Origin of the sequence: Bradyrhizobium barranii subsp. apii (assembly GCF_011516635.5) — a bacterium.
Taxonomy (GTDB): Bacteria; Pseudomonadota; Alphaproteobacteria; order Rhizobiales; family Xanthobacteraceae; genus Bradyrhizobium; species Bradyrhizobium barranii.
The window spans coordinates 4013441-4069908 of sequence record NZ_CP096255.1; the positions used below are offsets into that span (position 1 = coordinate 4013441).

53 protein-coding genes and 3 pseudogenes (2 of these 56 running past the window's edge) are annotated in these 56468 nt (G+C 64.9%); 42 read left to right on the forward strand and 14 right to left on the reverse strand.

The annotated features are described in order from the left end of the window. The 4 genes and pseudogenes from HAP41_RS18985 to HAP41_RS19000 form a co-directional block, all read right to left on the reverse strand. A pseudogene (locus tag HAP41_RS18985) lies at nt 1–1842 on the reverse strand (xanthine dehydrogenase family protein molybdopterin-binding subunit); it reaches 364 nt to the left of the window's first position. Nucleotides 1843–1849: 7 nt separating this feature from the next. Further along, the gene (locus HAP41_RS18990; protein WP_166098233.1) at nt 1850–2866 is read right to left on the reverse strand and encodes an FAD binding domain-containing protein; all 1017 of its coding nucleotides are present in this window, start codon (nt 2864–2866) and stop codon (nt 1850–1852) included. Then, nucleotides 2863–3354 (reverse strand): (2Fe-2S)-binding protein, encoded by a 492-nt coding sequence (locus HAP41_RS18995; protein WP_166098228.1) that lies wholly within the window; start codon nt 3352–3354, stop codon nt 2863–2865. The genes HAP41_RS18990 and HAP41_RS18995 overlap by 4 nt, the downstream gene beginning before the upstream one ends. Nucleotides 3355–3497: 143 nt before the next feature. Further along, entirely contained in the window at nt 3498–3977 is a 480-nt protein-coding gene (locus HAP41_RS19000) for an Lrp/AsnC family transcriptional regulator (protein ID WP_014496633.1), read from the reverse strand. A 141-nt stretch (nt 3978–4118) separates the two neighbouring features. Here HAP41_RS19000 and ald point away from each other — a divergent pair, with 141 nt between their 5' ends. Next, on the forward strand, nt 4119–5234 hold the full coding sequence (ald, locus tag HAP41_RS19005; RefSeq protein ID WP_166098221.1) for an alanine dehydrogenase: 1116 nt from the start codon (nt 4119–4121) through the stop codon (nt 5232–5234). A gap of 3 nt (nt 5235–5237) precedes the next feature. On the opposite strand, the gene HAP41_RS19010 is transcribed toward ald, so the two are convergent. From HAP41_RS19010 to HAP41_RS19020, 3 genes are all read right to left on the reverse strand, one after another. Beyond that, nucleotides 5238–5873 (reverse strand): 2-hydroxychromene-2-carboxylate isomerase, encoded by a 636-nt coding sequence (locus HAP41_RS19010; RefSeq protein WP_166098218.1) that lies wholly within the window; start codon nt 5871–5873, stop codon nt 5238–5240. 151 nt (nt 5874–6024) lie between these two features. After that, nucleotides 6025–7935, reverse strand: coding sequence for a flavin-containing monooxygenase (locus tag HAP41_RS19015; protein WP_166098215.1), 1911 nt, complete (start codon nt 7933–7935; stop codon nt 6025–6027). Then, nucleotides 7932–8150: a hypothetical protein gene (locus HAP41_RS19020; RefSeq protein WP_166098212.1), complete on the reverse strand. Its 219-nt coding sequence runs from the start codon at nt 8148–8150 to the stop codon at nt 7932–7934. The genes HAP41_RS19015 and HAP41_RS19020 overlap by 4 nt, the downstream gene beginning before the upstream one ends. A 305-nt stretch (nt 8151–8455) precedes the next feature. On the opposite strand from HAP41_RS19020, the gene HAP41_RS19025 reads away from it, so the two are divergent. The 5 genes and pseudogenes from HAP41_RS19025 (at nt 8456) to HAP41_RS19045 (ending at nt 12443) form a co-directional block, all read left to right on the forward strand. Next, a complete protein-coding gene (locus HAP41_RS19025; protein WP_166098208.1) occupies nt 8456–9424 on the forward strand; it encodes a branched-chain amino acid ABC transporter permease in 969 nt (322 codons plus the stop codon). Between the two features lie 2 nt (nt 9425–9426). Next, nucleotides 9427–10182: an ABC transporter ATP-binding protein gene (locus tag HAP41_RS19030; protein WP_166098203.1), complete on the forward strand. Its 756-nt coding sequence runs from the start codon at nt 9427–9429 to the stop codon at nt 10180–10182. Continuing rightward, nucleotides 10179–10892 (forward strand): annotated as a pseudogene (locus HAP41_RS19035) (ABC transporter ATP-binding protein). Before HAP41_RS19030 ends, HAP41_RS19035 begins: the two are co-directional and overlap by 4 nt. Before the next feature lie 163 nt (nt 10893–11055). Continuing rightward, nucleotides 11056–11274 (forward strand): hypothetical protein, encoded by a 219-nt coding sequence (locus tag HAP41_RS19040; protein ID WP_063984492.1) that lies wholly within the window; start codon nt 11056–11058, stop codon nt 11272–11274. A gap of 110 nt (nt 11275–11384) precedes the next feature. Continuing rightward, nucleotides 11385–12443: a YeiH family protein gene (locus tag HAP41_RS19045; protein WP_038941923.1), complete on the forward strand. Its 1059-nt coding sequence runs from the start codon at nt 11385–11387 to the stop codon at nt 12441–12443. Nucleotides 12444–12648: 205 nt separating this feature from the next. Here the strand turns inward: HAP41_RS19045 and HAP41_RS19050 are convergent, their stop codons facing one another. From HAP41_RS19050 to HAP41_RS19070, 5 genes are all read right to left on the reverse strand, one after another. After that, the gene (locus HAP41_RS19050) at nt 12649–13521 is read right to left on the reverse strand and encodes an ABC transporter ATP-binding protein (RefSeq protein ID WP_085400672.1); all 873 of its coding nucleotides are present in this window, start codon (nt 13519–13521) and stop codon (nt 12649–12651) included. Then, nucleotides 13518–14429, reverse strand: coding sequence for an ABC transporter permease (locus HAP41_RS19055; RefSeq protein WP_176400458.1), 912 nt, complete (start codon nt 14427–14429; stop codon nt 13518–13520). Before HAP41_RS19055 ends, HAP41_RS19050 begins: the two co-directional genes overlap by 4 nt. Then, nucleotides 14426–15847: an ABC transporter substrate-binding protein gene (locus tag HAP41_RS19060; RefSeq protein ID WP_166098198.1), complete on the reverse strand. Its 1422-nt coding sequence runs from the start codon at nt 15845–15847 to the stop codon at nt 14426–14428. The genes HAP41_RS19055 and HAP41_RS19060 overlap by 4 nt, the downstream gene beginning before the upstream one ends. 165 nt (nt 15848–16012) lie before the next feature. Further along, entirely contained in the window at nt 16013–16786 is a 774-nt protein-coding gene (locus tag HAP41_RS19065; protein WP_166098193.1) for a Crp/Fnr family transcriptional regulator, read from the reverse strand. A 194-nt stretch (nt 16787–16980) separates the two neighbouring features. Then, a complete protein-coding gene (locus HAP41_RS19070; protein WP_166105916.1) occupies nt 16981–17277 on the reverse strand; it encodes a gamma-butyrobetaine hydroxylase-like domain-containing protein in 297 nt (98 codons plus the stop codon). A 207-nt stretch (nt 17278–17484) separates the two neighbouring features. Here HAP41_RS19070 and HAP41_RS19075 point away from each other — a divergent pair, with 207 nt between their 5' ends. From HAP41_RS19075 to HAP41_RS19160, 18 genes are all read left to right on the forward strand, one after another. Further along, nucleotides 17485–18258 carry a ferredoxin--NADP reductase gene (locus HAP41_RS19075; RefSeq protein ID WP_166098188.1) on the forward strand — a complete coding sequence of 258 codons (774 nt, stop codon included), beginning with the start codon at nt 17485–17487 and terminating at the stop codon, nt 18256–18258. 100 nt (nt 18259–18358) lie between these two features. Then, nucleotides 18359–20101, forward strand: coding sequence for a fumarate reductase/succinate dehydrogenase flavoprotein subunit (locus tag HAP41_RS19080; RefSeq protein WP_014496614.1), 1743 nt, complete (start codon nt 18359–18361; stop codon nt 20099–20101). 31 nt (nt 20102–20132) lie between these two features. Beyond that, nucleotides 20133–20366, forward strand: a complete 234-nt coding sequence (locus HAP41_RS19085; protein ID WP_008141081.1) for a 4Fe-4S dicluster domain-containing protein — start codon at nt 20133–20135, stop codon at nt 20364–20366. A 2-nt stretch (nt 20367–20368) separates the two neighbouring features. Beyond that, complete coding sequence (locus HAP41_RS19090; RefSeq protein ID WP_166098182.1) at nt 20369–21346, forward strand: HEAT repeat domain-containing protein; 978 nt, start codon at nt 20369–20371, stop codon at nt 21344–21346. Nucleotides 21347–21478: 132 nt separating this feature from the next. Continuing rightward, nucleotides 21479–22651 carry a fumarylacetoacetate hydrolase family protein gene (locus HAP41_RS19095; RefSeq protein ID WP_166098177.1) on the forward strand — a complete coding sequence of 391 codons (1173 nt, stop codon included), beginning with the start codon at nt 21479–21481 and terminating at the stop codon, nt 22649–22651. Nucleotides 22652–23109: 458 nt separating this feature from the next. Continuing rightward, on the forward strand, nt 23110–24075 hold the full coding sequence (gene ytfQ, locus HAP41_RS19100) for a galactofuranose ABC transporter, galactofuranose-binding protein YtfQ (RefSeq protein WP_166098173.1): 966 nt from the start codon (nt 23110–23112) through the stop codon (nt 24073–24075). A gap of 118 nt (nt 24076–24193) precedes the next feature. Further along, entirely contained in the window at nt 24194–25738 is a 1545-nt protein-coding gene (locus tag HAP41_RS19105; RefSeq protein WP_166098166.1) for a sugar ABC transporter ATP-binding protein, read from the forward strand. Beyond that, nucleotides 25735–26727, forward strand: coding sequence for an ABC transporter permease (locus HAP41_RS19110; protein ID WP_166098161.1), 993 nt, complete (start codon nt 25735–25737; stop codon nt 26725–26727). Before HAP41_RS19105 ends, HAP41_RS19110 begins: the two co-directional genes overlap by 4 nt. Then, the gene (gene yjfF, locus HAP41_RS19115) at nt 26724–27704 is read left to right on the forward strand and encodes a galactofuranose ABC transporter, permease protein YjfF (RefSeq protein WP_166098150.1); all 981 of its coding nucleotides are present in this window, start codon (nt 26724–26726) and stop codon (nt 27702–27704) included. Before HAP41_RS19110 ends, yjfF begins: the two co-directional genes overlap by 4 nt. Beyond that, on the forward strand, nt 27701–28453 hold the full coding sequence (locus HAP41_RS19120) for a FadR/GntR family transcriptional regulator (RefSeq protein WP_166098145.1): 753 nt from the start codon (nt 27701–27703) through the stop codon (nt 28451–28453). The genes yjfF and HAP41_RS19120 overlap by 4 nt, the downstream gene beginning before the upstream one ends. Beyond that, nucleotides 28450–29376: a Gfo/Idh/MocA family protein gene (locus tag HAP41_RS19125; protein WP_166098142.1), complete on the forward strand. Its 927-nt coding sequence runs from the start codon at nt 28450–28452 to the stop codon at nt 29374–29376. Before HAP41_RS19120 ends, HAP41_RS19125 begins: the two co-directional genes overlap by 4 nt. A gap of 2 nt (nt 29377–29378) precedes the next feature. Continuing rightward, nucleotides 29379–30455, forward strand: a complete 1077-nt coding sequence (locus HAP41_RS19130; RefSeq protein ID WP_166098139.1) for an aldose epimerase family protein — start codon at nt 29379–29381, stop codon at nt 30453–30455. Further along, entirely contained in the window at nt 30455–31333 is an 879-nt protein-coding gene (locus HAP41_RS19135; protein ID WP_166105914.1) for an SMP-30/gluconolactonase/LRE family protein, read from the forward strand. The genes HAP41_RS19130 and HAP41_RS19135 overlap by 1 nt, the downstream gene beginning before the upstream one ends. 73 nt (nt 31334–31406) lie before the next feature. Then, on the forward strand, nt 31407–32480 hold the full coding sequence (chvE, locus tag HAP41_RS19140; RefSeq protein WP_166098133.1) for a multiple monosaccharide ABC transporter substrate-binding protein: 1074 nt from the start codon (nt 31407–31409) through the stop codon (nt 32478–32480). Nucleotides 32481–32581: 101 nt separating this feature from the next. Continuing rightward, complete coding sequence (mmsA, locus tag HAP41_RS19145) at nt 32582–34159, forward strand: multiple monosaccharide ABC transporter ATP-binding protein (protein WP_166098130.1); 1578 nt, start codon at nt 32582–32584, stop codon at nt 34157–34159. Next, on the forward strand, nt 34156–35346 hold the full coding sequence (gene mmsB / locus HAP41_RS19150) for a multiple monosaccharide ABC transporter permease (protein ID WP_166098127.1): 1191 nt from the start codon (nt 34156–34158) through the stop codon (nt 35344–35346). The genes mmsA and mmsB overlap by 4 nt, the downstream gene beginning before the upstream one ends. A gap of 166 nt (nt 35347–35512) precedes the next feature. Continuing rightward, nucleotides 35513–35653, forward strand: a complete 141-nt coding sequence (locus HAP41_RS19155) for a hypothetical protein (RefSeq protein WP_166098120.1) — start codon at nt 35513–35515, stop codon at nt 35651–35653. Nucleotides 35654–35817: 164 nt separating this feature from the next. After that, nucleotides 35818–37023, forward strand: coding sequence for a sensor histidine kinase (locus tag HAP41_RS19160; protein WP_166098101.1), 1206 nt, complete (start codon nt 35818–35820; stop codon nt 37021–37023). A 29-nt stretch (nt 37024–37052) separates the two neighbouring features. Here HAP41_RS19160 and HAP41_RS19165 read toward each other — a convergent pair whose 3' ends face one another. Continuing rightward, nucleotides 37053–37208 (reverse strand): hypothetical protein, encoded by a 156-nt coding sequence (locus tag HAP41_RS19165; RefSeq protein ID WP_085965373.1) that lies wholly within the window; start codon nt 37206–37208, stop codon nt 37053–37055. 172 nt (nt 37209–37380) lie between these two features. Here HAP41_RS19165 and HAP41_RS19170 point away from each other — a divergent pair, with 172 nt between their 5' ends. The 15 genes and pseudogenes from HAP41_RS19170 (at nt 37381) to HAP41_RS19240 (ending at nt 52586) form a co-directional block, all read left to right on the forward strand. Then, the gene (locus HAP41_RS19170) at nt 37381–37956 is read left to right on the forward strand and encodes a cytochrome c oxidase subunit 3 family protein (RefSeq protein ID WP_166098088.1); all 576 of its coding nucleotides are present in this window, start codon (nt 37381–37383) and stop codon (nt 37954–37956) included. A gap of 2 nt (nt 37957–37958) precedes the next feature. Next, nucleotides 37959–38219 carry a cytochrome C oxidase subunit IV family protein gene (locus HAP41_RS19175; RefSeq protein WP_166098085.1) on the forward strand — a complete coding sequence of 87 codons (261 nt, stop codon included), beginning with the start codon at nt 37959–37961 and terminating at the stop codon, nt 38217–38219. Nucleotides 38220–38329: 110 nt separating this feature from the next. After that, entirely contained in the window at nt 38330–38782 is a 453-nt protein-coding gene (locus HAP41_RS19180) for a c-type cytochrome (protein WP_085399418.1), read from the forward strand. Nucleotides 38783–38849: 67 nt separating this feature from the next. After that, complete coding sequence (locus HAP41_RS19185; RefSeq protein ID WP_166098081.1) at nt 38850–40196, forward strand: cbb3-type cytochrome c oxidase subunit I; 1347 nt, start codon at nt 38850–38852, stop codon at nt 40194–40196. 59 nt (nt 40197–40255) lie between these two features. Further along, entirely contained in the window at nt 40256–41068 is an 813-nt protein-coding gene (locus HAP41_RS19190) for a CbbQ/NirQ/NorQ/GpvN family protein (RefSeq protein ID WP_166098076.1), read from the forward strand. A gap of 10 nt (nt 41069–41078) precedes the next feature. After that, entirely contained in the window at nt 41079–42998 is a 1920-nt protein-coding gene (locus HAP41_RS19195) for a nitric oxide reductase activation protein NorD (protein ID WP_166098069.1), read from the forward strand. Nucleotides 42999–43072: 74 nt separating this feature from the next. Next, on the forward strand, nt 43073–43735 hold the full coding sequence (locus HAP41_RS19200) for an HAD family hydrolase (RefSeq protein WP_166098063.1): 663 nt from the start codon (nt 43073–43075) through the stop codon (nt 43733–43735). Nucleotides 43736–43741: 6 nt separating this feature from the next. Next, the gene (locus HAP41_RS19205; RefSeq protein ID WP_166098060.1) at nt 43742–44692 is read left to right on the forward strand and encodes a sugar-binding transcriptional regulator; all 951 of its coding nucleotides are present in this window, start codon (nt 43742–43744) and stop codon (nt 44690–44692) included. 370 nt (nt 44693–45062) lie between these two features. Continuing rightward, entirely contained in the window at nt 45063–46316 is a 1254-nt protein-coding gene (locus tag HAP41_RS19210; protein WP_175618458.1) for an ABC transporter substrate-binding protein, read from the forward strand. Nucleotides 46317–46411: 95 nt separating this feature from the next. Beyond that, nucleotides 46412–47284, forward strand: a complete 873-nt coding sequence (locus tag HAP41_RS19215; protein WP_166098051.1) for a carbohydrate ABC transporter permease — start codon at nt 46412–46414, stop codon at nt 47282–47284. Between the two features lie 4 nt (nt 47285–47288). Continuing rightward, nucleotides 47289–48119 (forward strand): carbohydrate ABC transporter permease, encoded by an 831-nt coding sequence (locus tag HAP41_RS19220; RefSeq protein ID WP_063984465.1) that lies wholly within the window; start codon nt 47289–47291, stop codon nt 48117–48119. A 15-nt stretch (nt 48120–48134) separates the two neighbouring features. Continuing rightward, the gene (locus HAP41_RS19225) at nt 48135–49142 is read left to right on the forward strand and encodes an ABC transporter ATP-binding protein (RefSeq protein ID WP_071915494.1); all 1008 of its coding nucleotides are present in this window, start codon (nt 48135–48137) and stop codon (nt 49140–49142) included. A 40-nt stretch (nt 49143–49182) separates the two neighbouring features. After that, nucleotides 49183–49956, forward strand: a complete 774-nt coding sequence (locus HAP41_RS19230; RefSeq protein WP_166098042.1) for an SDR family NAD(P)-dependent oxidoreductase — start codon at nt 49183–49185, stop codon at nt 49954–49956. Nucleotides 49957–49994: 38 nt separating this feature from the next. Continuing rightward, a pseudogene (locus HAP41_RS19235) lies at nt 49995–51645 on the forward strand (FGGY-family carbohydrate kinase). Between the two features lie 5 nt (nt 51646–51650). After that, complete coding sequence (locus tag HAP41_RS19240) at nt 51651–52586, forward strand: carbohydrate kinase family protein (RefSeq protein WP_166098035.1); 936 nt, start codon at nt 51651–51653, stop codon at nt 52584–52586. Nucleotides 52587–52596: 10 nt separating this feature from the next. On the opposite strand, the gene HAP41_RS19245 is transcribed toward HAP41_RS19240, so the two are convergent. Beyond that, on the reverse strand, nt 52597–53484 hold the full coding sequence (locus tag HAP41_RS19245) for a LysR family transcriptional regulator (RefSeq protein WP_166098030.1): 888 nt from the start codon (nt 53482–53484) through the stop codon (nt 52597–52599). 134 nt (nt 53485–53618) lie between these two features. Here HAP41_RS19245 and HAP41_RS19250 point away from each other — a divergent pair, with 134 nt between their 5' ends. The 3 genes from HAP41_RS19250 to HAP41_RS19260 form a co-directional block, all read left to right on the forward strand. Continuing rightward, entirely contained in the window at nt 53619–55040 is a 1422-nt protein-coding gene (locus HAP41_RS19250; protein WP_166098025.1) for an amidase, read from the forward strand. Between the two features lie 84 nt (nt 55041–55124). After that, nucleotides 55125–56075, forward strand: a complete 951-nt coding sequence (locus tag HAP41_RS19255) for an ABC transporter permease (RefSeq protein WP_166098022.1) — start codon at nt 55125–55127, stop codon at nt 56073–56075. Further along, on the forward strand, nt 56072–56468 hold the 5' end (the start) of the coding sequence (locus tag HAP41_RS19260; RefSeq protein WP_166098018.1) for an ABC transporter permease. It continues 497 nt past the right edge of the window; the window shows 397 of its 894 coding nt (coding positions 1–397); the start codon lies at nt 56072–56074; its stop codon lies beyond the right edge, outside the window. Before HAP41_RS19255 ends, HAP41_RS19260 begins: the two co-directional genes overlap by 4 nt.

Sequence of the window (56468 nt, forward strand, 5' to 3'; positions counted from 1 at the left end):
GCGCGTGACGCGGATGACGCCCAGGTCTTCGTCGACCTTGACCTCGGCGAAGACCGCCGAATGGGTGTTGCGCGCGTGCGACTTGTCCTGCGCGAAATGATTGAGCTTCTGCTTCTCGATCCGCTCGAGCTTGCCGTGGCGCATCGCATCGGCGATCGAGACGGCACGAGCCTTGTCGCCGGCCTTGGCGATCGTGCCGTCGACAAGGATCACGTCGGGCGCATCGACGCCGCCGAGGGGCGAGGCGGGCATCGCCTTGGCGAGCCGTGCGAGCTCCTGGCGAATGTCTTCGGCCGCGCCCAGCACGGCGTGCGCGGCCGACGCCGCCATCCAGGAACCGCCTTCGACGGGGGCCTGCGGCAAGGTCGAATCGGCAAGCCTCACGTCGATATTCTCGATCGGCAGCCCGAGGGCGTCGGCGGCCACCTGGGCCACGATGGTGTAGGTGCCGGTGCCGATATCGGACGCGGCGCAGGATACCTCGGCATGGCCGTTCGACGTCAACACGATGCGGACGGCGGCCGGCATCTGAAGCGCCTCCCACACCCCCGTCGCCATGCCCCAGCCGACCAGGTCCTTGCCGTCGCGCGTGGAGCGCGGCGCAGGATTGCGCCGGCCCCAGCCGAACGCTTCCGCGCCGCGGGCGTAGCATTCGCGCAGCTGCTTGCTGGTGTAGGGCAGGTCTTCACTCTGGTCGCGGTCCGAATAGCACCTCAATCGCAGCTCGATCGGGTCGAGCTTGAGCGCGACGGCCAATTCGTCCATGGCGCATTCGAGCGCGCAGACGCCGGAGGCGGCGCCAGGCGCGCGCATGTCGCAGGGTGTGGAGACGTCGAGATCGACGAGCGTATGGGAGAAGAGGCTGTTCGGGCTCTTGTACAGCTGTTCCGCCCAGCCGCTGTCATTGCGCGAAAAATCCTCGTAGCGCGAAGTCACGGCGGTGGCCTCGTGCGTGACGGCATCGAGCGTGCCGTCGGGCCTTGCGCCGAGCGCGACGCGCTCGATGGTCATCGGCCGGTAGCCGAGCCCGTACATCTGCTGCCGTGTCAGGACGACACGAACGGATCGCTTGAGTTCGAGCGCGGCAAGCGTCGCCAGCACCACCTGGTATTGCGGCCGCAATCCGGAGCCGAAGGCACCGCCGACATAGGGCGAGATCACGCGGAGGTCATCGGGCTTCTTGTTGAACACACTGCATAGATATTTGTGGACGTTCTGGACGCCTTGCGTCTTGTCATAGACGGTAAGCCTGCCGCTGCCGTCTCGGACCACCGTGGTCGCATAGAGCTCCATCGGGTTGTGGTGCTCGGTCGGGAGGACGTAATCCGCCTGGTGCCGCACAGCGGCCCCAGCCAGCGCCGCGGCGGCGTCGCCGCGCGGCTTGTGCGGCCGATCCACTTTGCCGGCTTTGCCATGTTCGGATTCGAGATCGGTTGCAAATGCCTCCCGGTCGTATTCAACGCGCACGCGGGTCGCAGCGAATTTAGCGGTTTCCCAGTCATCCGCCACGACGAGCGCGATGGGCTGGCCGTTGAACCAGATCCTGTCGTCATAGAGCGGGCGGAAGGGCGAGCCCTTCTCCGGCGCCACCTCGTCCTTCCAGGCATCGTCATTGTCGGCGAGGGGCGGACGATGCGCATGCGTAAGCACGTCGACCACGCCCTTCACTTGCAGCGCGTCGCTGGCGTCGAGGCGAGCGATACGTCCGCGCGGAATCGTGGCCTCGACGACGAAGCCATGGAGGAGGCCGTCTGCCGGGAATTCGCCTGCATATTTGGCGGCTCCGGTGACCTTGGCGCGGCCATCGACGCGGGACGTTGGCGTTCCGACATAGGCGTTCATCGGTCCCTCACGCGATTTTCTTGTGAGCCTGTGATTGTGGCGTGGCGCTCGCGGCCTGTATCAGCGTACGCACGATGGCGCGGCGTGCGAGCTCGATCTTGAAGCGGTTATGTGCGCGGGCCGTTGCCCCGTGCAGCAGCAGATCGGCCGCGCGCGAGAAGTGGTCCGGCGTCGCCGCCCGGCCGCGCAAGGCCGCTTCGGCCTCAAGGCTGCGCCAGGGCTTGTGAGCCACGCCGCCGAGCGCCAGTCGGGCTTCGCTGATCGCGTTGCCATCCAGTTCGAGCGCGGCCGCGACCGAGACCAAAGCAAAAGCATAGGACAGCCGGTCGCGGATTTTCAGATAGCTGTAGTTGCGGGCAAAGCCGTGCTTGGGAAGTTCGACGGCCACGATGATCTCGCCGGTGCCGAGATTTGTATCGACATGAGGTTTGTCCTCCGGGAGTCGATGGAAATCGGTCAATGCGACAGTGCGCTGGCCGGAGGGACCTGCGATGTGCACGAGCGCACCGAGCGCAGCAAGTGCGACGCTCATGTCGGACGGGTTGGTCGCGATGCAGGACGCGCTCGTACCGAGGATTGCGTGGTTGCGGTTGAGGCCGTCGATTGCCGAGCAGCCGCTGCCGGGATCTCGCTTGTTGCAGGGCGTCGCCGTGTCATAAAAGTAGGCGCAGCGCGTGCGCTGCATCAGGTTGCCGCCAACGGAGGCCATATTGCGCAATTGCGCGGAAGCGCCGGCGAGGATGGCGCCGGCGAGCAGGGGGTAGCGCTGCTCGACAAGCGGATGGTAAGCGAGGTCTGAATTCGGTACCAAGGCGCCGATGCGCAGGCCTCCGTCGGCCGTCTCCTCGATGTCGCGGAGCGGCAGGCGGGAGATGTCGATCAGCCGGGAGGGCCGCTCGACATTTTCTTTCATCAGGTCGATCAGATTGGTGCCGCCGGCAATCAGCTTGGCGCCGGGATCGGCGGCCAGCAAGTGGATCGCATCGGCGATGTCGGTGGCGCGGGAATATTGGAAGTTGTTCATGGCTGGCCCATTGCCTGCTGGATCGCAGCGACGATGTTCGGATAGGCGCCGCAACGGCAGAGATTTCCGCTCATCAGCTCTCTGATCTCGTCGGCATCCCGGGCGCGGCCTTCGGCCAGAAGGCCCGCGGCCGAGCAAATCTGTCCCGGCGTGCAATAGCCGCACTGAAAGGCGTCGTGGTCGATGAACGCCTGCTGCACAGGATGAAGCGTTCCGTCCTTGGCAAGGCCTTCGATCGTCGTGATCTCGGCGCCGTCCTTCATGACGGCGAGCGTCAGGCAGGAATTGACGCGCCGACCGTCGATCAGCACGGTGCAGGCGCCGCATTGGCCGTGATCGCAGCCTTTCTTGGTGCCGGTCAGCGCAAGATGGTCACGCAGGGCATCCAGAAGCGTGGTCCAGGGCACGAGATCGAGCGTGTGGCCGACGCCATTGACGACGATATGAACTGGAATGCGTTCGGGAATCTCGTGCGTGACATCGCTCATGTCCTGCTCCCTGCGACGGCGACTGAGCCGAGACGTCAGCCGAGCTGACGCGGAGGCACCGTTGCCTCCGCTTGCCAATGGCCTCCAACTTACAACCGGCCGCTTGGTTCCCTGCCGGGAATTATGGCGCCCGCGACACAGTGTCAGCGCTTGGCTTCGCCGAAGACCACCGTCGGCACCGCGCGGTTGACGATCTCGCGCAGCGCGAAGCTCGATTGGACCCGCGCCACGCGCGGCAGGCGCGACAACTCGGTACGGTGGATGCGCTCGAAATCCTGGATGTCGCGGGCGAGCACGATCAGGATGTAGTCGTCGGTGCCGGACATCAGAAAGCAGCGCACGACGGACGGGCATTTCACCACCTCGGCCTCGAACGCCTTCAGTGCCTCGTCGCTCTGGCTCTCCAGCGCAATGCGGACCAGCACCGTCGTGGTGAGGCCGAATTGCGCGAGATCGAGCGCAGCCTGGTAGGCCTGGATGTAGCCGTCGTCCTCCAGCGCCTTCTGCCGCCGCGCCAGCGCCGTGCTTGATAGCCCGACCTTCGCGGCGAGCTCGGTGTGGCTGGCCCGCGCATTGGTGGTGAGTTCCGCGAGGATGGCGAGATCTTTCCGGTCGAGGGCCAAGGTTTCGTTTCCAGCGTGAAAGGGCGTTTGCACGCCGGAAACCGGCGCGGGGAGGTCGAAGCTAGCGGATATTTGCACGAAACCAAACTGGCCCGATCGCTACGATGACGGGGTGAATCAGGACGTTGGAAGGAGCCCAAAATGCGCGTCGGTGTGCCCAAGGAGATCAAGGTGCAGGAATATCGCGTCGGGCTCACCCCGGGCGCGGTCCGCGAATATGTCGCGGCCGGGCACCAGGTGACGGTCGAGACCGGTGCCGGCAGCGGCATCGGCGCTTCCGACGAGGTGTACCAGCGGGCAGGGGCCGCGATCGCGGAGAACGCCCGTGACATCTTCGCCAGCTCCGACATGATCGTGAAGGTAAAGGAGCCGCAGAGAAGCGAATGGGCCCAGCTCCGCGAAGGCCAGATCCTGTTTACTTATCTCCATCTTGCGCCGGATCCCGAACAGGCCAAGGGGCTGCTCGCTTCCGGTTGCACTGCGGTCGCTTATGAGACCGTCACCGACGCGGCCGGTCACCTCCCCCTGCTTGCGCCGATGAGCGAAGTCGCCGGCCGTCTCGCCGTCGAAGCCGCCGGCGCCGCGCTCAAGCGATCGGCCGGCGGCCGCGGGGTGCTGCTCGGCGGTGTGCCCGGCGTGCAGCCGGCGCGCGTCGTCGTGCTCGGCGGCGGCGTGGTGGGAACGCAGGCCGCGCGCATGGCGGCGGGCCTCGGTGCGGAAGTCACTGTGATCGACCGCTCGATTCCCCGTCTACGCGAGCTGGACGATGTCTTTCTCGGGCGGGTGCGCACCCGCTTCTCGACCATCGAAGCGGTCGAGGACGAGGTGTTCGCCGCCGACGTCGTGATCGGAGCGGTGCTGGTGCCGGGCGCCAGCGCTCCAAAGCTCGTCACGCGCGCGATGCTCAAGTCGATGCGGCCGGGCGCCGTGCTGGTCGACGTCGCGATCGACCAGGGCGGCTGCTTCGAGACCTCGCATCCGACAACGCACGCCGATCCGACCTATCAGGTCGACGGCGTCGTGCATTATTGCGTCGCCAACATGCCGGGCGCGGTGCCGGTGACGTCGAGCCAGGCGCTGAACAACGCAACGCTGCCGTTCGGCCTGATGCTCGCGAACAAGGGCTTTGCCGCGGTTCTGGAAAATCCGCATTTGCGCAACGGACTGAACGTGCATCGTGGCCGCATAACCAACAAGGCGGTTGCCGAGAGCCTCGGGCTGGAATTTGCCCCGGTCGAGAGCGGCCTCGCCGCGTAACGGCTACACTGATTTGCGGTGGCGGCTGCCGAGCGCGGCCTCGATCGTTTCCGGACGCTCGATCCGTTCGATCAGCATGTCGATGCGATCACCGCCCCAGAACAGTTCGCCGTTGAAGACCATGGTCGGTACACCGAACACGCCGAGTGCTTCGGCCTCGTCGATGATGCGGTCGTGCTCGGCGCGGGCAGGGCCGTTGACGTAGGCTTCGAACTCGCTCGCCGAGCCGCCGCACGCGGTGATGACGTCCGTGATTGCGGCGAGATCGTCGATCTCGAGCTCATGGCTCCAGAATTCGCGGAACACCGTGTCGTGATAAGGGCGGAAGAAGCCGTGCCGCTGTGCGAACAGCATGCCGACGCTGGAATAGAAGGCGTCGTAGATCCGACGCGGCCCCTTCATAACGAGCCCTTGCGCATTGGCATAGCGCCGCGCGTCCATATAAGCGTAACGCACCTTGCGCCAGAAATGCGGCGTGCGCTCCTCGACCGTCCCCATGAATTCGGCGACGCGCAGCGTATAGGGCAGCCATTCGAGCTCGACGCCGTGCGTCTCCTCGAGCGAGAACAGCCGCTTGTTGGCGACGAACGCGTAGGGGCTCTTGTAGTCGGTGAAGACGCGGACAAGCGGCTTGGGCATTGGCGGCTTCCCTCGGCGTACGGCGCTCCTGGTTGTGCGGGAGATTAACCCGCGAATTCCGTCATTGCGAGCGCAGCGAAGCAATCCAGAGTATCTCCGCGGAAGGATTCTGGATTGCTTCGCTGCGCTCGCAATGACGACGAGGTGAGGTTTACGCCTTCGTCAACCTGTACTGCCCCAGATCCGGATCATGCGTCATGCGCCAGTAGTCCACGAACCGCCAGGGCATCGCGGAAAACACGCGGCCGCTCGAATTGCGATAATAGGTGCTCATGCCGGGATGGGTCCAGATCATCGTCTCGTGCTCGGCATCGACCTTCTGGACGTAGTCGTCCAGCACCTCCTTGCGGACGTCGATGGCGGCGACGTCTTGCTCGATCATGTCGGCGAGGCAGGCGGAAATATAGCGGCTCTGGCATTCCGACTGGAAGATGACGCTGCCGCCATGGGCGGGGCCGGAGTTGGGGCCGAGCATGCAGAAGAAGTTCGGAAAGTCCGGCACGGTGAGGCCGAGGAACGCCGTCGGATTGTCGTTCGCCCAGGCCTCGCGCAGATCCTTGCCGCCGCGGCCGCTGATGTTGAGGCGTGCCGCCATCTCCGTCACCTTGAAACCGGTGGCGACGACGATGATGTCCGCGGGGCGGTGCTCGCCGTCAGCGGTGACGATGCCGTCGCGATCGAAATGATCGATCGTGTCGGTGACGAGCTCGACATTGTCCCGCGTCAGCGTCCTGAACCAGTTGTTGTCAAGCAGGATGCGCTTGCCATAGGGCGGATAGGTCGGCACGCATTTGGCGATCAGGTCGGGGCGGTCCTTCAGCTCGGTGAGGATGAAATCGGTCAGCTCCTGGCGATGCCGGTCATTGCCCTTGTTGACGGCGCGCTCGGGATGCGGCCAGGCCGGGTCCTTGCGCAGGAACGGCAGCAGACCGTCGCCATAGCGCCAGAACATGTTGAAACGATACCACTGCACATAGAACGGCAGATGCGCGAGCAGCCAGCGCGCGCCCTCGCTGATCGGATCGGAATAGCCCTTAACGGGCCGCGCCCATTGCGCGCTGCGTTGATAGACCGTGACGGAGGCGACGCGGCCGGCGATTGACGGCACCAGCTGCATCGATGTCGCGCCGGTGCCGATCACGGCAACATGCTTGCCGTCGAGATTGATGTCGTCCGACCATAGAGCCGAATGCAGGATCGTGCCCTTGAAGTCTCCCTCGCCCTTGAAGCGGGCGCGAGAGGGATCGTTGAGCTGGCCGATGGCGGAGACTAGTGCGGTGGATTCAAAGGTCTCTTCGCCGTTCTGGGTCTTCAACGTCGAGATCCAGCGCCGCTTGCCCTCGTCCCAGCGCGACGCTGTCAGCTCGGTATTGACGCGCAGATGCTTGCGGATTCCGTATTCCTCGGCGACCTTCAGCAGATATCCGAGCAGCTCCTCGCGCTGGCAGAAATAGCGCGTCCATGCATTGCCCGAGCCGAACGAGTAGGAATAGGAATGGTTCGGCGTATCGACGCCGCAGCCGGGATAGCGGTTGATCCACCAGGTGCCGCCGAGCTCGGCGTTCTTCTCGACGATGGTGTAGGGGATGCCGAGATGGCCGAGTGCGACGCCGAGCGCGATGGCGCAGACGCCGGCGCCGACGATCAGGACGTGCTGGCCGGCAAGCTTCTCGGCGGAGGGGCGCTTCGTCCATTGCGGCTCGCGCGCTACAAATCCCATCTCCTCGCGCATCAGCGGTGCATATTCCGGCGCGACGTTCTCGCCGAGGCAGGCGCGCATCATCTTGAGCAGCAGCGCTTCGCCGGGATCAGTGATGACGGGTTTTGGCGCGCCGTCGGCAAACAGCTTGACCACTGCGGCACGAATTTCGTCCTGGACCTCCCGGGGCACGCCGGCCTCCGGATCGGGAATGAGACGGATGTCGCGCTTGGGCAAGTACGGCGGCTCGAGCCAGCGCTCATCGCCGGTCATGTGCACCAGCACCATCAGCAGGCAGCGGATATCGCCTTCGGCGATCGCGGAGACGAGATCGAGCGGCTTTTGTGGAGATGCGATGTTCATGGCGTGTCCTGATCTCCGGATGCATTGAAGAGGCCGCGCGTCATCAGCTTGCGATAGGCGGAGATGACGTGGTCGGGCACGGCGGTGACGCCGTCAGCCGAATAGGAGTAGCGGCGGCTGAGATAGCCGCGCGCGCCCATGAGCATGTGGACGATGGCCTCGAATTCCTCGTCGCTGTAATCCTCGATCGCGCCTGCCGCTCGCGCGCGGCGCAAAATGCGGACATAGGCAACCGAGATGTTGTCGAGATGTTTCTGGTAGCCGCTTCTCCGCCTTCTTCGACTTTATCCGTGAGGTGCCGGAGTTCCTGCGCATCCTCAATGAGGCCGAATTCTTCGCGCCCATCGGGCGATCTCCTGCCGCGCGGCATCGGCGGTGCCGGTGCGCGCGCGGATGAACTCGACCATGTCGAGGCCGATCTTCGGCAGGAGCTGGTCGAGCAGCTCCTGGCGGTTCTCGAAATGATTGTAATCATCTTCGACGATGTCGTGCGCATCATCTGGGGCCGGAATTCAAGTCGATGGGCATGCCCGCGGCGTTCCAGGACGTCCTGATTGCCGTGATCGCGTTCGCCGTGCTGGCGAGCCTGCCGCTGTTCACCGGCAGCAAGGCGCTGCTCGATTTCGTCATCCGCTGCTCGGCTTACGGCCTGTTCGCGACCTCGCTGAACCTGCTGGTCGGCTACACCGGCCTGACTTCGTTCGGCCACGGCATGTTCTTCGGCCTCGGCGCCTACAGTTTTGGCCTGATCATGCAGAAGTTGGGCGTGCCGATTCCCGTGGCCTTCGTCGCGACGCTGGCGATCACGGCGGTAATTGCCGCAATCATCGGCGCGATCTGCGTGCGGCTGAAGGATATCTATTTCTCCTTCGTCACGCTCGCGTTTCAGATGCTGATCCACTCGACCATCCTGTCCTGGGCCTCCTTCACCGGCGGCGACCAGGGCCTGCGTGGCGGCATTCCGCGCCCCACATTCCTCGGCATCAATCTTGCGAACCACATCCATCTCTATGTCGCGAGCTGCGCGCTTCTCATCCTCGGCCTGCTCGCGATGCGCCAGATCGCGCAATCGCCGTTCGGTTACACGTTGCGCATGATCCGCGACAATGCCGCGCGCGCAAGCTTCCTCGGCATCGACGTCTGGCGGGCCAAGCTGACTGTCTTCGTGCTGGCGGCGCTGTTTGCCGCGATGGGCGGCATGGTGATGGCGCTGTTCGTCTCTGGCGCCTATCCGGAGTTCGCCTATTGGACGATCTCGGGCGAGGGCATCTTCATCAACATGCTCGGCGGCGTCTCGACCTTCCTGGGGCCGATGGTCGGGACCGTGCTGCTGCTTCTGCTCAATGACACCGTCACGCGCTTCACCGAGTACCACGGCATCGTGCTCGGCGTGGTCATCCTGTTCTTCGCACTGGGCCTGCGCAAAGGCCTGCTGGATTTCGTTGCCGACTGGTTCGCGCACCGGCGTGACGCAGGCGAGGGGCGCTAGCGATGCTCGAGATCCGCAACCTCGCAAAATCCTTCGGCGGCGTGAAGGCGACCAACGACGTCACGCTCGATTTCCCCGACGGTTCGCTCACGGCGGTGATCGGACCGAACGGCGCGGGCAAGAGCACGTTCTTCAACCTGATTACGGGCGCCTTGAGGCCGGATTCCGGCCAGGTGCTGCTCGATGGCGTCGATCTCGCCGGCCGTTCGCCGCCGGAGATCGTGCGCCACGGCATCGGCCGCGCCTTCCAGGTGGCCAGTATCTTCAAATCGTTGACGGTGCGCGAGACCATGCATGCCGCCGTCAGCGCCGACCAGCGCTCCTCCGCGGTGCTGCACAAGCGCTTTCCCTTGCCCGAGACGCGCGACCGCGCCGAGCACGTGATGGAGCTGCTGGGCTTGGCGAGCAAGCGCAACCGCACCGCCGCGACGCTGTCGCATGGCGACCAGAAGCTGCTCGACATTGCGCTCGCTCTGGTGCTCGAGCCAAAGGTGCTGCTGCTGGACGAGCCGACTGCCGGCATGGGCCCGGAGGAGCGCTGGCGCATGATCGACAAGGTGCGCGAGCTCTGGGAGACGCAGAAAATCACCGTCGTCTTCATCGAGCACGACATGGACATCGTGTTCAAGATCGCCCCAAAGATCGTCGTGCTCTGCTACGGCCGCATCCTCGCGACCGGCACGCCCGACGAAATCCGAAGCAACAGCGCCGTGATCGAGGCCTATCTCGGCACTGAACATGCGGGGGCCGCCGCATGAGCGCGACCATTATCGAAGTCGCCGATCTCGACGTCTACTACGGCACCAGCCAGATCCTGTTCGGCGTCGGCCTCTCGGTGCGGCAGGGCGAGACCATGGCGCTTTTGGGCCGCAATGGCGCGGGCAAATCGACGACCATGAAGGCGATCATGGGGCTGGCGCCGCCGCGGCGGGGCAGGATCAGCCTGCGCGGCGCGGTGATCTCGGGCCAGAAGCCGCACCATATCGCGCGCGCCGGTCTCGGCTTCGTGCCGGAGGATCGCCAGATCTTTCCGGAGCACACGGTCGAGGACAATCTCGTCATCGGTCGCAAGAAGGGGCCGGAAGGCTAGGACGAGTGGCCGATCAAGCGCATCTACGACGTCTTCCCGCTGCTGGAGCCGCTGCGCCATCGCATCGCCGGACGTCTCTCGGGCGGGGAGCAACAGATGCTCGCCATCGCGCGCACGCTGATGGGCAACCCGGCGCTGTTGCTGCTCGATGAGCCGAGCGAGGGCCTCGCGCCGATCATCGTGCAGCGGATCGGCGAGCTGTTGCGGCAGCTCCGACAGCTCGGATCGACCGTGCTGATCGCCGAGCAGAACATGCATTTCTGCCTGGGGCTTGCGAGCCACGCCACGGTCATCGACAAGGGCCAGATCGTCTATGCCGCCGGGATCGACGAGCTGAAGGCCAACGACGCGATCCGTCGCCGCTATCTGGCGCTTTAACCGGGTTCCGGACCGCCAAACCGGCCCAAAGAAGAAAACTGTTGTCTCGGGTTCGTCAGACGGAAGGAGTTTCCCCGTCGAGGGCCAAAAACGCCAATCGCTTCCATTGCCGTTTGGGGCCGAAACGACGACATTCCATTCAGAGTTTGATGGATTGACGGTCATGGAACGCACTGGATTTGAGCCCTTCGGCGAGCAGCTGGTGTCCGCAACGGACACCCAGCCGCGATCGCGCGCCTCAAAGCTCCTGCTGCGGGCCGGCACCACGGTGTTCTGGTCGCTGGTCGCGGGCATCGTGCTCGCGCGTGCGGCCTTCTTCGAGCCGGGCGTCTATGACAGCTTCAGCCGCGTCGCCTCGCTCGCCAAAAGCCTGATCTTCTGAGCCGATTATTCCGGGCTGAGGATAGAACTTCCCTCGGCCCTGATATGCTGAAAACTTATTCCCCAATCGGCCAGCACTGCGTATAAATATTTCTCCTCTGGGAGAGATTTGTGTCGCAGAATCAAGCATCCAACCCGGCCGACGCCAAGCCAACCACTGTCGTGAGCCGTATCGCGGCGCTGATTCCGGGAATCCTCCTGTGCATCGCCGTGGCCGGTATCTCGGCCTTGCTCGAACGGGCCGAGCTGGGTGTCTTCGAGCACCCCTATGTCGAAGCGCTGGTGATGGCGATCCTGCTCGGGATGGCGCTGCGCAGCTTCTGGAAGCCGGCGCCGCGCTGGCAGGCCGGCATCGCCTTCAGCGCCAAACAGCTGCTCGAAGTCGCGGTCATGCTGCTGGGTGCCTCGATCAGCTTCGCCGCCATCGCGGCTTCCGGCGTGGCGCTGCTGGCATCGATCGCCGCGGTCGTCGTGATCGCGCTCTGCGTCTCCTTCGGCCTCAGTCGCATGCTGGGCCTGTCGACGCGGCTCTCGATCCTGATCGCGTGCGGCAATTCCATCTGCGGCAATTCCGCGATCGCCGCCGTGGCGCCGATCATCGGCGCTAACAACGACGAGATCGCGTCCTCGATTTCCTTTACGGCGATCCTCGGCGTGATGATGGTGCTGGGCCTGCCGCTGCTGATTCCGCTGCTGCAATTGTCGGCCACGCAATATGGCATCCTCGCAGGCCTCACCGTCTACGCGGTGCCGCAGGTGCTTGCGGCAACGGTGCCGGCCGGGCTCGTTTCGACGCAGATCGGCACGCTGGTGAAGCTGATGCGCGTGCTGATGCTCGGGCCCGTCGTCGTCGGTCTCTCCCTGGTCGCCTCGCGCTGGCAGACCGGCGCCAAGAAATCCAATGTCGGCTTCTTCCGCCTGGTCCCCTGGTTCATCCTCGGCTTCCTTGCGCTGGCGACCCTGCGCTCCCTGGAGATCGTGCCGGGCACGGTGGTCGGGCCGGTGACGAAGATCACGAGCTTCCTGACCGTGGTCTCGATGGCGGCGCTCGGCCTCGGCGTCGACGTGAAGGTGCTGGCGAATGTCGGGGGCCGGGTGACGGCCGCCGTGACACTGTCGCTGATGCTGCTGCTCGGCATCAGCATCGCGCTGGTGCACTGGTTCAAGTAAGGGGCGCACAGCGGCTGCGAACTCCTCTTCCTTCTCCCCTTGTGGGAGAAGGTGGCGCGAAGCGCCGGATGAGGGGTTCTATCCGCGAGTCCGAACTGAGAGGGGAGTTTGCCGAAGCAGACCCCTCATCCGCCTTGCCTTCGGCAAGGCACCTTCTCCCACAGGGGGAGAAGGGAAGTAAGAGCGCAATCGTCGAGATGGGGCGCTAGATCACATCCGCCAGCGAATGCCCATGCAGCTCGATGTTGAGCCCTTGCATGCCCATGTCGCTGATCTCGCCGCCCATCGCCTTCAGGCTCTCCTCGCGGATCAGTGACATCAATCCGCGACGCAGCGCCAGGAATTCCGAGGACATCATCATCGATTGCTGCCGCGGCCGTTCCAGCGGGATCGGGATTTCCGCCTTGATCGAGCCGGGGCGGGCGGTCATGCAATAGACGCGGTCGGAGAGGAAGATGGCCTCGTCGATGTCGTGGGTGACGAACAGCACCGAGATCTTCAGCCGTTGCCACATGTTGGTGAGGATCTGCTGCATGATGACGCGCGTCTGCGCGTCGAGCGCGCCAAACGGCTCGTCGAGCAGCAGCACCTTCGGTCCCGTCGCGAGCGCGCGGACGATGCCGACGCGCTGCTTCATGCCGCCGGACAGCTTCTCCGGATAGTGCTTCTCGAAGGCCTCGAGCCCCGCGAGCCCGAGCAGCGTGCGCGCCGCGCGCTCGCGCTGGGAGCGCGCCATGCCGCGCATCTTCAGGCCGAACTCGACGTTCTCCCGCACCGTCTTCCACGGAAACAGCGAATATTGCTGAAACACCATGCCGCGCTCGGCGCTGGGGCCATTCACACGCTCGCCGTCGACCGTGACTACACCGGTGGTCGGCTTGAGGAAGCCGGCGACCGCATTGAGCAGCGTCGACTTTCCACAGCCGGAGGGCCCGACGATCGAGACGAACTCGCCGGGTTTCACATGAATTTGCGTGTCGGTGACGGCCTGAACCGGCCCCTCGATGCTTTCATAGCTGAGGGAGAAATTCCTGACCTCGATATGGCCCTGCGGTGCTTTGGTCAGAATTTCGTTCATTTCAGCCTCCACGGCATCACCAACTGCCCGGCGCCCCTGATAAGCAGGCTCGATCCAAGGCCAAGCACGCCGATCGCAATCATGCCGAGCGCGATGTCGGCATACTGGACAAGGGAATAGGCCTCCCAGGTGAAGTAGCCGATGCCGTATTGACCCGAGATCATCTCGGCGGCGATCAGCGATACCCAGGCCACGCCCATGCCGACGGTGAGGCCGGTGAAGATGTGCGGCATCGAAGCCGGAAAATAAACCTCGCGGAAGATCGACCGTTCTCGCGCGCCGAGACATTGCGCGGCGCGCACCAGCACGGGATCGACGAGCGACATGCCATGCAGCGTGTTGACCAGGATCGGGAAGAACGCCCCGAGGAAGGTGATGAAGACGATGCTCTGCTCGTTGGTCGGCCAAAGCATGATCGCCATCGGCACCCAGGCGATTGCCGGGATCGGCCGCAGCACCTCGGCGACCGGGAAGATGATCTCGTGCACCAGCTTGAAGCGGCCCATGATCAGGCCGAGCGGCACGCCGACCACCGCTGCGAGCGAGAAGCCGAACAAGATGCGCCGGCAGCTCAAGAGGATGTGCAGCAGGAATTTGGGATCGTGGATCGCCTTGGTGAAGCTCGCATAGACCGCCAACGGCGAGGGCACGTTGGTGAAGCGCACGAAGAATACCACGCGATAGGTCGTGAGCAGGTGCCAGACCAGCAGGAAGGCGAGCAGCGATATGATGCCGATCGCCGTCGCGCGTAGCCCCGCCCGATTGAGCCGGTACCAGCGCAGCGCGAGCGTGCCGAAGGAAGGCGGTGTCGCGGGCGGGGAAGGGGCCGGCACGGGGCCCGCCTCGGCGATTGCGGTTGCTGCCGGCATGCTGTCCTCGGGATGTCTGGCGAGGGCTGGACTGCTCACGTCTTGCCTCCGCCGACCGCCGCCTTCACCGCGTCGTCGAAGCCGAGCACCTTGCCATTGATCTTGGCGGCATAGCCTTCCGCGTCCTTCTTCAGCAGGAACGGCGCGACCTCGCCGTTGCCGACCGCGAAGAAGGCCTGGTCGGCGAACAGCTTGATGCCGCGCGTGGTGTCGAAGACGTAGGCGACGTTGATCTTCTTGCCCTTGGCCTTGTAGTCGGCATAGGCCCCTAACGTGCACGCTGCGGACGCAAACGGCAGGATGCCGGCTTCGTCGACCCAGACCTCGCCGGCCTTGCGCGGGTCGGTGATCGGCTTCTTGCAGAACGAGTCTTCGCCCGTGATCTCGTAATTCCTGGTGCTCGCAAGCTGGGCGTCATAGTCGAGCTTCATCTCGGCATAGGCCTTGCGGATGTAGGAATCATCGACCCACTTCTTCGGATCGAACTCCTTCATGCGGCCGAGATTCTGCAGCACCTTGACGTCGGTCGCGGCTGCATCGATCAGCGCCGGCTTCACCGTGGGATCGGTGGTCATGTTACCGCTGGGACCGAGGAAGATGTAGACGACTTCCTTGTTGATGCCGGTCCACTCCTGGATCTTTTCGGCCGCGAGCTTCGGATCGTCGCGCAGCCACTGGTTGGCGGCGATCAGCGCCTTGAAGTAGGCAACGACGACCTCAGGGTATTTCTCGGCGAAATCGGTGCGGACCACGATGCCGTGGAAGGTCGGCAGGTTGGTCTCAACGCCGTCAAAGATTTTTCGCGCGAAGCCGCGGAACGGCAGCAGCTCGGCGAAGGGGACGAAGTCGGCGTGCGCGTCGATCTTCTTCTCCTGCAGATTGGTCGAGCCGACCTCCGGGCTCTGGCTGACGAGCTGGAAGAAGTCGGAGGCGTAACCGCGGTCCTGCATCGCCTTCAGCACCATGCCGTGCGCGGCCGAGCCGAACGGCACGCTGACGAGCTTGCCCTTGAGATCGGCGAGATCGTAGTAGGGCGAGTCCTTGTGGACGACGAGCCCGTTGCCGGAGCCGGACAGGCTGTAAGCGGCCACGCCGATGAGGCGGCTCTTGCTCTCCGGATTGCTCTCGAAGGTGAAGCCGTTCACGATCAGCGGATAGTCGCCCATCATGCCGATCTGGAGCTTGTTCGCCATCATCGCGTTGGTGACGGGCGGGCCGGAGGTGAAATTCTGCCACTCCAGCTCGAACTTGATATTGGCGTATTTGCCGTCCTTCGGCAGATATTTCTCGAGGAGATGCAGCTGCCGGATGACGACGCCGGCGGTCACCGTGTTGGTCGTGGTGTCCTGCGTTCCAATGCCAAGGGTGACGGTTTCCGCCAAGGCCGGCTGCGCAAGGAGTAGCGCCAGCGAGGTGACCGACATCGCGATCGAGAGCGTGGGAAGATGGCGGACCATTCTCATCCTCATTCGGTTGGATGTGCTGTGGTTGCCATGATTGGGTGAGGCCGCGGGCAGGGCAAATCCGGAGTGACCGTCGCAGTCGATTAGTTGCCGGGAAAAGCTGATTGCATACTCCTTGAGCAGTCCTGCACTATAAAGCCGCTTGCCTGTGCATCGACCCTAGTCGCCGTTCTGGCCGCGCATCTCCTCGAGAGCGTCGGCCCGGCACACCACGATCTGCGAGCGCTTGGTGACGATGATTCCCTTCTCCTGCATCCGTTTCAGGCTGATCGTGACCCATTGCCTGGTCGCGCCGACCATGTGGGCGATGTCGGCATGGGTGAAGGCCGCCGCGATCACCCGGCCGTCGGCATCCTCGACACCGTAGAGCTCGACGAGGTGCAGCAGCAGGTGCGCGAGGCGCTGGGTGATCGAGCGTGTTCCCAGCATCTGCGCCAGCGCCGAATAGCATTTGCCCTTGAAGGTGAGGCCTTCAATGAGGCCGATGGCGAGGTTCGGGATCTCCACGGCAAGGGACCGCAGCTCCTTTCCGGGCAGGTGCACGACGCTGCAATTGCTGGATGCGACGCCGGACCATTGATGCACGGTGCCCTCGAACACTTCGGGTCCGCCGACGAAATTGCCGACATGCCAATAGGCCAGCGTGATCTCGCGTCCGAGCGGCGAAGTGTAGAACACGCGGATGCGGCCGCTCTCGATCAGCCAGATGCCGTCATGCTTGCCGCCCTGGCTGAACAGCGTCTGGCCGCGGTTGAGCACCTTTCGCCGGCCCTGCTTCAGCACCAGCTCCCGCTCGCGCGGCGACAGCTTGTCCATCAGCGGCGGCGGTCCGCCGATCCATTGCTGGTTCTCGGTCAGCAGCAGCGAGGAGCCTCCGGCAGGCCGGACCGTTGCGGGAACCGTCCCGCGAACCACATTGGCCGCCTGCAACATCGTCTGCCTCCGGAACGTTCAAATCGTTCTAAAGAGGAGCAATGTCCGTGCCAGCTTTACTCCGCTGTCGTCGCCCGGCCTGACCGGGCGACCCAGTATTCCAGAGGCAGCAATGGGTTATGGAGAGGCCGCGGCGTACTGGATTCCCCGCTTTCGCGGGGAATGACAGCGGAGCAAGGGGAACGGTCGAGGCCCTACCGCCCCGCCAAGCTCAGCAGATACGGCTTCGGATAAATCCCCCTGTTATGCCCATCCGAAAACGAGATGTTCAGCCCGTAGCCGAGATCGCCGATCTCGGTGATGGCGATGCCGGGAAAGCGTTCAGGGAAACGATCGTCGAAGCGGGCGCGGGTGCAGTGAGCGCATTTACAGGAGAGACGGAGCTGCTCGGCAGTGATCCCGACCACGTCGTCCTGCGTGGTGCGGACGACGAGCGTCGCGAGATCGGCGCTGGCTTCGTAGTCGGCCACCGTCGGTGCCACCAAGGTCATGGTCATGACGAACCTCCAGCTTCCTTCTATGTCGGCGCGGGCGCGCACGAATAGCAACTAATTGCCAGCGCGGACGCGTGGCCGTCTGCCTCCTCTTCAGTCACCGCCCACCAAATGTGAAACTAATCGACCGGGAATTTCACTTCCGAATTGCCGGACTCTGCTCTCTCCGAAACCTTGTGCGCCAACGATGGCTGAGGAGAGACCATGAGCGCATTTCAGAAGGAAACGGTTTTGTCGGTCCGGCACTGGACCGATAGCCTGTTCAGCTTCACGGCGACGCGCGATCCGGGCTTCCGTTTCCAGAACGGCCAGTTCGCCATGATCGGGCTGGAAGTCGAGGGCAAGGCGTTGATGCGGGCCTACAGCATGGCGAGCGCCAATCACGAGGAGGCGCTCGAGTTCTTCTCGATCAAGGTGCAGGACGGCCCGCTGACCTCGCGCCTCCAGAAGATCAGGGAAGGCGACATCATCCTGGTCGGCCGCAAGGCGACGGGCACGCTGATCACCGGCAACCTCATCCCGGGAAAGCGCCTGCTGCTGCTCTCGACCGGCACGGGCCTCGCGCCCTTCGCCAGCCTGATCAAGGACCCCGACGTCTACGAAAATTACGAGACCATCGTGCTCGCCCATGGCTGCCGCCAGGTTTCGGAACTCGCCTATGGCGAGCACCTCGTCGACGGCCTGCGCAATCACGAGTTCTTCGGCCCCCTGATCCGCGACAAGCTCGTCTACTACCCGACCGTCACCCGCGAGCCGTTCAAAAACCGCGGCCGCATCACCGATCTGATCGCCTCCAATCAGCTGTTCGACGACATCGGCCAATCCGGTCTCGATATCGAGACCGACCGCATCATGCTGTGCGGCAGCCCGGCGATGCTCGAGGAACTCCCCGCGATGTTTGCCGTGCGCGGCTTTGTCGAGGGCAACCACAGCCAGCCCGGCCATTTCGTCATTGAAAAGGCCTTCGTCGAGCGCTGAGGCGCAAATCGCGTCCCGGCGACAACTAATTGCTATCGCCGGAACGCCCCCTGAACAAATCTGATGCAAAGGCGCCGGACCGGCGAACCAGGAGCAAGTGATGGCACTAGATGAGATCGTCGACGGACTTTCGGAGGTTTCCTGCGACGTGCTCGTCATCGGCGGCGGCACGGCCGGCCCGATGGCAGCGCTGAAAGCAAAACTGAAGAACCCGAAGGCCAATGTCGTCCTGCTCGAGAAGGCCAACGTCAAGCGCTCCGGCGCGATCTCGATGGGCATGGACGGGCTCAACAACGCCGTCATCCCCGGCTACGCGACGCCGGAGCAGTACACCAAGGAAATCACCATCGCCAATGACGGGATCGTCGATCAGAAGGCGGTCTATAAATATGCGCAAAACTGCTACAAGATCATCGAGGAGCTCGACAGTTTCGGCATCCGCTTCCTGAAGAACGAGAACGGCGACTACGCCGTCAAGAAGGTGCACCACATCGGCACCTATGTGCTGCCGATGCCGAACGGCGAGACGGTCAAGAAGGCGCTCTATCGCCAGCTCCGCCGCGCCCGCATCCTGATCTCCAACCGTTACATGGCGACGCGGCTGCTCAAATCGTCCGACGGCCGCATCGCCGGCGCGATAAGCGTCAACACCCGCACCGCCGAGATCCTGGTGATCAAGGCCAAGGCCGTGATCCTCTGCATGGGCGCCGCCGGCAGGCTTGGTCTGCCGACCTCCGGCTACATGTTCGGCACCTACGAGAACGCCGCCAATTCCGGCGACGGCTATGCCATGGCCTATCACGCCGGTGCCGCGCTGGCGAACCTCGAATGTTACCAGATCAATCCGCTGATCAAGGATTATAACGGCCCGGCCTGCGCCTATGTCGCCGGTCCGTTCGGTGCCTTCACCGCCAACAACGAGGGATCGCGCTTCATCGAATGCGACTACTGGTCGGGCCAGATGATGCTGGAATTCTACAACGAGCTGCTGTCAGGCAAGGGCCCGGTGTTCCTCCAGCTCAAGCATCTCCATCCCGACACCATCTCCGAGATCGAATCCACGCTGCACAAGGTCGAGCGTCCCACGCGCGGCTTGTTCCAGCAGGGGCGAGGCGTCGATTACCGCAGCGAGTCGATCGAGATGCACATCTCCGAGATCGGCTTCTGCTCCGGCCACAGCGCCTCCGGTGTGTTCGTCGACGACAATGCGCGCACGACGGTGCCCGGCCTCTACGCCGCCGGCGATATGGCGAGCGTGCCGCACAATTACATGCTGGGCGCCTTCACCAACGGTTCGGTCGCCGGTATCGATGCCATGGAGTTCGCCGACAACCACGACTTTGCGGAGTTCGATGCCGCCGATGTCGCGCTGGAGCGCGACCGCGTGCTGGCGCCGACTAAACGCGAGGACGGCATTCCGCCGAACCAGGTCGAGTACAAGACCCGCCGCCTCGTCAACGACTACCTCCAGCCGCCGAAGGTCACCCGCAAATACGAGCTCGGCATGCGCCGCCTCGCCGAGACGCGGCAGGACATGCAGGAGCACATGATCGCGCGCAATGCGCACGAGCTGCTTCGTGCGCTCGAAGTGCAGTCGATCATGGACTGCGCCGACATGGCGGTGCACGCCTCGTTGTACCGCGAGGAGAGCCGCTGGGGCCTCTATCACTGGCGCACGGATTTCCCGGAGAAGGACAACGAGAACTGGTTCTGCCACACGTTGCTCTCCAAGCAGAACGGCAAGATGACCAGCGAGAAGCGCGCCGTGGAGCCCTATGTCGTCCCGATCGCCGACGACGAGAAGGACCTCTACGACAAGCAGCGCATCCGCGCTTCCGCCTGATCCACCGCAACATCGCAACAGGAGACATAAAATGCCTCTCGCGTCCTATCAGACATCGGTTCCGGTGGTCGTCGACGACGCCAAATGCATCGCCGACAAGGGCTGCACCGTCTGCGTCGACGTCTGCCCGCTCGACGTGCTCCGCATCAGCGACATGACCGGCAAGGCCTACATGGCCTATGACGAGTGTTGGTATTGCATGCCCTGCGAGGCCGACTGCCCGACCGGCGCCGTCACCGTCAACATTCCCTATCTGTTGAGGTGATCATGTCGAGCCCGTTCGAATCCTACGACGATCTCGAAGACGCCGATGAGCGCCTTCAGGCCGCCGATCCCGCCGAGCGCCGTGTCGCCATCATCGCGCTCGGTCACTCCGGTGATCCCGCAGCCGTCGCGCATCTCGCCAACATGGTGTCCGATCCCGATGCGGGCGTGCGCCAGCAGGTCGCGATGGCGCTCGGCGAGTTCGACGGGCCGGAGGCCGCGCGTGGGCTGGTCAAGCTGCTGGTCGATCCCGAAAGAATCGTGGCGGCGGCCGCGGCCGACAGCATGGCCGAGTTCAAGGATCCGGCCTGCGCCGAGATCATCCTGCCGCTGGTCAAGCACGCCCATGCCTTCGTCCGCATGGGCGCGCTGCGTGCGCTGAAGGAATTGCGCTGCAAGGATACGCTGAAGCCGGCGCTGGAAGCGCTCCTGGATCAGGATGCGGCCGTTCGCGTGCAGGCGATCGGCGTGATCGGCTTCCTCAAGCTGGAGGAATCCATCCCCGCGCTGACCGCGCTGATCAACGATCCCGACGCCCATGTGCGCCGCGCCGCGGTGAGCGCGCTGGCCTTCTCGCAGCTGAAGCCCGCGGCCGAGACGATCACACGCGGGCTGAAGGACTCGGACTGGATGGTGCGCGAGATGGCCGCGGAAACGCTGGGCCTCAACGTCAACGGTTCGCTCGCGGCCGATCAGCTTGTCGGCGCGCTCGCCGACGAGTTCTGGCAGGTGCGGCTGAAGGCGATCCGCAGCCTCGGCAAGATGAAGATCGAGCGCGCGGTACGCCCGATCGGCAATTGCATCAAACACGACCAGGCCAATTTGCGGAAGGAGGCGGCCGCCGCGCTCGGCGAGATCGCCCATCCCGACGGCGAGGCGTTTCTGGCCGTCATCGCCGACGATGCCGACCCTGACGTCCGCAAGAACGCGCGCTGGGCGCTCCAGCAGATCGCGGCGCGCAAAGCGCGAGCAGGCGCATAAAGGCCCGGGCAGGGGCATAGCGGCTCTTCGCTGCCGGTCTGGACTTCCCCTGCCAGACGTTTATTGGTCTTCGCCAATGGGATCGGCTGCTATTTCAGCGTGGCCGATCCGAGAAAGAGCGAGGACGCGGCCATGACGACACTGTCTGTAAAAGATCTTCTCCCCGAGGATGGAACGAAGGGGACGCTGGTCGGCCGCGTCTGGCTGCCGCAGGCGAACGGCCCGGCCGTTGTCGCCGTCCGTGGAGACGGCGTCTTCGACGTCACCGCCAGGTTTCCGACCGTCAGCGCGCTCTGCGAGGAAGACAATCCGGCCAAGGCGCTCGCCGCGGTCAAGGGCGAGCGCATCGGCGATCTCGAAGCGATCGTGGCCAACACGGCGCCAGATGGGCGCGATCCGAAAAAGCCGTGGCTGCTTGCGCCCCTCGATCTTCAGACCCTGAAGGCCGCCGGCGTCACCTTCGCCATCTCGATGCTGGAGCGCGTCATCGAAGAGCGCGCCAAGGGCAATCCGGCTTCGGCCGAAGCGATCCGGAAAGAAGTGACGCGGCTGATCGGCGACGATTTGTCGAAGCTCAAGCCGGGCTCCGACCAGGCGATGCATTTGAAGCAGGTGCTGATCGATCAGAACGCCTGGAGCCAATATCTCGAAGTGGGTATCGGTCCGGATGCCGAGGTCTTCACCAAGGCGCCGACGCTGTCGTCGGTCGGCACCGGCATGGATGCCGGCCTGCATCCGAAGTCGACCTGGAACAATCCTGAGCCCGAGCTCGTGCTGTTCGTCTCGAGCCGCGGCAAGATCGTCGGCGGCGCGCTCGGCAACGACGTCAATCTGCGCGACTTCGAGGGGCGTTCGGCGCTGCTGTTGTCGAAGGCCAAGGACAACAACGCCTCCTGCGCGATCGGCCCGTTGCTGCGTCTGTTCGACGACAGCTTCACACTCGACGACGCCCGCAAGCTCGACATCAGCCTGAACGTAAAGGGCGCGGACGGTTTCGTTCTCGACGGCCATTCCTCAATCAGCATGATCAGTCGCGATCCCACGGACCTCGTCGAGCAGACGATCGGCAAGGTCCATCAATACCCCGACGGCTTTGTGCTGTTCCTCGGCACGATGTTCGCCCCCGTCAAGGATCGCGATGCGCCGGGGCAGGGGTTCACCCACAAGCGCGACGACATCGTCACGATCGCAGCGCCCCAGCTCGGCAAGCTCGTCAACCGCATGCGCACCAGCGACGAGTGCGAGCCCTGGACGTTTGGAATCGGCGCGCTGATGAAGAACCTCGCGCAACGGAAGCTGATCTAGCTCCGCTACCCTTCGCCTCTCCCCGCACGCGGGGAGAGGCCGGATTGCATCGAAGATGCAGTCCGGGTGATGCGGACTCTCCGCGGGTCGATCTGGTCGACCTACGCCGAACTCTATCCACACCGTCATTGCGAGCGCAGCGAAGCAATCCAGAGTCCCTCCGTGGACAGATGCTGGATTGCTTCGCTGCGCTCGCAATGACGCGGAGGAGAGGTTGCGAGCCGCACATCTCCTTCATCTCCCCGTTGCATCCACGGAACAAAATCGCGCTGGGCGTGTCATTGAACCGTCCATCCCGCCAAATCGAAGTTTCGCGCGAATAGTCAAATAATATGACTAGTCGGAACTCATCTTCCGTGAAATAGTCCCTCCCGCCGCCTCAAAGGCCGGCGTGCGGGTGCCATGCTACCGATCGGCGCTCGAGATAACACAAGATGACTTCTTGGGAGATACGCTTGATGACCCTCAAAGCCCTCTTTGCGGCCAGCGCCACGGCCGCGTTGCTGCTCGCGCTGCCGGCCAGTGCCGCCGAGCTCACCATCGGCTTCTCGCAGATCGGATCGGAATCCGGCTGGCGCGCGGCCGAGACGTCGGTCTCCAAGCAGGAGGCTACCAAGCGAAAGGTCAATCTCAAGATCGCCGACGCGCAGCAGAAGCAGGAGAACCAGATCAAGGCGATCCGCTCCTTCATCGCGCAGAACGTCGATGCGATCTTCCTTGCACCCGTGGTCTCGACCGGTTGGGACTCGGTGCTGAAGGAAGCCAAGGAGGCCAAGATCCCGGTCGTGCTGCTCGACCGCGACATCGATCCCTCCGGCAAGGAGCTCTATCTCACCGCCGTGACCTCCGACAGCGTGCATGAAGGCGAGGTTGCCGGCGACTGGCTGGCCAAGACCGTCGGCGGCAAGGCCTGCAACGTCGTCGAATTGCAGGGCACGGTCGGCGCCAGCGTCGCCGCCAACCGCAAGAAGGGCTTTGACACCGCCATCGCCAAGCATGCGAACCTCAAGGTGGTGCGCAGCCAGACCGGCGACTTCACCCGCGCCAAGGGCAAGGAAGTCATGGAAAGCTTCATCAAGGCCGAAGGCGGCGGCAAGTCGATCTGCGCCGTCTACGCGCACAATGACGACATGATGGTCGGCGCGATCCAGGCGATGAAGGAAGCCGGCCTCAAGCCGGGCAAGGAGATCCTCACCGTCTCGATCGACGCGGTCCCCGACATCTTCAAGGCCATGGCCGCCGGCGAGGCCAATGCCACCGTCGAGCTGACGCCGAACATGGCGGGTCCCGCGCTCGATGCCATCGCGGCCTTCAAGGACAAGGGCACGGTGCCGCCCAAGTGGATCCAGACCGACTCCAAGCTCTATACAGCGGCTGATGATCCGCAGAAGATCTACGACAGCAAGAAGGGCCTCGGTTACTGAGGCGGGGTGCCGCGCCGGACCGCGCGTTGTGGTCCGGCAGCCCCCTTCGAAACCGCTGCGCGAACGAATAGGCTGGGTGTCCGCGGCATAAGCGGACGCCGGTGGGAGTGACGTCGTTATGGAGAACAGCCCCGATCCTGCTCCTTCCCTGCTGGAGGTGCGCGGGATTAGCAAAAGCTTCGGTGCTGTGCGTGCGTTGCAGGAGGTCGACTTCACGCTTCGTGCCGGCGAGATTCATGCGTTGCTCGGTGAGAACGGCGCCGGCAAATCCACGATGATCAAGGTGATCACCGGCGTATTCCCGCGCGATGCCGGCATCGTCCGGCTCGGCGGCGAGGAGGTCGCGCCGCGCTCGGCCAAGGCCGCGCTCCAGGCCGGTTTCGCCACCGTCTACCAGGAGGTCAATCTGCTGCCGAATCTCTCGGTCGCGCAGAACCTGTTCCTCGACCGGCAGCCGATGCGCTTCGGCATCGTGCGTGAAGGCGAGATGCGGCGTCGCGCCAAGGCGCTTCTCACGGACTTCGGCCTCGATATCGACGTCGCCGCGCCGCTCGGCAGCTATTCCGTCGCCGTTCAGCACGTCACCGCGATTGCGCGGGCCGTCGATCTCTCCGCGCGCGTGCTGATCCTGGACGAGCCCACGGCGAGCCTCGACCGCCACGAGGTCGATATCCTGTTCGGCATCATGCGCCAGCTTGCCAAGCGCGGCATTGGCATCGTGTTCGTCAGCCACTTCCTCGATCAGGTCTACGAGATCTCCGACCGCATCACGGTGTTGCGCAACGGCCGCCTGGTCGGTGAGCGCGAGACTGCCTCGCTGCCGCGGCTCGAGCTGATCCGAATGATGCTCGGCCGCGAGCTGGCCGAGACCACCAGCGCCCGCGCGTCGGCGGGAGAGCATCAGGCGCGCGAGGTCTGCGCGAGTTTCGAGAACTACGGCAAGGCCGGCTATGTCGCGCCGTTCAATCTCGAGCTGCGCCATGGCGAGGTCGTGGGTCTTGCCGGCCTGCTCGGCTCGGGCCGGACAGAAACGGCGCGGCTGGTGTTCGGCGCCGAGCGCGCCGATGGCGGGCAGGCGAGGGTGGAGGGGGCGCCCGTGCGGCTGCAATCGCCGCGCGACGGTGTGCGCCACGGCTTTGGCTATTGCCCGGAGGAGCGCAAGACCGACGGCATCGTCGCCGAGCTCACCGTGCGCGAGAACATCGTGCTCGCGCTCCAGGCCAAGCGTGGCCTGCACCGGCCGCTGTCGCGCCGCGAACAGGACGAGATCGCAGGCCGTTACGTCAAGATGCTCGACATCCGCCCGCCCGATCCGGAGCGCGCCGTGGGGCTGCTGTCCGGCGGCAATCAGCAGAAGGTGCTGCTGGCGCGCTGGCTCGCGACCTCGCCGCGCCTCCTGGTGCTGGACGAGCCGACCCGCGGCATAGACGTCGGCGCGCATGCCGAGATCATCCGCCTGATCCGCGAGCTCTGCGACGACGGGCTGGCGCTGCTCGTGATCTCCTCCGAGCTGGATGAGATCGTGACCTATTCCGACCGCGTCGTCGTGCTGCGCGACCGCGCCCATGTCGAGGAGCTCGCGGGCGAGGCGATCGACGTCGGCAACGTTCTCGCGGCCATTGCCGCCGATGGCGCCGCTGTCGCGCATGAGGGCCGGGCATGACAGCGCTGTTGCCGCGCCGCGGCCTTGCCCAGATCCTCGCGTTGATCGTCATCCTGGCGGTTGATCGCATCGTGTCGCCGCAATTCTTCGATCTGCGTCTCCAGGACGGCCGGCTGTTCGGCAGCCTGATCGACGTGCTCAACCACGGCACGCCGGTGGCGCTGCTCTCGCTCGGCATGGTGCTGGTGATCGCGACGCGCGGCATCGATCTGTCGGTCGGTGCGGTCATGGCCATCTCGGGCGCGATCGCGGCGAGCCTTGCCGACACGCACAGTCTGGCCGTGGTCCTTGCGGCCGCGCTCGGCGCTGGCCTGATCTGCGGATTGTGGAACGGATTTCTCGTCGCGGTGCTCGGCATGCAGCCGATCGTGGCGACGCTGATCCTGATGGTGGCGGGACGCGGCATCGCGCAGCTCATTACCGAGGGGCGCATCGTGACCTTCTCCTCGCCGGATCTGGTCTGGCTTGGCAATGGCGCGGTGCTCGGCGTGCCGATGCCGGTCGTGATCGCCCTGGGCATGCTGATTCTCACCGGCGCGGTGGTGCGCGGCTCGGCGCTCGGACTGCTGATCGAGGCGACCGGCGGCAACGCGCGGGCGAGCGAGCTTGCCGGCGTCGGCACGCGTGCGATGATCCTGGCTGTCTACGTCTGGTGCGGCATCTGCGCCGCGCTCGCCGGCGTGATCGCGGCGGCCGACATCATGGGCGCGGATGCCAACAATGCCGGCCTCTGGCTCGAGCTCGACGCCATCCTCGCGGTGGTGATCGGCGGCACCTCCCTGTTCGGCGGCCGTTTCAGCCTCGTGCTGGCCGTGCTCGGTGCGTTGATCATCCAGACCATGAACACCGGCATTCTGCTGTCGGGCTATCCACCGGAGTTCAATTTGCTGGTCAAAGCGGTGGTGGTGATGACGGTGCTGCTGCTGCAATCGCCGAAATTTTCGGGGATTGCCGGGATCGCCGCGCGGCTGCGGAGGTCCAAAGCATGAAAGGCCTGCCGCCCGTCCTCATCACCGCTATCGTGCTGGTTGCCGGCTTTGCGCTCTGCGCCGTGCAATTCCCCAACATCGCCTCGACCCGCGTGGTCGGCAATCTCCTCACCGACAACGCCTTTCTCGGCATCGTCGCGACCGGCATGACCTTCGTCATCATCTCCGGCGGCATCGACCTCTCGGTCGGCTCGGTGATCGGTTTCACCACGGTGTTCGTGGCGCTTGCGATCGAGCGCTGGGGCGTGCCGCCGCTGCTTGCCTTCGTCGCGATCCTCGCGCTCTCGGCGGCCTTCGGAGCGGCGATGGGCGCGGTGATCCATGTCTTCGACCTGCCGCCGTTCATCGTAACGCTGGCGGGGATGTTCCTGGCCCGCGGCGCGAGCTTCCTGCTCTCGACTGAATCGGTGCCGATCACCGCGCCGGTCTATTCCACCGTGTCGGACTTCGCGCTGCGGATGCCCGGCGGAGGGCGATTGACGGCGATTGCGATCATCATGCTCGCGATCGTGATCGGCGGCGCCTTGCTGCTGCATCTCACCAGGTTCGGCGCCAATGTCTACGCGCTCGGCGGCAGCCGGGCGACCGCGAGCCTGATGGGCGTTGCCGTCGGCAAGATGACGGTGAGGATCTACATGCTGTCGAGCCTCCTCGCGGGCATCGCCGGCATCGTATTCTCCTTCTACACCAGCGCCGGCTACTCGCTCTCCGCGGTCGGCGTCGAGCTCGACACCATCGCGGCCGTCGTGATCGGCGGTACGCTGCTCACGGGCGGGCAGGGCTCGGTGATCGGCACCTTCCTTGGCGTGCTGATCCAGGGCCTGATCCAGACCTACATCAATTTCGACGGAACGCTGTCGAGCTGGTGGACCAAGATCGCGACCGGCGTGCTACTGTTCGCCTTCATCGCCTTGCAGCAGGGGCTGGTCGCGCTCGCGCGGCGGCCGGCGGCGAAGCGCGCAGGAGCAGCCACATGACGTCGCGCATCGTCGTCATCCCGACGCGCCGGGCTCACTCCAACCATGCGGAAGTGGCCCGCTCGATCGGCGTCGACATCATCGCCGGCCGCTACGCCGAGGGAACGCGCCTGCCTGGTGATGCCGAGATGATTGCGATGTTCGGCGTGTCGCGGCCGGTGCTGCGCGAGAGCGTGAAGACCCTGGTCGCCAAGGGTCTGCTCACCACCAAGGCCCGCGTCGGCACCGTCGTACGCGAGCGCGCCGCCTGGAACATGTTCGACGCCGACGTGCTGGCCTGGCATCTGGACGCCGGCATCGACAAGCGCTTCCTCAACGACCTCGCCGAGATTCGCCTCGCGGTCGAGCCGCGCGCGGCCATGCTGGCGGCGGCGCAGAGGTCCGAAGACGACCTCGCCGAGCTCCGTCGTTGCATGGACCGCATGCGGTTTGAGGCTTCCGATTCCGTCGGCTTTGCCGACGCCGACCTCGCACTCCATGTTGCGGTGGCGCGCGCTTCGGGCAATCTGTTCATGCGCTCGATCGGCCACGTCATCGAGGCCGCCCTGCGCGCCTCCTTCCTGCTCAGCGCACCGGTCGAGCCGGAGGACCGTGACACCGTGCTGCTCTGGCACCAGAAGATCGTCGATGGGATCGCCGCCGGCGACGCCCAGACCGCCTCGGAAGCGATGGTTTATGTCATTCACAACGGTATGCGCCGCCACGAGGCCGAGGCGCTGCCGCCCGCGGATATTGGAGAAAAAGCGTGACCGAACTTCGCATTGCCATCGTCGGCTACGGCAAGATCGCGCGCGACCAGCATGTCGGTGCGATTGCCGCGACGGCGGGCGCGACGCTCGCGGCCGTCGCGAGCCGCAACGCATCGCTGCCTGGCGTGCCGAATTTTGCGACCATCGAGGAATTGCTGGAAAAGGGACCGCCGATCGATGCCGTCTCGCTCTGCACGCCGCCGCAGGTACGGCGCGCTCAGGCCGCCGCCGCGCTCGCTGCGGGCAAGCACGTGATGCTGGAGAAGCCGCCCGGCACCGGCGTCGCCGAGCTCGACCCGCTGATCGCGATGGCGGAGGAGGCCAAGCGAACGCTGTTTGCGACCTGGCATTCACGCTATGCGCCCGCGGTCGAGCCGGCGCGCGCTTGGCTTCTCACGCGGCGGATCAAGTCTGTGCACATCAACTGGAAGGAAGACGTTCGCGTCTGGCATCCCGGGCAGGGCTGGATCTGGGAGCCGGGCGGGCTCGGCGTGTTCGATCCCGGCATCAACGCGCTCTCGATCCTGACCCGTATTCTGCCCCGGCCGGTGTTCGTCACCGCGGCCGAGCTGGCCTTTCCAGCCAATTGCCAGGCCCCGATCGCCGCGAACCTGACGCTGACCGACATTGGCGGCCTGCCTGTGACCGCCGAGTTCGATTTTCGCCAGACCGGACCGCAGAGTTGGGATATCCTCGTCGAAACGGACCAGGGCCAAATGACGTTGTCGGGCGGCGGCCGGCGCATGGCGATCGACGGCGAGACCGTTGCCGAGGCGCCCGATCAGGAATATCGCGAGCTGTACGGGCGCTTCGTCAAGCTCACCGCGACCGGCGCGCGCGACGTCGACCTGGCGCCGCTGCGTCTCGTTGCCGATGCCTTCCTGCTCGGCAAGCGTAACATCGTCGAACCGTTTGTGGACTGAACATGGCTGGCTCAAAAATAACAAAAGACATCTTCGGAACGCTAGCGGACGGCCGCAACGTCGAGCGCATCGTGCTGCGCGGGGAGGGCGGGTTCGAAGCCCGCATCATCACCCATGGCGCAGTGATCCAGGCGCTCATCGCGCCGGACGCCAAAGGCGGTTACGACGACGTCGTGCTCGGCCATGACGCGTTCGCCGGTTATCTCGCCGAACGAAAGTTCTTCGGTGCCACCGTCGGCCGCTACGCCAACCGCATTGCCAACGGGCGATTTTCGCTGGACGGCGAAACAGTGCAGCTTCCGGTCAACAACGGTCCGAATGCGCTGCATGGCGGCCTCGACGGGTTCGATCGCAAGCTCTGGGAGATTGCCGCCATCGACGACGGCGCGGAGCCGGGCGTCACGCTCACCTATTCGAGTCCGCATGGCGAAGAAAATTATCCCGGCCGGCTCGACGTGCGCCTGACCTATCGCGTTACCGGCCCGGCCGAGCTGTCGTTGACGATGGAGGCGCGAACCGACCGTCCGACCATCGTCAACCTGACCAATCACAGCTTCTTCAATCTGGAAGGCGCGACCTCAGGCACGCCCATTCTCGACCACAAGCTGACGGTCGCCGCCGAGCATTTCCTTGCCATCGATCCCACCGCCATTCCGTTGGCTGAGCCGCCGCGCGCGGTGGCCGGAACGCCGTTCGACTTCCGCGACGGCGAAGCCGTCGGCGCGCGCATCCGCGAGAGCGATCAGCAATTGCGGAACGGCAAGGGCTACGACCATACCTACTGTCTCGGGCGCGATGGCAAGCTTGCTTTCGCGGCCCGGCTGGAGGCTCCGCGTTCAGGGCGCATCATGGAGCTCCTGACCAATCAGCCCGGCCTTCAGGTCTATTCCGGCAACTATCTCGACGGCACGATTTCGGGCAACGGCGGCAAGCTCATCCGGCAGTCGGATGCCATGTGTCTCGAGCCGCACATCTGGCCGGATGCGCCGAACCGGCCGGATTTCCCGAGCCCGCGCCTCAATCCCGGCGAGGTCTACCGTCATCACACGGTCTATCGCTTTGGAGTGAGGACGCCATGATGGAAGAGGTGCCGACCTCGGTTCTCTCGGACGATCCGTGCCACCTCGGCGAGGGGCCGACCTATGATTTGAGCACCGACACGGCCTGGTGGTTCGATATCCGCGAGGGGCGGCTGTTCGAGGCTCATCTCGGCAGCGGCAGCATTCGCGTCCACGCGCTCGGCCGGATGGCGAGCGGTCTCGGGCGCGTCGACGCCGAGCGCCAGTTGATCGTCGCCGAAGACGGCCTCTACATCCGCAAGCTCGCCGACGGCGCGTTGACGCTGGTCTGTCCGCTTGAAGCCGACAACCCCGCGACGCGGTCCAACGATGCCCGTGTGCATCAGTCCGGCACGTTCTGGATCGGCACCATGGGCCGCAATGCGGAGGCGGGAGCAGGCGCGATCTACGCGTTCCATCGCGGCAAGATCTCGATGCTGTTTCCCCGCATCACCATTCCCAATTCAATCTGCTTTTCACCGGACGGTGCGACCGGCTACTTCGCCGACACCGCGCGCGCCGTGCTCTATGCCGTTCCGCTTGATCCGGAGACCGGCTTGCCGCGAAGCGAGCCGGGCGTTCTGCTGCGCCACACCGGTATCGGTGGTCTCGACGGCTCCGTGTGCGACGCCGACGGGCAGATCTGGAACGCCTGCTGGGGTGCGGGCCGGATCGATGTCTACTCTCCGCAAGGCGAGCGCCTGCGCTCGCTGCGCGTGCCAGCAAAGCAGTCGAGCTGCCCGGCTTTCGTCGGCCCTGATCTGTCGCGCCTCCTCGTCACGTCGGCCTGGCAGGATATGGACGCGGCGGCGCGCGCCGCCGATCCGCAAGCCGGCTGCACTTTCCTGTTGCAGGCATCCGCGCGTGGCCGCGCGGAGCCTGACGTCAAGCTCGCATAGGAGGCTCGAAGCCGCACACGACCAACGTTCTCGACGAAACGAAGAAACAGTCTGACACCCAAGGGAGTAAAACATGCTGAAACTGAAGACGACATTCCTCGCGCTGGCGCTGGCCGGCGCAGCGACGATGGCCTCAGGCGTCACCGCCTCCGCCCAGGACAAGGCAACGGTCGGCATCGCCATGCCGACGAAATCGTCGGCGCGCTGGATCGACGATGGCAACAACATGGTCAAGGTGCTGAAGGAGCGCGGCTACAACACCGACCTGCAATATGCCGAGGACGACATCCCGAACCAGCTCTCGCAGGTCGAGAACATGGTGACCAAGGGTGCGAAAGCGCTGGTGATCGCCGCGATCGACGGCACCACGCTGTCCGACGTGCTCAAGCAGGCGAAAGCAAAAGGCATCACCGTGATCGCCTATGACCGCCTGATCCGCGGCACGCCGAACGTCGACTATTACGCGACCTTCGACAATTTCCAGGTCGGCGTGCTCCAGGCGGAGTCGCTCGTGCAGGGGCTCGGCCTCAAGGACGGCAAGGGCCCGTTCAACATCGAGCTGTTCGGCGGCTCGCCCGACGACAACAACGCCTACTTCTTCTACAACGGCGCGATGAGCGTGCTGAAGCCGTACATCGACAGCGGCAAGCTCGTCGTCGTCTCCGGCCAGATGGGCATGGACAAGGTCGCGACGCTCCGCTGGGACGGCGCCACCGCGCAGGCCCGCATGGACAATCTGCTCAGCGCCTACTACGGCAACAAGAAGGTCAACGCTGTGCTGTCGCCCTATGACGGCCTCTCGATCGGCATCATCTCATCGCTGAAGGGCGTCGGCTATGGCAGCGCCGGTCAGCCGATGCCGATCATCAGCGGCCAGGATGCCGAGGTGCCCTCGATCAAGGCGATGCTGCGCGGCGACCAGTATTCGACCATCTTCAAGGACACCCGCGATCTCGCCAAGGTGACCGCCGATATGGTCGACGCCGCACTCGCCGGCAAGCAGGTCACCGTCAACGACACCAAGACCTACGAGAACGGCGCCAAGACGGTGCCGTCCTATCTCTTGAAGCCGGTCGTGGTCTACAAGGACAATTGGGAGAAGACTCTGGTCGACAGCGGCTACTACAAGAAGTCGCAGTTCCAGTAAGCTTCTTTCTTTCCCCTCTCCCCGCTTGCGGGGAGAGCCTCTTCTCCCTCTCCCCGCAAGCGGGGAGAGGTGAACTAGCAGCGATCGAGGGATGTGAAATCATGACCGCCATGCTGGAGATGCGCGACGTCAGCAAGAGCTTTTCAGGCGTGCAGGCTCTGCGTGACGTGAACTTCTCGGTCGAGGCCGGGCAGATCCACGCGCTTGTCGGCGAGAACGGTGCCGGCAAATCCACACTGATGAAAGTGCTCAGCGGCGTCTACCCGGCCGGCAGCTACGAGGGCACCATCGTCTTCGAGGGCGAGGAGCGCCGCTTCCGCGACATCAACGATTCCGAGGCGCTCGGCATCATCATCATCCACCAGGAGCTGGCGCTGGTCCCGCTGATGTCGATCGCGGAGAACATTTTCCTGTCGCATCCGCCGTCAAAATTCGGCGTCATCGATCGCGACGAGGTCTACCGGCGCACCCGCGAGCTACTGGCGCAAGTCGGCCTGAAGGAATCGCCGGATACGCTGATCACCGACCTCGGCGTCGGCAAGCAGCAGCTGGTCGAGATCGCGAAGGCTCTGTCCAAGCGGGTGCGGATGCTGATCCTGGACGAGCCGACCGCGAGCCTCAACGAGGCCGACAGTGCCGCGCTGCTCGAACGCCTGATGGCTTTCCGCGAGCAGGGCATCGGCTCGATCCTGATCTCGCACAAGCTTAACGAGGTGGCCAAGGTCGCCGACCACATCACCGTGCTGCGCGACGGCCGGACCGTCGACAGCATCGACTGCCGCAGCGAGCCGATCCAGGAAGACCGCATCATCCGCAGCATGGTCAACCGCGATCTCGCCCATCGCTTTCCCGAGCGCAGCGCGAAGATCGGCGAGCCTGTCCTGACCGTCGAGAACTGGTCGGTCTATCACCCCATTCATCCCGAGCGGCAGGTGATCAAGAACGTCAATTTCGGCGTGAAGCGCGGCGAGGTCGTCGGCATCGCCGGGCTGATGGGCGCCGGCCGCACCGAGTTTGCCATGAGCCTGTTCGGCCGCTCCTGGGGCACCACTATCAGCGGCCGGATCCGGTTGGAGGGGAGGGAGATCGTGCTGCCGAGCGTCGCGGCCGCGATCGACGCCGGCCTTGCCTATGTCACCGAGGACCGCAAGCAGCTCGGACTGATCCTCGCCGACGACGTCCGCAAGAACATCACGCTCGCCAGCCTCGACCAGGTCGCACCCGGCCGGGTGATCGACGACATCGCCGAGCTGAAGGTCGCCAGCGACTACAGGAGCCGCATGCGCATCCGCTGCTCCGACGTGTACCAGGAGACCGGCCAGCTCTCCGGCGGCAACCAGCAGAAAGTGGTCCTGTCGAAATGGCTGATGACCGATCCCAAGGTCCTGATCCTGGACGAGCCGACACGGGGCATTGATGTCGGTGCCAAATACGAGATTTACTGTATCATCAACGAGCTTGCGGAGGCCGGGCGCGGCGTCGTGGTGATCTCCTCGGAGATGCCCGAGCTGCTCGGTATCTGCGATCGCATCTGCGTCATGAACGACGGCGCCTTCGTCGGGGAGTTCAAGGGCGCAGAGGCGACGCAGGAGAAGATCATGCGCGCCATCATGCGCAACGAACGAAGCAACGGAAACGGCGTGCCTGAGGCCGCGGAGATGGGAGGATTGCAGCCATGACCGACAAGACGGTGTCGCTGCCCGAGGAGCGCCGGCACGGCAGCTTCATCAAGAACAATTTGCGCAATTACGGCATGCTGATGTCGCTGATAGCGATCATGCTGTTCTTTCAGGTCATGACCGGCGGCACGTTGCTCCAGCCGCTCAACCTGACCAATCTGGTACTCCAGAACAGCTACATCGTCATCATGGCGCTCGGCATGCTGCTCGTGATCGTCACCGGCCACATCGACCTCTCGGTGGGGTCGGTCGCGGGATTCGTCGGTGCGGTCGCCGCCCTGCTGATGGTGACGTACAAGGTCGACTATACGCTCGCCTTCATCGCCTGCCTCGTGGTCGGCGCTGCGATCGGCGCGGCGCAGGGCTATTGGGTCGCCTATTTCAAGATACCGTCCTTTATCGTGACATTGGCCGGCATGCTCGTGTTCAAGGGACTTGCGCTCGCGGTGTTGCAGGGGCAGTCGCTCGGGCCGTTTCCGCCGACCTTCCAGAAATTGTCGTCGGGCTTCATTCCGGAGTTCCTGCCCGAAGCGGGCACGCTGCATCCGACCTCGATGCTGATCGGGGCGGTGCTGGCGCTGGGGCTGGTCTATGCCAGCGCCAAGAGCCGCGCGCGCGAGCAGTCGCACGGCATCGAGGTCGAGCCTTACGCGTTCTTCCTTGGCAAGAGCGTGGTGCTGGCCTGCGCCGTGCTCTACTTCACCTACCTGATCGCGACCTATCGCGGCCTGCCGAACGTGCTGGTGATCATGAGCGCCTTGATCGCGCTCTACGGCTTCGTCACCCGCCGCACCGTGATCGGCCGGCAGATCTATGCGGTCGGCGGCAACGCCAAGGCGGCAAGCCTGTCGGGCATCAAGACCGAACGGTTGACCTTCCTCACCTTCGTCAACATGGGCGTGCTCGCGGCTCTCGCCGGCCTCGTCTTTGCCGCGCGCCTCAACACCGCGGCGCCGAAAGCGGGCCTCGGCTTCGAGCTCGACGTCATCGCTGCCTGCTTCATCGGTGGCGCCTCGGCCTATGGCGGCGTCGGCCGCGTCGGCGGCGCGGTGGTCGGCGCGATGATCATGGGCGTGATGAACAACGGCATGTCCATCCTCGGCATCGGCATCGACTATCAGCAGGTCATCAAGGGCCTGGTGCTGTTGGGCGCGGTGTGCATCGACGTGTACAATCAGCGGCGGTAAGCGCAAAATCACGTCGCGGGGGAGGCTCTGGCGCCGCCCCGCCAGGTGACTACAATTTTCGTCAATTTCGATCATGGCATCGCGACCGGAACCGATGCCTCGCGATGACCATGATTTGGGGGCTAGATCCGGGGGTGCCGAGCAGGGCACGGGCAGGGCAGCACCAGTGGCGGCTCATATCCACGAGATGACAGACGATGAATTTGAGGGCCGGCTTCGCATCCTCTTGCGCATCGTTTCCGCCTGCACCCTCGGGCTAGGCTCCTTTGCTGCAGGTTTATTGATCGGCGCCTTTGTTCTGTTTTGAACGAGGCGATTCACTCCAGAGCCTCGGAGCGAGAGGCGCCGGCGCGTCTTCTTGATCTAGATCAACCGATCGCCAATTCCGTGCTAATCTCATGTGGTCGACGCAAGGGACCACGGGGAACCTGAGTGACGAGTACAGTGAGGTCATCGCCGGCTTCGGAAGTGATGCTGGTCTCGACTTTGCCGGCGTTGCAGCTGATCTACGACACCGCCCCGATCGGGTTGGCCTGTCTGTCGCCGGACTGCCGCTATTTGCTGATCAACCAGCGTCTGACCGAGATCTGCGGCATATCCATCGAAGGCCATCTTGGACATACGGTCAGGGACTGCGTGCCGGCCCTGGCGGGTTCCGTCGAGCAGATTGTGCGCTCGATCGTCGCGACGGGCGAGCCCGTGATCGGTATCGAGGTGGCGGGGCAACGGGCTGATCAGGTCGAGGAGCGTTCCTGGGTTACTTATTGGCACCCGCTGCGAATGCCGGACGGCGAGATTGTCGCGGTCAACGTGGCGGCGGAGGAGATCACCGAACGCAAGCGCGCCGAGCGGGAGATTCGCAGCGCCAGGGACGCCGCCGAGACCGCGCTTCGCCATCTGCGCGATATCCAGGACACCCTGATCGAGGCGGAAAAGCTTGCGGCGCTCGGGCGCATGGTTGCCGGTGTCGCGCACGAGATCAACACGCCGCTCGGCAGTAGTCTGACGGTGGCATCGACGCTCCAGCGCAAGGCGGAGCAGTTCGCGGCGGAGGTCGCGCGGGGTAATCTCAAGCGCTCGACACTGACAGGGTTTCTGGAACTGGTCAGCGATGCGTCGGCGCAGCTGGTCACGAATCTCGGTCGCGCCGCCGAGCGGGGGCAATCCTTCAAGCAGGTGGCGGCTGACCAGACCGAGTCACTTCGGCGCAGCTTCGACGCAGGCGAGCTGACCGGCCAGGTTCTGTCGCAGTTCGAGCGGCAGCTGCGGGTGCGCGACATCGCGTTCAGCCTCCACTGCGAAACGAATCTCGCCATGGACAGCTATCCCGGGCCTTTCGGCCAAGTGCTCGCCAACCTCGCAGTCAATGCGATGACGCACGCGTTCTCCGATGGTGAGACCGGGACGATCAACGTCTCGCTCCGTGCGGTCAATGATGACCACGTTGAGCTGCTGTTTGCTGATGACGGCTGCGGCATGGCTCCCGATGTGGAACGGCGGGCCTTCGACCCGTTCTTCACCACGCGCCGGCACGACGGCGCAAGCGGCCTCGGTCTGCATATCGTGCACAGCATCGTCGTCGACCGGCTGGGTGGGCAGCTCCGGCTCGAGAGCCTGCCCGGCGCGGGGACGCGGTTTCAGCTCATCCTGCCGAGAACGGCGCCCGACCGGCGATAGCTGATCGTTTCCTCATCGGTAGTGCCCGGCTACTGCGTCGTGAACAGCACCGTCGCGATCGCGACGGAGAGGCTCACCGCCGATACCGTCGCCACCGTCGACAGCACGCCCATGCGCCGGAGCGCGATGGCGAAGGCGATGATGATGGGTGTCGCGGTCATTAGCCCGATCTGTGCATCGCTCATGTCATTGCTCACCGCTCTTTGCGAACCCTGAGTCTGTTCGTACCGCGCTCCGGCGAGCGGGACGTTGCGTCGGCGCAAACATCTCCGCCGGTGGCCTCCCAGTTTGTCCTGCGACAAATTCCGAACTGGACGGTTGAGCTAAGTCTGGCCGGTGTCCTGATCCGGAAAGACGATGTCTGCGGCCGATTGCGAACAACAGGGAACTGGCTGGGGAATCTTGGAAGATCTCCCCGGCGATCCCATGATCTGGGTGCTGATCTTCAGCGAGCTCGTCGCCTTCGGCCTGTTCCTCGGCGCCTTCGTCGTTGCCCGGGCGATCCATCCCGTTGTGTTCGCGGCGGGGCAGGCGGCGCTCAACGCGAATCTCGCCGGCCTCAACACAATCGTGCTGGTGACCAGCGGCTGGGCCGCGGCGAGGGCGACCAGATCTGCGCGCGCCAGTGAAAAGCGGGCATCGCGCCGCTGGCTACTGATTGCCATGGCGCTCGGCGGCCTCTTCATCGCGATCAAGCTGACCGAATATGCCGAGGAGATCGGTCGCGGCGTTGGCCTCGAGACCAGCCCGTTCTTCACGCTCTACTTCCTCCTGACCGGCTTCCATCTCCTGCACGTCTGCCTCGGCATCATCATCCTTGCCGTTGTCTGCCGCCGCGCCGAGATCTCGGGCGTCGAGACGGGGGCCGCCTTCTGGCACATGGTCGATCTGGTCTGGATCGTCATGTTCCCGATCCTCTATCTGGTGCGCTGATCATGCCCGGCCGTCTCGACATCACCTGGCTCGTGCTGATCGGCCTCGCGCTCGCGACGATCCTGCTTCCGCCGCTGATGCCGCGTCCGCTGCTCGCCAACGCACTTCTCCTGGTCCTTGCGGCCATCAAGGGCCGCCGAATCGCGCTCGATTTCATGGACCTTCGGGCGGTGCCGGCGCTCTGGCGCGGCCTCGTCAGCGCATGGATCTTCATCGTCGTGCTGTTCGCCTGGCTCGCCTCCGACGTCGTCGTATTGATCTGACGCCGCCAACGCAGCGCTCATTGCGCCCGAACAAAGACCCGTCGGCACCGATCGGCAAGATACAGCATCACTGCTCCTCATTACTGGACTCACAACGGAAAGGACTGGCAATGGCTGAACGCCTGACCAAGTCGGCGGCGCGAAACGTCTTCTACGGCGGCTCGGCTTTCTTCTTCGCCATCTTCATCGGGCTGACGGCGCACAGCCACTACTATATGGCGACGACCTCGACGGACGCGACGACGCTGACATCGTCGGTCGCGCGCGGCAAGCATGTCTGGGAGAAGAACTCCTGCATCAATTGCCACACCTTGCTGGGCGAGGGCGCGTATTTCGCCCCTGAAGTCGGCAATGTCTGGGATCGCTGGGGCGGCAATGAGGATCCGGCCGCGGCGCGCGAGACACTGAAGGCCTGGATGCAGTCACAGCCCTCGGGCGCGGAGGGCCGGCGCCAGATGCCGCAGTTCAATCTCACCGACCAGGAGCTCAACGATCTCGCCGACTTCCTGCAATGGACCAGCAAGATCAAGCGCCAGGAGTGGCCGCCGAACAAGGCCGGCTGACGCCTTCCTCTTTCAGGGCCTTGCCTCCTTCAAGGCCTTGCCTCTTTCAAGACAGAGAGAACCCGAAATGAAATATCAGACCCAGAAAGTCGCGATGCTGTATTTCTACGGCGCGCTGACCCTGTTCCTGGCGCAGGTCCTGTTCGGCCTCCTCGCCGGGACCATCTACGTCCTGCCCAACACGCTGTCGGTGCTGCTGCCGTTCAACATCGTCAGGATGATTCATACCAACGCGCTGATCGTGTGGTCGCTGATCGGCTTCATGGGCGCGACCTACTTTCTGCTGCCTGAGGAAACCGAGACCGAGCTTTACAGCCCGCTGCTCGCAAAGATCCAGTTCTGGATGTTCTTCGGCGCAGCCGGTGTGGCCGTGGTCGGCTATCTCTTCCACTACCACGAAGGCCGCGAATTCCTCGAGCAGCCCTTCATCATCAAGGTCGGCATCGTGGTCGTCTGCCTAATGTTCCTGTTCAACGTGACGATGACGGCGCTTAGGGGTCGCAAGACGACGGTCACCAACATTCTGTTGTTCGGCCTGTGGGGTGTTGCGATCTTCTTCCTGTTCGCCTTCTACAATCCGGCCAATCTCGCGGTCGACAAGATGTACTGGTGGTACGTCGTTCATCTCTGGGTCGAGGGCGTCTGGGAGCTGATCATGGCGTCCGTGCTCGCCTATCTGATGATCAAGCTCAACGGCATCGACCGCGAGGTGGTCGAGAAGTGGCTCTACGTCATCATCGGTCTTGCGCTGTTCTCAGGGATTCTCGGCACCGGCCACCACTTCTACTGGATCGGCGCGCCAGGCTACTGGCAGTGGATCGGCTCGCTGTTCTCCACGCTGGAGGTCGCGCCCTTCTTCACCATGGTGATCTTCACGGTGCAGATGACCTGGAAGGCCGGCCGCAAGCATCCGAACCGAGCCGCGCTGCTGTGGTCGGTCGGCTGCTCGGTGATGGCGTTCCTCGGCGCCGGTGTCTGGGGCTTCCTGCACACGCTGTCCTCGGTGAACTACTACACCCACGGCACGCAGGTCACCGCCGCACATGGCCATCTCGCCTTCTTCGGCGCCTATGTGATGCTGAACCTGTCGGTGATGGCTTATGCGATCCCGCAGATCAAGGGACGTGCGCCCTATAACCAGTGGCTCAGCATGACCAGCTTCTGGATCATGTGCACGGCGATGATGACCATGACTTTCGCGTTGACCTTCGCCGGCGTGATTCAGGTCCATCTCCAGCGCGTGCTTGGCCAGAGTTACATGGACGTGCAGGACCAGCTTGCCTTCTTCTACTGGGTGCGGCTCGGCTCCGGCGTGTTCGTCGCGATCTCGGCATTGATGTTCGTCTGGGCGGTGCTGGTGCCCGGCCGCGAGAAGCAGGCGACTGTCCCAGGCGCCCTGCAACCGGCCGAATAAACACAAGGCGGCCGCGCAAGTCGCGGCCGCCGTTCCAGAATGATTTCCGGAGAAGAACCATGACAGCAGCACTTCACGCCTTGTCGGCACCCGCGCTCGTGCTCCCGGCTTACGTTCCGAGCGGCAACGAATGCGCGCTGTTCGAGCACGCCTGGCGGCATCAGCTCCCGGTCTTGTTGAAGGGACCGACGGGCTGCGGCAAGACGCGCTTCGTGGCCCACATGGCGGCGCGGCTGGGATTGCCGCTTCACACCGTCGCCTGCCACGACGATCTCACCGCCGCCGATCTTACCGGCCGCTACCTGCTGAGGGGCGGCGACACCGTATGGACCGACGGTCCGCTGACACGGGCGGTGCGGGAAGGCGGCGTCTGCTATCTCGACGAAGTCGTGGAGGCGCGCAAGGACGTCACGGTGGTGCTGCATCCGCTCACCGACGACCGCCGCATCCTGCCGCTGGAGCGGACCGCCGAGGAGCTGGTCGCGCCGAAGAGCTTCATGCTCGTGGTCTCCTACAATCCCGGTTACCAGACGCTGCTGAAGGCGTTGAAGCCGTCGACGCGTCAGCGCTTCGTCGCCATCGAGTTCGGCTTCTTAGCCCCGGAGCAGGAGATCGCGGTGGTCGCGGCCGAGAGCGGGCTCGCACCCGACTATGTGCGGCCGCTGGTCCTGCTGGCCGGCCGGCTGCGCGCGCTGAAGGGGCACGACCTGGAGGAGGGCGTTTCGACCCGTCTCGTGGTCTATTGCGCCACCCTGATTGCGGCCGGAGCCTCAATTACGGATGCGGTGCTGGCCGGCATGATCGAACCGCTCACCGATGATGCAGACGTCAAGGCGGCTCTGCTCGACGTCGCACGCGCCGTGATCTCCTGAGGGTGATGCGATGCTCGATTTCCTCGAGCTTGAAGAAACCGTCGGCCGCGCCTGGCATCGCCTGGTCGGCGGCACCGCGAGCTATCCGGCCTATGCCGAACACGCGGTGTCGCTCGCGGAGGTGCGCAGCCGGATCGCGATCATGTTCCGCGCGTTTGGTGGGGAGACGGGCGTGCAGATCGCGAGCGCGAGTGCCCGCCGGACTGGGCATCGGCTTGGATGGAGGCAGCGCATCGGGCTCGGCGACGAGCGGCTCGCGCAACCAGGGCGTGACGCCGCGACGATCTTCCTGCCCGACAACATCGCGATCTTCGCTGATCGCGGGCTGAATGCTGCGCTGTACCGGTGGCTGGCCGCGTGGTTTGCTTTTGCACCGGTCGAAGTGATCGCGGAGGCCGATCCGCTGCGGCGCGATCTATTGACGCTGCGGCGGGCCAGCGAGATCGCGGTGCTTGTGCTGACGGAATGTCCCGGCCTTGCCGAGGACTACGCCCGGCTGGCCGCGGCCACGGCCATGGCGCGGCCGCACCGGCCATTGCCGCGCGTCGAGCAGGACATGGAGCAGATCGTGCTTGCTCTGCTCGGCGCCGATACGCCGCCGGTGGGAAAGCTGTGGCCGGCGATGATGGGGACGGGGCTACTGCCGGACATGGCGCCGCCGGGTTACCGTTCGATCCTGCCATGCCCGCTCTGGGGCGATTGCCGGACGCGCGAGCTGTCGCCCGCACCTGCGGGCGATGACGCGTGCGTGCCGACCGCCGCGCCAGCGCCATCGGACGATCGCAAGCGTTTTGCCGTCCGTGAGCGCGAAGATGGTACCAATCGCCGCGATCCTTTCGTGCTCAATCGCTTTGAAAAGATCCTCGCGATGGCCGAGATGATCAATGTCGACCGCCCGGCTGACGACAGTGAGGACGAGGATGCGCAGAAGGCAGCCGACGACCTCGAGGAGATCACGCTCAGCCGCCGCAGCGGCAAGCCGGCGAGCCGGCTCAAATTCGATCTCGACCTGCCGCCGGAAGCCCTCGATGCCTCGCCATTGAACGCGGACCTAAGCTATCCCGAATGGGATTATCGCAGCGGCTCCTATCTGCCCGATCATTGCCGCGTGCTCGCGGGTGCGGCCTCCGAGCTGGGTGAGGGCTGGAGGCCTGATGACGCCATGCGTCGGCACATCCGCCAGGTGCGCCGCCGCTTCGAGGTGTTGCGGCCGCGTCATGAATTGATGCGCGCCCAAGCCGATGGGCACGACCTCGATCTCGACGCACTCGTGCGCGCGCGGTGCGATCTCCGCGCCGGAAGTGGCGGGGGCGGTCTCGATCGTGTCCATGTGGCGATGCGACCGCGAGGGGACGATCTTGCCGTCACGCTGCTTGTGGATGTCTCGCTCTCGACCGATGCCTGGGTCGATGGTTATCGGGTGCTCGACGTCGAGAAGGAGGCGCTGCTGGTGCTTGCGCACGGCCTGTCGGCCTGCGGCGATCACCACAGTATCCTCACCTTCACCTCGCGCCGGCGTTCCTGGGTGCGGCTCGAAACGGTCAAGGCCTTCGGCGAGCCGATGAGTGGTGCGATCGAGCGCCGGATCGGCGCGCTGAAGCCGGGCTATTACACACGGATCGGTGCGGCCGTACGTCACGCGTCGGCCGAGCTGGCGCGCCAGCCGCAGCGCAAGAAGCTGCTGCTCGTTCTCACCGACGGCAAGCCGAACGACGTCGATCATTATGAGGGGCGCTTTGCGGTCGAGGACACCCGCAAATCCGTGCAGGAGGCGCGGCGGCTCGGCATCGCGGTCTTCGGCGTGACGGTCGATGCGACGGCGCAATCCTACGTCCCGACGTTGTTCGGCCGCAGCGGCTACGCCATCGTCGGCAACATCCGTCGACTGCCTGCGGCGCTGCCGGCGATCTATCGACAGGTCGCCCATTGACCCCGGAGAACCCGCATATGTCCTCCACCGGGTGAACTATTGCTCAAAGTGTGGGTATATGATCGAATGGCCGGATGGACCGAAGCCGGCAAAGGCCCGATCTCGTCATCTTCGACTGCGACGGCGTGCTCGTCGACAGCGAGCTCGTGAGCTGCCAGTGCCTTGTGGACGAGCTGTCCGGATTTGGGATATCGCTGACACTTGCGCAGGCGCTCGAGCTGTTTCTCGGACGAAGCACGAGCGCGGTCACGCAGCATTATCGCGAACTCGGCCAGGCGGTGCCGGCCGATTTTCCCGTCCGGCTGAAGTCGCGCGTACTGACCGCCTTCGAGAAAGCGCTCCATCCGATTCCCGATGCGGATACCGTCCTGTCCGGACTGCGCGTGCCGAGTTGCGTGGCCTCGTCGAGTGATCTCGACCGCGTCGCGCTGTCGCTGAGGGTGACCTCTCTCGCGCCCCATTTCGGCGACCGGATCTACACGGCGCAGATGGTCACGCACGGCAAGCCCGCGCCGGATCTCTTTCTCCACGCGGCGGAGAAATTGGGCGCGCTCCCTGCGCGCACACTGGTGATTGAGGACAGCGTCAGTGGCGTGCTGGCCGCGAAGGCTGCCGGCATGACCGTCTGGGGATTTGTCGGCGGCAGCCATTATCGCGGACGCGACGGCCAGGCTATATTGTCCGGCGCCGGGGCCGATCGGGTCTTCGCGCACATGAGCGAATTCTGGGAGGCATAGGCCGCCATGGCCGTCGAGAACGAAAGGTCCAGGCTCGACGATGCCGCGCGTGCCGGCTGGCTCTATTTCATTGCCGGTCACACCCAGGACGAGATCGCAAAGATGCTCCAGGTCTCGCGGGCCTCCGCGCAGCGGCTGGTCTCGCTGTGCCTGGCCGAGCGTCTCATCACCTTCCGTCTCGAACATCCCATCGCCGCTTGCATGGAGTTGGCCGCGCGCCTGAAGGCGCGCTTCGACCTCAGCCATTGCGAGGTGGTGCCGGCCGATCCTGCCGCGCCGCAGGCCACGGCGGGCATCGCCGAGCGCTGCGCCAATCTGCTGGATTCGACGTTGCGTTCGGAAACGCCCGTCATCGTCGCGCTCGGCACGGGGCGGGCGGTGCGCGCCGCGGTCGAGCGCGTGACGCCGATCGACCGGCCCAACCACCAGATCGTCTCGCTGGTCGGCAACATCTCCGCCGACGGTTCGGCGAGCTTCTACGACACCGTCGGCCGGCTCGCCGACCGCACCGGCGCACGGCACTATCCGATGCCGCTGCCGTTCCTGATGTCGTCGGAAGACGAGCGCAACAAGATGGTGCGGATCGAGCCGATCGCGAAGGTCAAGGCGGTCGCGGCCAAGGCTGACTTGCGCCTCGTCGGCATCGGTCAGATGGACCAGAAGGCGCAAATCCACGTCGACGGCTTCGTCACCCGCGACGAATTGTTCGAGATGATGCGGCAGGGGGCGATCGGCGAAATCACCGGCTGGGCCTATGATTCCAAGGGGCGCCTGCTCAAGACCGGCACCAACAAGCGCCTCACCAGCATTCCGCCGGAGGTGCCGGCGAAGACCACCACGATCGGTGCCGCGGTCGGTGCGGCCAAGGTGCCGGCGATCGCGGCCGCCCTGAACGGGCGCCTGATCAACGGCCTGATCACGGACGAGGCGACGGCAAGGGCGATCTTGGAGCGGTAGGCCTTCCGCCGCTCGAGATGCCACAGCTTGTGGACCGAGTGCTTCCACATCGTCATGGCCGGGCTCGACCCGGCCATCCACGTCTTCCGTGCGGCACAAAGAACGTGGATGCCCGGGACAAGCCCGGGCATGACGACCTCTCACGGCTATGCGCCTGCAATCAATCGGTCTTGGTCAGCAACATCCCGCACCGCAGCACTCATAAGTTGCGGGAACGTCCGCGCGCCTGCTTGACAAGCGCCGCACCTCGTCCGAACATACGCTCAACGCGTGGGCATATGCTCAGAAGCGCGATCCTAGGGAGGTCACCGTGAAACACGTCCTCGGCGCCGTCTGCGGCGCGTCTTGCCTGTTGCTGGCCGTCCCTGTGATGGCCGAAACGACCCTGACCATCGCCACCGTCAACAATGGCGACATGATCCGCATGCAGGGGCTGACCAGCGAATTCACCAAGAAAAATCCGGACATCACCGTCAAATGGGTGACGCTGGAGGAGAACGTGCTGCGCCAGCGCGTCACCACGGACATCGCCACCAAGGGCGGCCAGTTCGACGTCCTCACCATCGGCACTTACGAGGTGCCGATCTGGGCCAAGAAGGGCTGGCTGGTGCCGCTTGCCAATCTCGGCGCCGATTACGACGTCGCCGACCTGCTGCCGAAGATCAGGGACGCGGTCTCCGTCGACGGCAAGCTCTACGCCGCGCCGTTTTATGGCGAGAGCTCGATGGTGATGTATCGCACCGACCTGTTCGAGAAGGCCGGCCTGAAGATGCCGGAAAAGCCGACCTGGGATTTCGTCATCGACGCCGCCAAGAAGCTCACCGACAAGAGCGCCGGCACCTACGGCATCTGTCTTCGCGGCAAGGCCGGGTGGGGCGAGAACATGGCGTTCCTGTCGGCCATGGCCAATTCCTACGGCGCGCGCTGGTTCGACGAGAAGTGGGAGCCGCAGTTCAACACGCCGGAATGGAAGACGACGCTCACGACCTACGTCAATCTGATGAAGGAGGCCGGCCCTCCCGGCGCGAGCTCGAACGGCTTCAACGAGAATCTGGCGCTGTTCAACGCTGGCAAGTGCGGTATGTGGATCGACGCGACAGTGGCGGCGTCCTTCGTCACCAATCCGAAGGAGTCCAAGGTCGCCGACAAGGTCGGCTTTGCGCTGGCGCCGAACACTGGGCTCGGCAAGAACGCCAACTGGCTGTGGGCCTGGAGCCTCGCGATCCCCGCCGGCTCCAAGAAGACGGAAGCCGCCGAAAAGTTCATCGCCTGGGCCACCAGCAAGGACTACACCAAGCTCGTGGCGTCGAAGGAAGGCTGGGCCAACGTGCCGCCGGGCACGCGGACCTCGCTCTATCAGAACGAGGACTATCTGAAAGTCGCTCCGTTCGCGAAGCTGACGCTGGCCTCGATCGATGCTGCCGACCCGAACAAGCCCACCGTGAAGCCGGTGCCTTACGTCGGCGTGCAATACGCGGCGATCCCCGAATTCCAGGGCATCGGCACGCAGGTGGGCCAGCAATTCTCCGCCGCGCTCGCGGGATCGATGACGGTCGATGCCGCGCTTACCGCGGCGCAGTCCGCCACCGAGCGCGAGATGAAGCGCGCCGGCTACATCAAGTGAACCCGAGCTCTCCCTCCTGAGCTCAAACTGGCGGCCATCCACCAGCCAGCCCCGAATGGATGGCCGCCTTCTTCCTCCCAGCGGAGACGCCAAGGATGGCAACCCGGCAGACGCAGTTTCTTGCGCGCTCGCTCCTGACGCCTGCGGTCGGGCTGCTCTTCATCTGGATGATCGTTCCGCTGGCGCTGACGATCTATTTCTCGACCCTGCATTACAGCCTGCTCGATCCCGGCTCCGAGGCGTTCGTCGGCCTGGAGAATTTCCGCTACTTCCTCACCGATCCCGCCTTCCTCGCCTCGCTCCAGAACACGCTGGTGCTGGTCGGCTCGGTGCTGGCGCTGACGATCCTGCTCGGCATCCCCCTGGCGCTGCTGATGGATCAGCCCGTGATCGGCCGCAACATCGTGCGGCTGATGGTGATCGCGCCGTTCTTCGTGATGCCGACGGTGAGCGCGCTGGTCTGGAAGAACCTGCTGATGCACCCGGTGTCCGGCCTGTTCGCCTGGCTCGCCAAGCTGGTCGGATTGACACCGATCGACTGGTTTACCGACGCGCCGCTGCTCGCGGTGATCCTGATCGTGGCCTGGCAATGGTTGCCGTTCGCGACGCTGATCCTGCTCACCGCGCTGCAATCGCTCGACGAGGAGCAGAAGGAGGCGGCCGAGATGGACGGCGCCAGCGCGCTCTCGGCCTTCATCTACATCACGCTGCCGCATCTGGCGCGTCCCATCACAGTGGTGATCTTGATCGAGACCATCTTCCTGCTCACGGTGTTCGCCGAGATCTACGTCACCACGGGCGGTGGTCCCGGACTGTCGACCACCAACATCGCCTTCCTGATCTATTCGCAGGCGCTGATCCAGTTCGATGTCGGCAGTGCCTCCGCCGGCGGCCTCGTTGCGGTCGTGATCGCCAACATCGTCGCCTTCTTCCTCGTCCGCATCGTCGGCCGCAACCTGGAGGCATGAGAGCATGGCGCGGATGGCGACGACGCAGCGGGTGGTGGTATCGACGATCGGGGCGTGGTTCTTCGGCTTCCTGATCTTCTTCCCGATCCTGTGGATGGTGCTGGCGAGCTTCAAGACTGAGCTCGAGGCTTTCGCGATTCCGCCGTCCTTCCTGTTCTTCCACTGGACCACGGAAAACTACGCCACCGTACAGGAGCGCAGCGACTATCTGCATCACGCGCTGAACTCGATCATCATCGCCGGCGGCTCGACGCTGATCGCGCTGCTGATCGCGATCCCCGCGGCCTGGTCGATGGCGTTCTCCCCGACCAAACGCACCAAGGACATCCTGCTCTGGATGCTCTCGACCAAGATGATGCCGCCGGTAGGCGTGCTGGTGCCGATCTATCTGATCTTCAAGACCTTCGGCCTGCTCGATTCCCGCGCTGGACTGATCTTCATCCTCTGCCTCGGTAACTTACCGATCGTGATCTGGATGCTCTTTACCTACTTCAAGGAGATCCCGCGCGACATCCTCGAAGCCGCGCGCATGGACGGCGCCACCATCGGCCGCGAGCTCGTCTACGTCCTGACGCCGATGGCGATCCCGGGCCTCGCCTCGACCATGTTGCTCAACCTGATCCTGGCCTGGAACGAGGCGTTCTGGACGCTCAACCTGACGACCTCGAACGCCGCGCCGCTCACCACGTTCATCGCCTCCTATTCGAGCCCGGAAGGGCTGTTCTGGGCAAAACTGTCGGCGGCCTCGACGCTGGCGATCGCGCCCATTCTCGTCCTCGGTTGGTTCAGCCAGAAGCAGCTCGTACGCGGGCTCACCTTCGGCGCGGTGAAGTAAAGGGGCCGGCGGATCATGGGTCAGATCACACTTCAGGACGTGCAGAAATCGTTCGGCCCCGTGCACATCATCAAGGGCGCCGACCTCGACATCGCCGACGGCTCCTTCGTGGTGTTCGTCGGTCCCTCAGGCTGCGGCAAGACCACGCTGCTGCGGCTGATCGCCGGGCTCGAAGACGTCTCTGGCGGCAAGATCCTGATCGACGGCAAGAACGTCGTCGACACGCCGCCCGCCAAGCGCGGGCTGTCGATGGTGTTCCAGTCCTACGCGCTCTATCCGCATATGAGCGTGCGCGGCAATATCGGCTTCGGCCTGAAGATGGCGGGTCTTTCCAAGGACGAGACCAACCGCAAGGTCGAGGCGGCGGCGGCGACGCTGAACCTGACGCCTTATCTCGACCGCAAGCCGCGCGAGCTCTCCGGCGGCCAGCGCCAGCGCGTCGCGATCGGCCGCGCCATCGTCCGCGAGCCGAAGGCGTTCCTGTTCGACGAGCCGCTGTCCAATTTGGATGCGGCCTTGCGCGTGCAGATGCGGATAGAAGTCACGCGGCTCCAGAAGCAGCTCGGCACCACCGCGATCTACGTCACCCATGATCAGGTCGAGGCCATGACCATGGCAGACAAGATCGTCGTGCTCAACGGCGGCAAGATCGAGCAATACGGCTCGCCGCTGGAGCTCTATGAGCGGCCCGCCAATCTCTTCGTCGCCGGCTTCATCGGCTCGCCGAAGATGAACTTCGTCACTGGCGAGCACGCCTTGCAGAAGGGCGCGGCGACGATCGGCGTGCGGCCGGAGCATCTCAAGATCGAGCGCGATGGCGCCGGCGGCTGGCAGGGAACGATCGCGGTCGCCGAGCATCTGGGCAGCGACACCTTCCTGTATGTCGATGCCGGACCGCTCGGCATGCTGACGGCGCGCTACATCGGCGAATTGAGCCTGCATGCCGGCGACCACGTGTCGCTGGTGCCGGATCCCGCGCGCATCCATCGCTTCGACGAGAGCGGCAACGCGCTTCGGGGCTGACAAGAAACGGCAAGAAACGGCAAGAGACGGAAAGACCACCATGTACCTCGAAAAATTCAAGCTGAGCGGCAAGACCGCATTCATCACCGGCGGCGGGCAAGGCATTGGCCTCGCCTGCGCGGAAGCGCTGGCCGAAGCCGGCGCGAAGGTCATCATCGGCGACCGCGACAGCAAGGTTGCCGACAGCGCGAAGGCCAGCCTGAAGGCGAAGGGTTTTGACATCGAGACGGCGATCATGGATGTCACCGACACCAGGCGCGTGGCGGAGGTCGCGGCCGACCTCGTCGCCCGCCACGGCAAGATCGACATCCTCGTCAACAATGCCGGCATCGCCCGCAGCGAGACGCCGGCCGAGACCGTCACCGACGAGCACTGGCTCAACGTCATCGACGTCAATCTCAACGGCACCTTCTGGTGCTGCCGCGAATTCGGCAAGCACATGCTGAAGGCCAGGAGCGGCGCCATCGTCAATGTCGGCTCGATGTCGGGCTTCATCGTCAACAAGCCGCAGGAGCAGTGCTTCTACAACGCCTCCAAGGCCGGCGTGCACCATTTGACCAAGTCGCTGGCCGCCGAATGGGGCGCGCGCGGCGTCCGCGTCAACGCGGTGGCGCCGACCTATATCGACACGCCGCTCAATGCTTTCGTGAAAAGCACCCCGAAAATGTATGACGCCTGGATCGGCGGAACCCCGATGGCGCGGATGGGGCAGGTCGAGGAGATCGCCTCCGTCGTGCTGTTCCTGGCCTCGGAGGCCGCGAGCCTGATGACCGGCAGCATCGTGCTGGTGGATGGCGGCTACACTTGCTGGTAGGCTTGCGTCAAAACTGACGAGAGCGACCGGGAGCGACAATGCCGCGAGCGTATATCGGCGTCGACGTGGGGACCACGAGCACGCGGGCAGGGGTGTTTGACGAGGCGGGCACCCTCCTTGCCACCGCCAAGCATCCGATCCGGATCTGGCACGAGGCCGGCGACATCGTCGAGCAATCGTCGTCCGACATCTGGGAGGCCTGCGCCAAGTCGGTGCGAGCGGCGATGGCGGAAGCTGCCATCGCGCCCGACAGCGTCGGCGGCATCGGTTTCGACGCCACCTGTTCGCTGGTCGTCCTCGACCGGCAAGGCGAGCCGGTCACCGTCAGTGCCTCAGGCGACCACCAGCGCAATGTCATCGTCTGGATGGACCATCGCGGGACGGCCGAGGCACGGATGATCAACGAGACCGGGGACGCGGTGCTGCGCTATGTCGGCGGCTCGATCTCGCCCGAGATGGAGATGCCGAAGCTGCTGTGGCTGAAGCGGCACATGCGCGAGAGCTTCGATACCGCCGGTCATTTCTTCGATCTGGCAGATTATCTGACCTGGCGCGCGACCGGCTCGCTGCAGCGCTCGACCTGCACGGTCACCTGCAAATGGAACTACCTCGCACACGACGGCGGGGGCTGGAGCGCGCCGTTCTTCGAGCGCATCGGCCTCTCCGATTTCGTCAGCGAGAAATACGCCCGCATCGGCACCGAGATCGTCGCGCCCGGCACGCGGCTCGGCGAAGGCCTCACCCGAGCTGCGGCTGCGGAGCTCGGCCTGTCACCGGGCACGCCGGTCGGCGCCTCGCTGATCGATGCCCATGCCGGCGGCATCGGCGCGATCGGCGGACGCGACGGATCGGGCGGAACGAGCGATGTCAGCGACCGTCTCGCCTACATCATGGGGACGTCGGCCTGCATCATGGCGACGACGAAGGAGCCGTGCTTCGTGCCGGGCGTGTGGGGACCTTATTATTCCGGCATGGTGCCGGACTTCTGGCTCAACGAAGGCGGCCAGTCGGCTGCGGGCGCGGCGATCGACCATCTCCTCAAGTCGCATCCCGGCCATGCCGAGGCGAGCGCGGCGGCGCGCAACGAGGGTGTCGACCTCATCGAGTACCTCGAGCGGCGCATCATCGCGCGCGCCGGTGACGCCAGCCGCGCCGCGCTGCTCGCCCGCGACGTCCATGTCCTTCCCGAATTCATCGGCAACCGCTCGCCCTACGCACGCCGACCCCGACACCCGCGCGGTGATCGCGGGCCTCGATCTCGACAGCGACGTTGGCGCGATGGAGCGGCTGTTCGTCGCCGGCCTCTGCGGTCTGGCCTATGGCCTCGCCGAGGTGATCGAGGCCTTTGCCGCGCATGGCGTCCATTCCAGCATCATGATCATGGGCGTCGGCGCGAGCCGCAGCCCGCTGGTGCGGCAGATCATGGCTGACACCACCGGTCTCACCGTCGCGCTGCCGCAAGCGAAAGAACCCGTGCTGCTGGGCGCCGCGATGCTTGGCGCGGTGGCCGGCGGTGCCTATGCCTCGATCGGCGAGACCATGGCGAAGATGTCGGCGCTGGGACGGAAGAGCGAGCCGACTGCGCCCGGTATGGCCGCGTTTCATGCTCGCAAGCGCGAGGTCTACAAGCTGCTGCGCGAGGTCGATCGCAGCAGCCGTGAAGCGATGCGCGAGGGTGCCGGAGGTTGAAACGGATGTTGATTGCCTGCGGCGATGCGTTGATCGATTTCGTCCCGACGCGAAACACCGAGGGGCGCGAGGCGGTGATGCCTGCGGTCGGCGGCTCCTGCCTCAACGTCGCGATCGGCATGGCGCGGCTGGGCGCGCCGACAGGATTCGTCGGCGGCGTCTCGACCGACATGTTCGGGCGCATGATCGCCGACCACGCCACCGCGTCGAACGTCGAATTGGGGCTAGCCACCCGCAGCGATCACCAGACCACGCTCGCCTTCGTGCGCATCGTCGCGGGCGAGTCGCATTATGCGTTCTATGACGCGGAGACCGCGACACGAAACTGGACCTACCGGCGCGGCACAATTCCGTTCGCGAATATCGAGGCCGTTCATGTCGGCTCGACCACGCTCGTGAACGACCAGGGCGCGGCCGAGACCAGGGCGCTCATCGTGGACGCACGGGCCTCGTCGACGATCTCCTTCGATCCGAACTGCAGGCCCAATCTGGTCAGCGACAAGCCGGGCTATCTCGCGCGCATGGCCGAGTTCGCAGGCCACGCCGATCTCATCAAGATGTCGGATGTCGATTTCGCGTATCTCTTCGGCGACGAGCCATATCAGCAACGCGCGAACGCGTTGCTGGGGCAGGGCACGAGCCTCGTCGTCATCACCCGCGGCAACAACGGGGCCATTGCCTGGCACGCGAGCGCAGGGCAGGTCGAAGTTCAGGCGCCGAAGGTCGAGATCGCCGACACCATCGGCGCCGGCGACAGTTTTCAGGCTGCGCTCCTGTTCGCCCTGCACAAGCAGGGCCGCATCAGCCGGCAGCAGCTGAAAGACATCGGCGCGGACGAGCTTCGCCGCGCGCTGTCCTTTGCCGCCAAATGTGCCGGCATGACCTGTACCCGCCCGGGCGCCGATCCGCCGTGGAGCCATGAAGTCACGTGGGGCGTCTAGCGGCTGCGCATCACAGCCGTGCCACGACCTTCTCGGCGCATTTGAGGAAGGTGCGGATCAGCGGGCTCTGCGAATCCCGCCGCCAGCACACGGCGATATCGATGGAGTCGGCGGCATCCCGCAGCGGCCTGAACACGATGCCCTGCGGCGCGCCGAGCTTCGCGCAGGCCGGCAGGATCGCAAGCCCCTCGCCGGCGAGAACGAGGCTCATCGCCGAATGCACCGTCTCCACCCGGCTCGCGATCGGCATCACGATCTGATGCCGCCGCAGCAGGGCTGCGACCGCGGAGGAGGCGGCGTCTTGCTCCGGCGGCGGCAGCGCGATCAGCGGGCGGCCCTGGAGTCGCGCCATCGGCACTGCGCTCAGGCGCGCAAGCGGCGAACGCTTCGGCATCGCCAGCATGAACGGTTGTGCGCCAATCCGCGCCACCTGGATCTCGGGATGGTGGATCGCCGGCATGCACAGCGCGACGGTGACGCTGCGGTCGAGCAGCCGCGCCTCGCGCGTCGAGGCGCTGAGCTCGGCGAAGTCGAGGTCGACGCCGGGAATGGATCGCCGCAGCTCGGGGATCAGGCGCGGCAGCATCGCGTTCGCCAGCACGAACATGTATCCGACGGAAATCCGCCCGCGGCTCCCGGCCGCGACCGCACGCGCGGCTTCGACCCCGTCTGCCGCAAGCGCCAGCGCCTCGCCGGCGCGCACCAGCAGGGCCTGGCCCGCTTCCGTCAGGTCCATGCCGCGCGTGCCGCGGCGGAACAGCGGCGCGCCAACCTCGGCCTCTAACTTGCGGATCTGGACCGACAGCGGCGGCTGCGCCATCCGCAGCCGTTCGGCGGCCTTGCCGACGCTGCGCGCCTCGGCCACGGCGACGAAGTAGCGAAGCCGGTGAAGATCCATTGGCATACCGAAAACGTATGGGTTGACCATCAAAATGGTATTGGACGCTGAGTTAACAGAAGTGTCATTCTCGCTGTCAATGCCTTGTCAATGCTTGGGCCAACGAGGGCCGGCTTCGGAGCGATGATTTGACGATGAACGGCGATCCCTGCCTGCTGTCCGCAACCGAACTGCGCTGCCTCATTGCCACGAAGAAGATTTCGCCCGTCGAGGTCACCCGCGCCGTGCTCGCGCGCGCCGAGGCGCTTCAGCCCGAGCTGAACTGTTTCATCACGCTCTGCGGCGACGAGGCGATGGCGCAGGCGCGCGCGGCCGAGCGCAAGGTGATGGCGGGCGAGCCGCTCGGCCTGCTGCATGGCCTTCCCGTCACCGTCAAGGACATCGTCAACACTGGCGGCGTGAAGACCACGTTCGGCGCCGTTCCCTACAAAGACAACGTGCCGGCCGAGGATGCTGTTGCGGTGGCAAAGCTCCGTGCGGAAGGCGCGATCCTGATCGGCAAGACCACGACGCCCGAATTCGGCAGCAAATGCCTGACCGACTCGCCCTTGTTCGGCCGCACCCGCAATGCGTGGAGTGCCGAGCGGTCCTCCGGTGGCTCCAGTGGCGGCGCGGCCGTGGCGGTGGCGAGCGGCATCGCGCCGCTTGCGATTGCGACCGATGGCGGCGGATCGACGCGAATTCCCGCCGCTTGCAACGGCGTGGTGGGGCTGAAGCAGAGCAACGGCGTGATCGCGCACAGCCAGGCGCTCGACGCCTTCGGCAACCAGACCTATGTCACGCCGACCACGCGCACGGTCGCCGACACCGCGCTGATGATGCAGGCGATGGCCGGCGAGGACTCCTGCGATCCCTGGTCGATCGGCGTGCCCGTGCCCGATTTCATCGGCACCGCCGCGCCGCGCGGCGATCTGCGCGGGCAAAGGATCCTGTTCTGCGAGTCGCCTCCCGGCCGCCCGGTGTCGTCAGATGTCGCGGCCAGCTTCAAGGCGAGCCTCGACCGGCTGGCCGGTCTCGGTGCCGAGCTCGAGGAGTTCTCCGGCGAGGGGTTTGACATCGAGCCGATCTGGCGCGCCATCAACCACACCGTCTGGCGTACGCGTTTCGCCAAGCTGGTGGCCGAGCATGGCGACGTCCTCAGCGAAGCCTTCGTCAAGCAGGTCGCGCTCGCGACCAATGTCAGCGGCGTCGCCTATCAGGAGGCGATGTTCGCGCGCACCGTGCTGTTCCGCCGCGTGCAATCCCTGCTTGCGCGCGGGCATCTTTTGGTGATGCCGACCCTTACCCGCACCGCACTGCCGATCGACCAGGACCTGTTCGGCACCATCGAGATCGACGGCAAGCACTTCGACAGCGTCCGGCCGCACTGGTTCCCCTGGACCATGCCGTTCAACATGACCGGGCACCCCGCGATCAGTCTTCCCTGCGGCTTCGGCCGCGACGGCCTGCCGATCGGGCTTCAGCTCGTCGGACGCTTCCGTGCCGATGCCGAATTGCTGCGGGTGAGCGCGCTGTTCGAGGCCTCGCACGATCTTCTGTCCCGCCGGCCCGGCTGAGGTGAGGCGCATGCCGCAAAGGACTTGCCTCCGGCGCCCGGACATGTTGATCGTGCGGCGGATGAGCCCTGAAGCCGAGCGCGCATGAGCGTATTCTTTCTTCGACGTCTGTTGACCTTGCTGGCGACGCTGGTCGGCGCATCCGTGATCATTTTCCTGGTGCTGGATGCGCTGCCGGGCAACGCGGCGCAGATGCTGATGGGCGCCGATGCCTCGGTCGACGCGGTGCGCGCGCTCACCGTCAAGCTCGGGCTCGACCAGCCGCTGGCGGTTCGCTATCTGCAATGGATCAAGGGCCTCCTCGTCGGCGATCTCGGCAACAGCTATGTCTATGGCACGCCGGTCGCGAGCCTGATCGCGGAGCGGCTGGTGCTGACCGTTCCGCTCGCGATCATGTCGATGCTGATCACGGTGACGCTGGCGCTCTCGGCCGGCATCTACACCGCGGCCAACCACAACAAGCTCGGCGACGTCGGCGTGATGTCGTTGACGCAAGTGGGCATCGCGCTGCCGAACTTCTGGTTCGCGATCCTGCTGGTCCTGCTGTTCTCGGTGCGGCTGCAATGGCTCTCGGCGGGCGGCTTTCCCGGCTGGGAGGATGGCATCTGGCTCGGCATCAAGTCGCTGCTGTTGCCGGCGATCTCGCTCGCGGTGGTGCAGGCCGCGATCCTCGCGCGCGTCACGCGTTCGGCCGTGCTCGAAGTGCTACGCGAAGATTTCGTCCGCACGGCGCGCGCGAAGGGTCTCGGCAAGCGCGAGGTGCTGTGGAGCCACGTGCTGCGCAACGCCATGATCCCCGTGATGACGGTAATGGGGCTGCAATTCGCCAATCTGCTCGCCGGCACCATCGTGATCGAGAACGTGTTCTACCTGCCGGGCCTGGGCCGCCTGATCTTCCAGTCGATCGCCAACCGCGACCTGATCGTGGTGCGCAATTGCGTGATGCTGCTTGCGGCCATGGTCGTCATCGTGAATTTCGTGGTCGACGTGCTCTACGCCTTCATCGATCCCCGCATCAAGGTCCACGATTTGTGAGCGCGCCACTGACCACTTCGGTCGACGCCCCGATCGCAACGCGTCCGCTGCCGGCCCGCACCTTCTGGGCCCGCGCGCTGCGTCACCGCAGCTTTGTGCTGGGCGGCGCGCTGAGCCTGCTGGTGCTCGCCTCGGCGCTGCTGTCGCTGGTGTGGACGCCGTGGTCGCCCTACGAGATCGACATCGCCTCGAAGCTCCGGCCGCCGTCGGCGGCGCACTGGCTCGGCACCGATTCCTTCGGCCGCGACATCGTCTCGCTGCTGCTCGCGGGCGCGCGCTCGACCATTCTGGTCGGCATCATCGCCGTGAGCATCGGTCTTACCTTCGGCGTTTGCCTCGGCCTGATCGCTTCGGCCAAGCGCGGCTGGACCGAAGAGATCATCATGCGCTTCT

What these genes read in the sequence shown, in the direction of transcription:
- HAP41_RS19090 (WP_166098182.1), top strand. Translation starts at nt 20,369, where the DNA reads ATGTCGAGCCCGTTCGAATCCTACGACGATCTCGAAGACGCCGATGAG.
- chvE (WP_166098133.1), top strand. Translation starts at nt 31,407, where the DNA reads ATGCTGAAACTGAAGACGACATTCCTCGCGCTGGCGCTGGCCGGCGCA.
- HAP41_RS19015 (WP_166098215.1), bottom strand. Translation starts at nt 7,935, where the DNA reads ATGAACATCGCATCTCCACAAAAGCCGCTCGATCTCGTCTCCGCGATC.
- HAP41_RS19190 (WP_166098076.1), top strand. Translation starts at nt 40,256, where the DNA reads ATGACAGCAGCACTTCACGCCTTGTCGGCACCCGCGCTCGTGCTCCCG.
- HAP41_RS19210 (WP_175618458.1), top strand. Translation starts at nt 45,063, where the DNA reads ATGGCCGAAACGACCCTGACCATCGCCACCGTCAACAATGGCGACATG.
- HAP41_RS19050 (WP_085400672.1), bottom strand. Translation starts at nt 13,521, where the DNA reads ATGAACGAAATTCTGACCAAAGCACCGCAGGGCCATATCGAGGTCAGG.
- HAP41_RS19135 (WP_166105914.1), top strand. Translation starts at nt 30,455, where the DNA reads ATGGAAGAGGTGCCGACCTCGGTTCTCTCGGACGATCCGTGCCACCTC.
- HAP41_RS19040 (WP_063984492.1), top strand. Translation starts at nt 11,056, where the DNA reads ATGGAACGCACTGGATTTGAGCCCTTCGGCGAGCAGCTGGTGTCCGCA.
- HAP41_RS19105 (WP_166098166.1), top strand. Translation starts at nt 24,194, where the DNA reads ATGGAGAACAGCCCCGATCCTGCTCCTTCCCTGCTGGAGGTGCGCGGG.
- HAP41_RS19080 (WP_014496614.1), top strand. Translation starts at nt 18,359, where the DNA reads ATGGCACTAGATGAGATCGTCGACGGACTTTCGGAGGTTTCCTGCGAC.
- HAP41_RS19070 (WP_166105916.1), bottom strand. Translation starts at nt 17,277, where the DNA reads ATGACCTTGGTGGCACCGACGGTGGCCGACTACGAAGCCAGCGCCGAT.
- HAP41_RS19110 (WP_166098161.1), top strand. Translation starts at nt 25,735, where the DNA reads ATGACAGCGCTGTTGCCGCGCCGCGGCCTTGCCCAGATCCTCGCGTTG.
- HAP41_RS19180 (WP_085399418.1), top strand. Translation starts at nt 38,330, where the DNA reads ATGGCTGAACGCCTGACCAAGTCGGCGGCGCGAAACGTCTTCTACGGC.
- HAP41_RS19200 (WP_166098063.1), top strand. Translation starts at nt 43,073, where the DNA reads ATGGACCGAAGCCGGCAAAGGCCCGATCTCGTCATCTTCGACTGCGAC.
- HAP41_RS19185 (WP_166098081.1), top strand. Translation starts at nt 38,850, where the DNA reads ATGAAATATCAGACCCAGAAAGTCGCGATGCTGTATTTCTACGGCGCG.
- HAP41_RS19095 (WP_166098177.1), top strand. Translation starts at nt 21,479, where the DNA reads ATGACGACACTGTCTGTAAAAGATCTTCTCCCCGAGGATGGAACGAAG.
- yjfF (WP_166098150.1), top strand. Translation starts at nt 26,724, where the DNA reads ATGAAAGGCCTGCCGCCCGTCCTCATCACCGCTATCGTGCTGGTTGCC.
- HAP41_RS19160 (WP_166098101.1), top strand. Translation starts at nt 35,818, where the DNA reads ATGCTGGTCTCGACTTTGCCGGCGTTGCAGCTGATCTACGACACCGCC.
- mmsA (WP_166098130.1), top strand. Translation starts at nt 32,582, where the DNA reads ATGACCGCCATGCTGGAGATGCGCGACGTCAGCAAGAGCTTTTCAGGC.
- HAP41_RS19205 (WP_166098060.1), top strand. Translation starts at nt 43,742, where the DNA reads ATGGCCGTCGAGAACGAAAGGTCCAGGCTCGACGATGCCGCGCGTGCC.
- HAP41_RS19010 (WP_166098218.1), bottom strand. Translation starts at nt 5,873, where the DNA reads ATGCCCAAGCCGCTTGTCCGCGTCTTCACCGACTACAAGAGCCCCTAC.
- ald (WP_166098221.1), top strand. Translation starts at nt 4,119, where the DNA reads ATGCGCGTCGGTGTGCCCAAGGAGATCAAGGTGCAGGAATATCGCGTC.
- HAP41_RS19065 (WP_166098193.1), bottom strand. Translation starts at nt 16,786, where the DNA reads ATGTTGCAGGCGGCCAATGTGGTTCGCGGGACGGTTCCCGCAACGGTC.
- HAP41_RS19240 (WP_166098035.1), top strand. Translation starts at nt 51,651, where the DNA reads ATGTTGATTGCCTGCGGCGATGCGTTGATCGATTTCGTCCCGACGCGA.
- HAP41_RS19220 (WP_063984465.1), top strand. Translation starts at nt 47,289, where the DNA reads ATGGCGCGGATGGCGACGACGCAGCGGGTGGTGGTATCGACGATCGGG.
- HAP41_RS19075 (WP_166098188.1), top strand. Translation starts at nt 17,485, where the DNA reads ATGAGCGCATTTCAGAAGGAAACGGTTTTGTCGGTCCGGCACTGGACC.
- HAP41_RS19245 (WP_166098030.1), bottom strand. Translation starts at nt 53,484, where the DNA reads ATGGATCTTCACCGGCTTCGCTACTTCGTCGCCGTGGCCGAGGCGCGC.
- HAP41_RS19255 (WP_166098022.1), top strand. Translation starts at nt 55,125, where the DNA reads ATGAGCGTATTCTTTCTTCGACGTCTGTTGACCTTGCTGGCGACGCTG.
- HAP41_RS19060 (WP_166098198.1), bottom strand. Translation starts at nt 15,847, where the DNA reads ATGGTCCGCCATCTTCCCACGCTCTCGATCGCGATGTCGGTCACCTCG.
- HAP41_RS19085 (WP_008141081.1), top strand. Translation starts at nt 20,133, where the DNA reads ATGCCTCTCGCGTCCTATCAGACATCGGTTCCGGTGGTCGTCGACGAC.
- ytfQ (WP_166098173.1), top strand. Translation starts at nt 23,110, where the DNA reads ATGACCCTCAAAGCCCTCTTTGCGGCCAGCGCCACGGCCGCGTTGCTG.
- HAP41_RS19195 (WP_166098069.1), top strand. Translation starts at nt 41,079, where the DNA reads ATGCTCGATTTCCTCGAGCTTGAAGAAACCGTCGGCCGCGCCTGGCAT.
- HAP41_RS19215 (WP_166098051.1), top strand. Translation starts at nt 46,412, where the DNA reads ATGGCAACCCGGCAGACGCAGTTTCTTGCGCGCTCGCTCCTGACGCCT.
- HAP41_RS19120 (WP_166098145.1), top strand. Translation starts at nt 27,701, where the DNA reads ATGACGTCGCGCATCGTCGTCATCCCGACGCGCCGGGCTCACTCCAAC.
- HAP41_RS19230 (WP_166098042.1), top strand. Translation starts at nt 49,183, where the DNA reads ATGTACCTCGAAAAATTCAAGCTGAGCGGCAAGACCGCATTCATCACC.
- HAP41_RS19175 (WP_166098085.1), top strand. Translation starts at nt 37,959, where the DNA reads ATGCCCGGCCGTCTCGACATCACCTGGCTCGTGCTGATCGGCCTCGCG.
- HAP41_RS19030 (WP_166098203.1), top strand. Translation starts at nt 9,427, where the DNA reads ATGCTCGAGATCCGCAACCTCGCAAAATCCTTCGGCGGCGTGAAGGCG.
- HAP41_RS19250 (WP_166098025.1), top strand. Translation starts at nt 53,619, where the DNA reads ATGAACGGCGATCCCTGCCTGCTGTCCGCAACCGAACTGCGCTGCCTC.
- HAP41_RS19225 (WP_071915494.1), top strand. Translation starts at nt 48,135, where the DNA reads ATGGGTCAGATCACACTTCAGGACGTGCAGAAATCGTTCGGCCCCGTG.
- HAP41_RS18990 (WP_166098233.1), bottom strand. Translation starts at nt 2,866, where the DNA reads ATGAACAACTTCCAATATTCCCGCGCCACCGACATCGCCGATGCGATC.
- HAP41_RS19130 (WP_166098139.1), top strand. Translation starts at nt 29,379, where the DNA reads ATGGCTGGCTCAAAAATAACAAAAGACATCTTCGGAACGCTAGCGGAC.
- HAP41_RS19170 (WP_166098088.1), top strand. Translation starts at nt 37,381, where the DNA reads ATGTCTGCGGCCGATTGCGAACAACAGGGAACTGGCTGGGGAATCTTG.
- mmsB (WP_166098127.1), top strand. Translation starts at nt 34,156, where the DNA reads ATGACCGACAAGACGGTGTCGCTGCCCGAGGAGCGCCGGCACGGCAGC.
- HAP41_RS18995 (WP_166098228.1), bottom strand. Translation starts at nt 3,354, where the DNA reads ATGAGCGATGTCACGCACGAGATTCCCGAACGCATTCCAGTTCATATC.
- HAP41_RS19165 (WP_085965373.1), bottom strand. Translation starts at nt 37,208, where the DNA reads ATGAGCGATGCACAGATCGGGCTAATGACCGCGACACCCATCATCATC.
- HAP41_RS19025 (WP_166098208.1), top strand. Translation starts at nt 8,456, where the DNA reads ATGGGCATGCCCGCGGCGTTCCAGGACGTCCTGATTGCCGTGATCGCG.